The sequence below is a fragment of the Nitrosomonas marina genome (genome assembly GCF_900111605.1).
Taxonomy (GTDB): domain Bacteria; phylum Pseudomonadota; class Gammaproteobacteria; order Burkholderiales; family Nitrosomonadaceae; genus Nitrosomonas; species Nitrosomonas marina_A.
Genome location: NZ_FOIA01000017.1, coordinates 1 through 57671 on the forward strand (window position 1 = coordinate 1; position 57671 = coordinate 57671).

General features: G+C 47.5%; 39 protein-coding genes (1 of these 39 running past the window's edge). 20 read left to right on the forward strand and 19 right to left on the reverse strand.

The genetic code is table 11. From position 1 onward, the window contains the following. Window positions 1-114 precede the first annotated feature (114 nt). Together BMY62_RS08895 and BMY62_RS08900 are read left to right on the forward strand one after the other, a co-directional pair. On the forward strand, window positions 115-915 hold the full coding sequence (locus BMY62_RS08895) for a universal stress protein (protein WP_090658773.1): 801 nt from the start codon (window positions 115-117) through the stop codon (window positions 913-915). A 563-nt stretch (window positions 916-1478) separates the two neighbouring features. After that, window positions 1479-2600: a site-2 protease family protein gene (locus tag BMY62_RS08900; RefSeq protein WP_090658775.1), complete on the forward strand. Its 1122-nt coding sequence runs from the start codon at window positions 1479-1481 to the stop codon at window positions 2598-2600. A gap of 62 nt (window positions 2601-2662) precedes the next feature. On the opposite strand, the gene BMY62_RS08905 is transcribed toward BMY62_RS08900, so the two are convergent. Next, window positions 2663-6604, reverse strand: a complete 3942-nt coding sequence (locus BMY62_RS08905) for a CHAT domain-containing protein (protein WP_090658777.1) — start codon at window positions 6602-6604, stop codon at window positions 2663-2665. A gap of 328 nt (window positions 6605-6932) precedes the next feature. Here BMY62_RS08905 and BMY62_RS08910 point away from each other — a divergent pair, with 328 nt between their 5' ends. Further along, complete coding sequence (locus BMY62_RS08910) at window positions 6933-8981, forward strand: caspase family protein (RefSeq protein ID WP_177170340.1); 2049 nt, start codon at window positions 6933-6935, stop codon at window positions 8979-8981. A gap of 218 nt (window positions 8982-9199) precedes the next feature. On the opposite strand, the gene BMY62_RS08915 is transcribed toward BMY62_RS08910, so the two are convergent. Together BMY62_RS08915 and BMY62_RS08920 are read right to left on the reverse strand one after the other, a co-directional pair. Next, window positions 9200-12559, reverse strand: a complete 3360-nt coding sequence (locus BMY62_RS08915) for a hypothetical protein (protein WP_143058782.1) — start codon at window positions 12557-12559, stop codon at window positions 9200-9202. A 604-nt stretch (window positions 12560-13163) separates the two neighbouring features. Continuing rightward, on the reverse strand, window positions 13164-13481 hold the full coding sequence (locus BMY62_RS08920) for a hypothetical protein (RefSeq protein ID WP_090658783.1): 318 nt from the start codon (window positions 13479-13481) through the stop codon (window positions 13164-13166). Window positions 13482-13668: 187 nt separating this feature from the next. On the opposite strand from BMY62_RS08920, the gene BMY62_RS16125 reads away from it, so the two are divergent. Then, complete coding sequence (locus BMY62_RS16125; RefSeq protein WP_177170341.1) at window positions 13669-13836, forward strand: hypothetical protein; 168 nt, start codon at window positions 13669-13671, stop codon at window positions 13834-13836. A gap of 187 nt (window positions 13837-14023) precedes the next feature. On the opposite strand, the gene BMY62_RS08925 is transcribed toward BMY62_RS16125, so the two are convergent. Together BMY62_RS08925 and BMY62_RS08930 are read right to left on the reverse strand one after the other, a co-directional pair. Then, window positions 14024-15310 (reverse strand): hypothetical protein, encoded by a 1287-nt coding sequence (locus tag BMY62_RS08925; RefSeq protein ID WP_143058783.1) that lies wholly within the window; start codon window positions 15308-15310, stop codon window positions 14024-14026. Window positions 15311-15439: 129 nt separating this feature from the next. Then, window positions 15440-17767 (reverse strand): esterase-like activity of phytase family protein, encoded by a 2328-nt coding sequence (locus BMY62_RS08930; RefSeq protein ID WP_090658787.1) that lies wholly within the window; start codon window positions 17765-17767, stop codon window positions 15440-15442. A gap of 630 nt (window positions 17768-18397) precedes the next feature. Here BMY62_RS08930 and glgB point away from each other — a divergent pair. Genes glgB through glgX form a run of 5 tightly spaced genes read left to right on the forward strand, consistent with a single transcriptional unit; the run spans window position 18398 to window position 29079 of the window. Continuing rightward, on the forward strand, window positions 18398-20323 hold the full coding sequence (glgB, locus tag BMY62_RS08940) for a 1,4-alpha-glucan branching protein GlgB (protein ID WP_090658791.1): 1926 nt from the start codon (window positions 18398-18400) through the stop codon (window positions 20321-20323). Continuing rightward, window positions 20324-22321, forward strand: coding sequence for an alpha-1,4-glucan--maltose-1-phosphate maltosyltransferase (locus BMY62_RS08945; protein WP_090658793.1), 1998 nt, complete (start codon window positions 20324-20326; stop codon window positions 22319-22321). 14 nt (window positions 22322-22335) lie between these two features. Then, complete coding sequence (treS, locus tag BMY62_RS08950) at window positions 22336-25671, forward strand: maltose alpha-D-glucosyltransferase (protein ID WP_090658795.1); 3336 nt, start codon at window positions 22336-22338, stop codon at window positions 25669-25671. Beyond that, complete coding sequence (locus tag BMY62_RS08955; protein ID WP_090658797.1) at window positions 25668-26933, forward strand: glucose-1-phosphate adenylyltransferase; 1266 nt, start codon at window positions 25668-25670, stop codon at window positions 26931-26933. The genes treS and BMY62_RS08955 overlap by 4 nt, the downstream gene beginning before the upstream one ends. Beyond that, window positions 26926-29079: a glycogen debranching protein GlgX gene (glgX, locus tag BMY62_RS08960; RefSeq protein ID WP_256207523.1), complete on the forward strand. Its 2154-nt coding sequence runs from the start codon at window positions 26926-26928 to the stop codon at window positions 29077-29079. The genes BMY62_RS08955 and glgX overlap by 8 nt, the downstream gene beginning before the upstream one ends. A gap of 125 nt (window positions 29080-29204) precedes the next feature. Here the strand turns inward: glgX and BMY62_RS08965 are convergent, their stop codons facing one another. From BMY62_RS08965 to BMY62_RS08975, 3 genes are all read right to left on the reverse strand, one after another. Beyond that, entirely contained in the window at window positions 29205-31037 is a 1833-nt protein-coding gene (locus BMY62_RS08965; RefSeq protein WP_256207524.1) for a bifunctional ornithine lipid synthase OlsF, read from the reverse strand. 178 nt (window positions 31038-31215) lie between these two features. Further along, complete coding sequence (locus BMY62_RS08970; RefSeq protein WP_090658804.1) at window positions 31216-31968, reverse strand: alpha/beta fold hydrolase; 753 nt, start codon at window positions 31966-31968, stop codon at window positions 31216-31218. Then, the gene (locus BMY62_RS08975; RefSeq protein WP_090658806.1) at window positions 31968-32990 is read right to left on the reverse strand and encodes a M14 family zinc carboxypeptidase; all 1023 of its coding nucleotides are present in this window, start codon (window positions 32988-32990) and stop codon (window positions 31968-31970) included. The genes BMY62_RS08970 and BMY62_RS08975 overlap by 1 nt, the downstream gene beginning before the upstream one ends. A 508-nt stretch (window positions 32991-33498) precedes the next feature. Here BMY62_RS08975 and BMY62_RS08980 point away from each other — a divergent pair. From BMY62_RS08980 to BMY62_RS09030, 11 genes are all read left to right on the forward strand, one after another. Then, complete coding sequence (locus BMY62_RS08980) at window positions 33499-34200, forward strand: Crp/Fnr family transcriptional regulator (RefSeq protein WP_090658808.1); 702 nt, start codon at window positions 33499-33501, stop codon at window positions 34198-34200. A 475-nt stretch (window positions 34201-34675) separates the two neighbouring features. Further along, on the forward strand, window positions 34676-35980 hold the full coding sequence (locus BMY62_RS08985; protein ID WP_090658810.1) for a glycerophosphodiester phosphodiesterase family protein: 1305 nt from the start codon (window positions 34676-34678) through the stop codon (window positions 35978-35980). Window positions 35981-36115: 135 nt separating this feature from the next. Beyond that, window positions 36116-37150 (forward strand): hypothetical protein, encoded by a 1035-nt coding sequence (locus tag BMY62_RS08990; RefSeq protein ID WP_177170342.1) that lies wholly within the window; start codon window positions 36116-36118, stop codon window positions 37148-37150. A gap of 488 nt (window positions 37151-37638) precedes the next feature. Then, window positions 37639-38442, forward strand: a complete 804-nt coding sequence (locus BMY62_RS08995; RefSeq protein ID WP_090658814.1) for a UDP-2,3-diacylglucosamine diphosphatase — start codon at window positions 37639-37641, stop codon at window positions 38440-38442. A gap of 81 nt (window positions 38443-38523) precedes the next feature. After that, entirely contained in the window at window positions 38524-39462 is a 939-nt protein-coding gene (locus BMY62_RS09000) for a patatin-like phospholipase family protein (protein WP_256207525.1), read from the forward strand. A gap of 50 nt (window positions 39463-39512) precedes the next feature. After that, window positions 39513-39764, forward strand: a complete 252-nt coding sequence (locus BMY62_RS09005) for a PGPGW domain-containing protein (RefSeq protein ID WP_090658818.1) — start codon at window positions 39513-39515, stop codon at window positions 39762-39764. A gap of 169 nt (window positions 39765-39933) precedes the next feature. Beyond that, window positions 39934-40980, forward strand: coding sequence for an MJ1255/VC2487 family glycosyltransferase (locus BMY62_RS09010; protein WP_090658820.1), 1047 nt, complete (start codon window positions 39934-39936; stop codon window positions 40978-40980). Window positions 40981-41081: 101 nt separating this feature from the next. Further along, window positions 41082-42110, forward strand: a complete 1029-nt coding sequence (locus tag BMY62_RS09015) for a diacylglycerol/lipid kinase family protein (RefSeq protein WP_090658822.1) — start codon at window positions 41082-41084, stop codon at window positions 42108-42110. Between the two features lie 168 nt (window positions 42111-42278). Further along, a complete protein-coding gene (locus BMY62_RS09020) occupies window positions 42279-43907 on the forward strand; it encodes a CHAD domain-containing protein (RefSeq protein WP_090658824.1) in 1629 nt (542 codons plus the stop codon). Beyond that, window positions 43904-44644 carry a ParA family protein gene (locus BMY62_RS09025; protein ID WP_090658826.1) on the forward strand — a complete coding sequence of 247 codons (741 nt, stop codon included), beginning with the start codon at window positions 43904-43906 and terminating at the stop codon, window positions 44642-44644. Before BMY62_RS09020 ends, BMY62_RS09025 begins: the two co-directional genes overlap by 4 nt. Before the next feature lie 43 nt (window positions 44645-44687). Next, window positions 44688-45197: a SixA phosphatase family protein gene (locus tag BMY62_RS09030; protein ID WP_177170343.1), complete on the forward strand. Its 510-nt coding sequence runs from the start codon at window positions 44688-44690 to the stop codon at window positions 45195-45197. Window positions 45198-45299: 102 nt separating this feature from the next. Here the strand turns inward: BMY62_RS09030 and BMY62_RS09035 are convergent, their stop codons facing one another. The 11 genes from BMY62_RS09035 to BMY62_RS09080 all read right to left on the reverse strand — a co-directional run. After that, window positions 45300-45899 carry a PAN domain-containing protein gene (locus BMY62_RS09035; protein ID WP_090658828.1) on the reverse strand — a complete coding sequence of 200 codons (600 nt, stop codon included), beginning with the start codon at window positions 45897-45899 and terminating at the stop codon, window positions 45300-45302. A gap of 175 nt (window positions 45900-46074) precedes the next feature. After that, the gene (locus BMY62_RS09040; RefSeq protein WP_090658830.1) at window positions 46075-47115 is read right to left on the reverse strand and encodes a hypothetical protein; all 1041 of its coding nucleotides are present in this window, start codon (window positions 47113-47115) and stop codon (window positions 46075-46077) included. A 165-nt stretch (window positions 47116-47280) separates the two neighbouring features. After that, window positions 47281-47928, reverse strand: coding sequence for a DUF2959 domain-containing protein (locus tag BMY62_RS09045; protein WP_090658832.1), 648 nt, complete (start codon window positions 47926-47928; stop codon window positions 47281-47283). A gap of 47 nt (window positions 47929-47975) precedes the next feature. Continuing rightward, window positions 47976-48947 (reverse strand): hypothetical protein, encoded by a 972-nt coding sequence (locus tag BMY62_RS16495; protein WP_256207526.1) that lies wholly within the window; start codon window positions 48945-48947, stop codon window positions 47976-47978. Between the two features lie 13 nt (window positions 48948-48960). After that, window positions 48961-49959 carry a diacylglycerol/lipid kinase family protein gene (locus BMY62_RS16500; RefSeq protein ID WP_256207527.1) on the reverse strand — a complete coding sequence of 333 codons (999 nt, stop codon included), beginning with the start codon at window positions 49957-49959 and terminating at the stop codon, window positions 48961-48963. An 18-nt stretch (window positions 49960-49977) separates the two neighbouring features. Beyond that, window positions 49978-51213, reverse strand: coding sequence for a CDP-alcohol phosphatidyltransferase family protein (locus tag BMY62_RS09055; RefSeq protein WP_090658834.1), 1236 nt, complete (start codon window positions 51211-51213; stop codon window positions 49978-49980). 129 nt (window positions 51214-51342) lie between these two features. Beyond that, entirely contained in the window at window positions 51343-52482 is a 1140-nt protein-coding gene (lptG, locus tag BMY62_RS09060) for an LPS export ABC transporter permease LptG (protein ID WP_371264084.1), read from the reverse strand. Continuing rightward, on the reverse strand, window positions 52404-53480 hold the full coding sequence (lptF, locus tag BMY62_RS09065) for an LPS export ABC transporter permease LptF (RefSeq protein ID WP_090658838.1): 1077 nt from the start codon (window positions 53478-53480) through the stop codon (window positions 52404-52406). Before lptF ends, lptG begins: the two co-directional genes overlap by 79 nt. A 68-nt stretch (window positions 53481-53548) precedes the next feature. Beyond that, complete coding sequence (locus BMY62_RS09070) at window positions 53549-54382, reverse strand: nucleotidyltransferase family protein (protein ID WP_090658840.1); 834 nt, start codon at window positions 54380-54382, stop codon at window positions 53549-53551. Continuing rightward, a complete protein-coding gene (locus tag BMY62_RS09075; protein ID WP_090658841.1) occupies window positions 54379-55533 on the reverse strand; it encodes an N-acetyltransferase in 1155 nt (384 codons plus the stop codon). The genes BMY62_RS09070 and BMY62_RS09075 overlap by 4 nt, the downstream gene beginning before the upstream one ends. Window positions 55534-55727: 194 nt before the next feature. After that, window positions 55728-57671, reverse strand: the 3' portion of a protein-coding gene (locus BMY62_RS09080) for an efflux RND transporter permease subunit (RefSeq protein ID WP_090658844.1). 1320 nt of this gene lie beyond the right edge of the window; the window shows 1944 of its 3264 coding nt (coding positions 1321-3264); its start codon lies off the right edge, out of view; its stop codon occupies window positions 55728-55730.

A 57671-nucleotide genomic window follows, 5' to 3' on the forward strand; every position in this document is an offset into this window, starting at 1 on the left:
AATACCGCACCGGTTGATTGGCGTTTTAGCACTGAGGATGCAAGGATAAAGCTAAAGAGACTTTATCCTAATTTATTAAGTTGAAGGAGTACTAGTGCCGATCTGCAAACCAGGTTGGCACATTATTATGAACAGCAAATCGCTTCACTGGTTGAACCGTATCGAAAAAGAATTCCCATACGTACATTAGTTCTTGAAGGTATCGTATTTCTGGAAATTATACGTGAAGTCTTGCGTAATAAGCATGACCTGGTCGTTAAAATGACTGACACAACTGACTGGCTGGGTCAGTTATTTAGCAGTGACGATATGCACCTATTGCGTAAGTGCCCTTGCCCTGTTTGGCTGGTCAAACCGAATGCCCCTAAAACATGCCGCAGAATTCTTGCTGCTGTGGACGTAAGTAATGATTGTACGGCGTCAGAACTAATGACAAGACAGGAATTGAATCAGCGTATTCTGCAAGCAGCGATTTCTCTTGCTCTTTCTGAGTTTGGTAGGCTTCATATTGTGCATGTATGGGATGCGATTGGCGAAAATCTTTTACGAACGCGTCGCGCGCTTTTTATGGATGCAACATATGACGAAATTACTCAATATATAGAACAAGTAAAAATACAGCATCAAAAAAACTTGAATTTTTTGATGCATGAAATGACGGATAGGCTTGGTAAGAGCACGATGGATTATCTTAGGCCGCAGCTACATTTAATAAAGGGGAGTGCGCGTAAGGAGGTTCCTGTTTTGTCTAAGCAACTTGAAGCTGATCTTATAATCATGGGAACAGTAGCCCGCACAGGTATTCCTGGATTTATTATGGGAAATACTGCGGAGGCAATTCTTAATCATATTAACTGCTCTGTGCTCGCAATTAAACCTCCAGGTTTTGACACGCCAGTGAAACTAGAAAACTAAACAATTTATTTCTATAAAACAACAGTCTCTAGTCTCTATAATAAATTTATTACTAATAACACAGTTTGTCTAAAAAAAAGTATTGTTGTATTTAGAATTCTGTTGATAGTTAATTACACAGATATGATAACAATTTCAAAACCGGTATTGCGGCAGTTTATAGCCTGATTTATCCATCATGTGCGGCCGCTAGCAATCAGCATCTACGTAGTAAGCCATTTTTCTGAAATTACAAACTGACAGAATTGCAATCCGTTTCTACTCAATGATATTAGTAAAAACCTTTGTCTGATTGCGTCAAATCATATAATGTGCATCAACGTGATCGGGTCGCGCTTGATAGCCATGATCATGATATTGCTCGATGGATGGGAATGCCGAGTCAAATTGAATTAAATCCGGTCTAGCTCCATCTAAGAATAAATATATCAGTCTGTATTAATGATTTCAGTCACGATCAGCGACTGGAGAATCAATTTTACGGTAACGCGGTTGCCTGTTCATTCAGGCAAGGTTCAACGGATCATGTAGGCAGTAATCAATTTTTCGGGGAGGTGGTTTAAATGCTGGAATCGTCATTTCGCATCGGTACTGTTGCGGGTATTCGGATCGGAGTGCATTACACCTGGTTTATTGTATTTTTATTGCTGAGCGGTGCGTTGGCGACTTATTTCAGAGAAACGCATAGCGAATGGAGCGGGAGCGTGGTGTTGTTGACAGCGCTGGTGACGACGCTGATGTATTTTGTAAGTATTGTATTGCATGAACTGGGACACAGTCTGGTAGCAATAGCGCGTGGTGTTCAGGTACGTGCGATTACACTGTTTATATTTGGCGGCATAGCGCAGACCGAAAAGGATGCGGATACCGCAGCAACTGAATTTTATATTGCGATTGCCGGTCCGCTGGTCAGTTTCGCGCTGGCTGTATTGTTCTATTTTTTGGGTTTATGGTTGATACCGTACAGTGAAATAGCCGCTGAAGCGTTGAAGTGGCTGGCCACGATTAATTTTGTTCTGGCGATATTCAATTTGGTGCCTGGTTTTCCTCTGGATGGTGGCCGCGTCTTTCGCGCTGTCGTATGGCGGTTTACCGGTGATGCCGTCAAAGGCATGCAATGGGCAGTTATAGGCGGAAAAGTGGTGGCTTACGGGCTGATGTTGCTGGGTGCGCTTGTTGGGCTGCAGCCGGGAATGCTGCTTAATGGCATCTGGTTGCTGGCGCTGGGCTGGTTTTTGTTTGCTGCAGCAGAAGGAAGCAGACGCGCCTATTTTTCGTCACGCCTGGCAGCGCATGTGCCCGTTGGCGAGGTGATGCAAAAAGATGTGCCGACGGTGTCCGCAGATATGAGCCTGCTTTATTGGATTGACGCGCAAATGTTACTGACAGGCCAACGGTCGGCGCTGGTGACCCAGGATGAAAAAACCGTTGGTCTGATCACTTTGAACGACATCATGAAATGTCCGCGAACGCAATGGCCGGATACTTCCGTGCGTCAGTACATGACACCGCTGGAACGTTTTCACTTCGTCAATCCTGCCAACAGCATGTTTGAGGTGTTACAGATCATGCGTGAACACAATATCAATCAGGTGCCCGTGATGGACAGTGGTGAGGTAGTCGGCTGGGTCGACCGTGAACGCCTGCTGAAAATTCTGGAACTGCATTCCGCGGTCGGTCATTGATGGCGTTACCGGAAATCAGCCGAATGGCGTCTTAAAAGGGCGGCAGACAGTTTATTTATTTTTTACAGGGGTTTCCAGTTACCCGAAACGATAAAGCCTGCCCAGTAAAATGGATGATTGCGATTTCTACCGTCGAGTATTTCCAGTTGTGTATTGCGCATGGCTTCTGAACGACCTTGTCTGTCGTTGATGAGACGGTCGTAATATCCAGCCATTAAATCCACGGTTGCACGGTCATCAATTTTCCACAGACTCATTACCTGCGTTTCTGATCCGGCAAGCACCAGCGCGCGGCGCAGGCCGAAAACACCCTTGCCGTTCTGAATATCACCTATGCCGGTTTCACATGCTGATAATACCACCAGCTGAGTGCTCCATAAGTCCATGCCGGTTACCTCGAGCGCGGTTACGATACCATCGTCATCACCGGATTTGAGTTGATTGGCGCCAGCCAGTGCGATACCAGAGCGCAGCAGCGGGTTTTCCTTGAATAACCGTTTTTCGGAATTTGTCACCGTGGATAGGTCTGATGGGTAAAATCCAGAAATGGGAAGTGCCCGCGCAGTATCACTGGATGCAGGCGCGGTTTCGTCCAAATCGTTCAGGAAGAAACCATGTGTTGCCAGATGCAGAATCTGTGGGCTGTCGAGATGCTTCAGTGCTGTTTCTGTCGCGGCCTGCCGGGTAAAAAGTCTTGCGTTTCGAAGTTTGTTCTGGAGTGCGGCAGCTTCAGCCAGCGTGCCAGGCAGCGACTGAAAAAACATTCGGTTAAAATCGATAGAACGTCGATCGCCCGATTCGTCGGAGTCCGTACCGTTAAATGCACTCAAGGTGTCATTTTTTTGCTGAAGTACAACGCCAAAATCAACATCGGCAAAAATCGCGGGTGGTTGCCGGTTCGCTACTTTGTCGCCGGTTTGTGCGTCAACTCGTAACAGGTCCCGCCCGGAGCTGAGATAGGTGAATTGATGCAGTTTGATCAAAAATTGATCATTTTCATCCATCAGTGCCGCAAAAGGGACCAGATTCAGTGCGCCATCCGGTGAGACAAGCACATTATTAATGTTTGCAGTGAATTTGCGTAGCGGTTCCATGATAAGCGCATCGAGCTCGCGTGCTTTTCGGTACACAGCGTCTTTGCGGGAATCATTCAGGCTGTCACGAAATTCGAAAATCAGCTTTTCAATGCTTTGTGCATTGCCCAAATCGATCGCTTCCGGATCGCCCTGAGGCTTCAGGATGTAGGCGGCATATCGAGCATCGCTCCATTGCTTTTTAATGGTTGCTCTGGGGTTGAACGGCTGGTAACGTACATATTCAATCAGTACTGCATCGTTGGGAATTGCCTGCTGGACAGCGTCCAGCGTGACCGGTTGGATTTGAGCCCGAAATTCCGCACTTTTTTTGCTGATTTGATCTTCAAGTCTGGAGGCTTCCCGTTCAAGCCGCTTTTTGCGACTGAAATATTCTCTACCCGATATTGTGTTTTGATATGCAAGGTTATACAGCCGTGAACGTTGCTGGTTGAACTCGGACAAACGGTCAAGCAGCGTTCGGCCTTCCGGGTCCATGCGTTTCCGAAATACGGACATGCTCGCATTCATGCTGTCAAGAATGCGGCCTTTCCGTTGCAGAACAACTGTGGTTGCGAGTCTAGCAGCATTTCTTTGTACAGTGGCGGCTGCGTTATCCATATGGAATGAAATTGCAGCGTCCAGCTCTGTCTGGATCGTAGCCAGAAAATCATGTTTTTTCTGTTCGGTGCCGTGCGTCATCATCGAACGCAAATAGCGGGCGCTGATTTCATTCGCGCGCTGTTGTAGCGCAAGTGCTTGCCGAATACTGTCCGGCTTGCCCTGAGCCCATAGATTCAAGGCAAAGTTTTGACTAAAAATGCCCATCTCGGGATGATCCGGTCCGAGCGTTTTGTCACCTGTTTGCATTAGCTGCTCAAATAGTGGCCGAGCACTTGCATAACGCCCCTGATCCCAATGAAGCAGCGCCAGATTGTTAAGAGTCCTAGCTACAAACGGATGATTTACACCAAGTTTATTCTGGTATATTTCCAGCGCTTGTCTTAATAATGGTTCGGCCTGATCCAGCTGGCCCTGGTTCCGGTAAAGCATGGCCAGACTGTTAAGACTGGCCGCAACATCCGGGTGATCAGGACCCAGCATTTTTTTTCGTATTTCCAGCGATCGTTTGTACAGCGGTTCGGCTTCGGCGTACTGTCTTTGCTCCCAATAAAGCAGCGCCAGATTGTTCAGGCTTTTGGCCACATCCGGATAATTCTGTCCCAGTACGGTTTCCCATATTTTTAACGACTGAAGATACAATGGTTCGGCGCTGGCATACTGTCCCAGGATCCGGTAATGTTCCGCCAGGTTATTCATACTCATTGCAACAGCCGGATGGTCCGCACCCAGTAATTTTTTGCGTATTGCCAGTGCCTGTTCAAGTAATGGTTCAGCCTTGATGTGTTGTCCCTGCGCATGATAAAGCATGGCCAGACTGTTAAGACCGGCCGCCACATCCGGGTGGTCTGTGCCGTATTCGGTTTTCCATATTGATAATGAGCGCTTCAGCAACGGCTTTGCTTCTACATAGCGGCCCTGATGATAATAAAGCATTCCAAGGTTGTTAAGGCTGGTTGCTACATGTGGATGATCGTTACCATATGCTTTCTTGAAAATTTCGAGCGATCGCTGATACAACGGCTCTGCCTTTGCATATAGGCCCTGATCGAGATACAGTGCAGCAAGATTGTTCAGACCTGTTGCAATATCCGTCTGGTCGGTGTTGGATGTTTTTTCATAGATATCCAGCGACCGTTCATATAGCGGTTCGGCTTCTTTATACAGACCTTGCGCATGATATAGGTCACCCAGATTGTTTAAAATGAGCGCCACCTCAGGATGTTCCGGGCCAAACGTTTGTTGTCGCATTTTGAGCGACTGCTCAAATAGTGCCTTTGCTTTGTCAAACTGAAGCTGGTCCCGGTAAAGCGAGGCCAGATTATTAAGAATTAATGTAACATTGGGATCAGTCGGGCCAAGTGTTTTTTCAAATATTTCAAGTGACTCTTCGTACAGCGCTATTGCTTTCTTATACTGTCTCTGGTCATGATACAGGTTGGCCAGATTATTCAGGCTGGCCGCTACCTCGGGATGATCAGGGCCGAGCACTTTTTTTCGAATAGCCAATGCCCGCTCAAACAGGGATTCGGCTTTGCTGCGTTGAGCCAGGTCCAGATACAGTAGCGCCAGGTTGTTCAGGCTTAGTGCAACTTCCAAGTGGTCGGGGCCCAATGCCTGTTCCAAAATGTTTGTTGACCGTTCAAACAGCGGTATGGCCTTTGCAAACTGGTTCTGGTTCCGGTAAAACACGGCCAGATTGTTCAGCGCGAGCGCCACATCCGGATGATCAGGACCGAACGCATTTTCCCGTATGGCAAGCGACTGATGAAACAGTGATTCGGCATCGCTATTCTGGCCCAGTTCCTGGTATACAGAGGCTAGATCATTAAGGACAATTGCTACTTCGGGGTGGTCTGCTCCAAGCGTTTTTTTTAAAATTTTCAGCGATTGGACATACAATGATTCCGCTTTTAAAGGTTGCCCCTGTTTTCTGTATAATGCCGCCAGTTCATTGTTGACCAATGCAACATCCTGATGTGTGTCTCCATGCAATTTTTTAATCAGATGCAGTGCACGCGTGAATTGCTGTTCCGCTTGGGCATACTGTGCTTGTTCAAAAAAAATCTTTCCCAGAAAAATATATCCAAGCGTACGGTATTCGGGATCCAGATCCGGTGTGTTTTCAGCAATCCGGATAAGTTTGCGCGTGGATATGGCGGCTTTTTCGTATTCACCCTGCTGAATCAGCGTTATGGCCTGATTGAGTAACGATTCCGGGGCGTTGTTCTGGGCATACGCAGGCAATGGTACGCCTGGATTCAGCAAAAGAAACAATAGCAACAATAATAAAAATATCCCTGCTTTCATGGTCACACCTTCTTGTCCGGTTATGTATCAGAGGCAGGATTTTCTGGAACTTTCTACCAATTTTTTCTGATAATACCCGTCATGTATCTGAACTGATTCGCGATACAATGCGTTGTAATACAGTTTGAGATTCGCATTCAGAAAAATGCCTTCTGATATATTTCAACAGGTTATCAAGATTGATGTGTTTCGTACAGTTTGGGCGATTGTTTGAAGAAGATTCTTGCCCGGACTGTTTTCGATCAATAAAACAGCAAACTTGTATATGAAAGCTTCACATAGACAATACAGTATTTCGCTTTATTGCTGTGCAATTCTGCTTTGTGCTATGTCCAGTTTACCAGCGACCGCCGCCAGACATGCGCTCCTTATCGGTATTCAGAATTATCTGGATACACCGCATTTTAGGGGTCGCGGCATACAGCAGCTTGCCGGACCACATAATGATATAGTGATATTGAAGGAATTATTGCTGTCTGAACGTTTTCAGTTTCCACAGAAAAATATAAATACCCTGCTGGACGAACAGGCCACGCATACCGGTATTGAAAAAGCTTTTCAGGACCTGGCTGCGCGTGTCCAGCCAGGTGATTTTGTGTATGTCCACTTCTCGGGGCACGGCAGCGAGCATGACAATTTTGACGATGAAGAAATTTCCGGCATGGATCAAACCTGGGTGACATATGGTTCACCTGACGCGGGGTCAAAAGACAGTCGCGACATCATAGACGACCAGATCAATATCTGGCTCTCGAAAATCGGCACTACAACTGACAACATCGTTTTTGTGTCAGACTCCTGTCATTCCGGGTCCGTCAGCCGTGGTCTTTTACCGGGTGTTCGCGCGATAGGCAAGGATAACCGGCCTTATCCCGGAATCACGCGCAGCGATAATCTCAAACCGGTGGGTATTCGAATCGGTGCCAGCGGAGATACCGAGAACGCCTATGAGTACCGTGTAGGCGGCAAGGTTTATGGCCGTTTTACCTGGCACTGGGCGCAGTCGTTAAGCATGATAAAACCCGGCGAAACCTGGAGCGATGTATTTCATCGTACCGAAGCGCTGATGCGCGAAGATACGATAACAGGCCTCGGCGTCAACAAACAACAGCCCCAGATCGCATCGCTGCACAGCCAGCATCACAATACCCTGGTGCTGGCTGGAGAAATACCGGAGAACCTGAACAGGATCATTGTTACGGCAGTGGATGAAGACGGGCAGTTACGGCTGAATGCAGGGCATATCAACAATATTACCAAAGGTTCTGTTTATACAATTGAATCTGCTGCGGATAAATCGACAGCAGTCAAAATAACCGACGTTGACACCTACACCAGTAAAGCGAGCATTATCAGCGGTGGCACAGTTGAAGTTGGCGACATTCTGATCGAACAGCACCGCGCTTACAGCTTTGACCCGATTCCGATTGTAATTGAAGGCGACGGACTGGTGGGGCAGGACCAAATTGATAGTTTTTCCGCCGGGATTGAAGAAATGCTGGATAAAAACGAATACCGGATGGTCAGTGAACGGCAAAACGACGGTTTTATCATTCGTTTGTTCAGACCTGAACAGCGCAACGGTATGTACGTTCGAGAGACAGGCAACAGCACTTTGCCAAAATCGCATCCCGATGCCGACCTGCAGGCGTGGGTGATGACCATGCAGGAGGATGTGCTGGATGAGGCCCTGCATGTGAATCTTGCCGGCGGCTTTGAGCAGGGTATTGATCAGTTGGCCATAAACATGGGAATACTGGTTGATCTGCTGGACCTGAAAAAACTGCAGAGTTCCCCGCCTGATATTCAAATCAGGGCGCATGAAATTATCAAGGACGAAACCTGTGATGAAAGCCATCAGACAGATGATTGTTTTAGACTGAAGAACAGGTACCGTATTACCCGGACACTGGATTTGAACCAGTTGAACGGACAGCAATTGCCACAGGGAAGCATCCTCGGATTCTCGGTCGCAAACAACGCCGATGAACCCTATTATATTTATCTAATGAGCCTGAGTCTTCGTGACGGTGGTTTTGTACAGTTTCCATATGGTGGCAGAACGGCCGAATATGCCCTGATCAAAGCAGGTGAATCCAGAAAGCTGACCGATGGCGGCGCGCTTGAATTTGCCAGCCCCGGTCTGGAAATTATCAAAGCCATCATCAGCCTGAGGCCCCTGGATACACGCGCATTTGAATTCAAGGGCGTCGCATCCTACCGAAGTACAGTCAAAGTAACTACGCCGCAAAATCATCTGGAACAGTTGCTGAACCGGACGGCACGAAGAGCGGTCAGACGATATGCACCAGAACCTTCTGAATGGGGTACAATACAGGCTGAAATCATGGTGACGGAGCGTGAGGAGATACAATAGGCTGCTGGAGAGTGATTACAATCGTGCACTCAGGGAAGGAAAAGCATTGTCTTCAGACAGCCAGTTTTTTGGCAGTCTGATTATGTGTGTAGATCATGACCTGCCAGTAAACCCACATAACGTTCAAGCACATATTTGTCCGGAACATCCAGCATATGCCGAATAAAATCAGCGCGGTGCCGTTCATCGTAAAACGGTCGGTGTGTACGGTCTTTCTTTTATTTTGCCTGCTCTTTAAACATGCTTGTACTTTTGAAAATGCTGGTAATCGCGCCTATTATGCCGACTACTGATGCAGTCACGATAGTAACAGCTTCACCCGACACAAGCGCGATACCACCGATAATCAGAATCATCAGCAAACCGATGGGTAATCGGTAATCTTTCCAGAAACCGGCTTCTCCTTCATGCACCAGTTGATTGATAGTATCTGGGGTTTCTGCATTGCGGACAAAGTACGCAAAACTGCTGTTTACAATCTCCAGGCGGCCATGTTCAACCTTGATTAACCCGCTCACAGCCAGATGCTCAATCATCTGTGTGTTGGATGGATTGAGTCTCTGTTGTTTTTCGAGGTTGAGCAGTGCCAGTTTTTCGGCATTTGAACAGGACTCCCATTTAAATCGATAAAGCGCACCTGCACGCATCAAGATGTAATGAATGGTTGTCAGACGGGCTTCAATAGTCGCATCTTTGTGTTTATTCCATGAATCCTTTTCTGTGAATTCGAATGTATCCGGGGTATCACGAGACAAAAATGACAATTCGGGAAAATCGGTAATCTCCCGCATTAAAAACTGTTCATCTATTTGCTGTTCAAACTCTTTAGCGACTTTGACATTGAAATCCATGAGGCACTCAGCCCACGAAAGATATTCGGCATGCTTCAGTACTGGTCCGCAATTCATTTGCAGTGGGTCTTTCATTTTGATTCGCTGTAAATTGTGATGCTCCGCATAGATGGTAAATGAATTTAACTGATTTGCCAGTGTGAGTGATTTCAATTCCATGATTAAATCGAGCAGGTTTTGCCTGAAATCGGGCTGGGCAAGGCATGCTTCAATGTCCCAGATTTGAACATCCAGTTTATTGTTGGCAGGATTTTGCTCGACGTTCAGCTTCAGATTAGGCAGGGCATGCGTTTGCGTACCGAGTCTTTGCAGACAGGGGCTGAGTTGATAAAGCGTATCAAAACCTGTTAACAGAATATGCTGCCTGGATTCGGCTGACTGACTATTGTGCATTGCAGCGGTTCCGAGCAGCAGGGCCAGATCTATACCATTCAGTTTTGTACGATCGCACTCGATTATCAGTTTTGAATGATACTGGTTCCAGTCAGATTGTGTAAATTTTGCCTGGGTTAGTTTTTTGATATGCTGCAAAAAACGATCCGAGCAATACAGCCGTTTCCATAGCGTTTGTCGAGTGAATTTGTACCAAAACCAAATAATGCACAGAATCATGGCAAATGAGACTACCAAAGTGAAAATGGATGCGAAGGTTACGTTGTCCGCATGCCACCAAGAAGTATCGTTGTTTACTTTCTGCAGTGTAATTGATTCAGTAGGAGGCGGTCTAGAAGTCACCAATTGAAGATTATATATCCATTGCCAGAAATCTATCAGGGAACTCAGACTAAGGTAATCTCCAGGGTCGGTTTGCGACGAATGATTTTGACATAAACCATTACCTTTATTGTGGTTCTTGCTCTTAGTCGGCCAGAATCCTTCTTCTTCCAATCTTTCCTGTAAGCAGCAAGTTACAGGCAATAATGTTAATGGAGGTATTCGATGGTCGGTGATGGAGTTTGGATAGCGACTGATGGCCATCTTGAAACTTTCCTGGCGTTTATAATGCAGCCAGTTACAGTGAACTTGCTGATAGTGAAATTCCAGTGTTTTTAGCGGTATTTGTCCCACATCCACGCTATACAGATACGCGAGCTTGACCACCAGCAGAATAATTGCGGGAATAAATAATTTGTAGCGAATGGTTTTGCATAAGAATATCAGTATTCCGGTGATTAAAATTGATAGATACAAAGCAAAATTTTTTGACGAATCAGACGGGGCCCCGTCCAGAACCAAAATTAGACCGGTATAATAGGACGTATAGATAACACATAGAAGCAGTGTAACGGCCATAAAGATTTTTCTGCCGTTGATTGATTCATGTATCAATAATATGTTCTTCAGCGTACTGGACCAGTTCAATTTGCGGATGACATAGAGTGAAAGGGCCAACAGCACTAGAACGATGGCAAAGTTAACGCTGATGATTAAAAACTGTTTGGCCATGACAACGTCCAGGCCTTCGTCTGGATAAAAGATTACAATTGCCCAGTCGTCTACCGGCGCCCCGACTGACTTGAATCGTCCCGGTTGTCCGTGGTAATGGCCGCTCATCACTTCCTTGTTGACTATCCCGAAACGATCCAGCCCCGTTCTGAGCCATTCGCCCAGGTTGGATTGATTGTTACCGGAGTAATACAGGTTTTCGACCAGGGTCCGGCTTTCATCGCTATGGAACAGTACATCACCGCTACTACGTTCAATCACCATATAGATAAAGTCAAAAGGTGCAGGAACCGCCAGACTGACTGAAGGCAAAATGACATCGGCTGCCAGAGTGTAGGCAAGTGATGATTGTGATTTGTCTTCGATAGAAGACTGGTCAACCATGGGCATGGAAATGGTAGTGCCACGTGTGCCATCGCTCATATTGAGTACACGCTGAATGTATACATTCTTATAAACACATTCATTCTCGTTGTCGCACAGATCCAGCTGCCAGCCCTGAAAGCTTCTGACTTTCTTGTAATAATCACGGTGGGCCAAGTTTAGTATCAATGGAGGCGCATTGCTTTCACGGTAGAATATCGGCGGCAATGTCGTTTTGCCTTCATCGTTCATCGCCAGAACACTGAGAATTTTATCGGGTTTGTCGTATTTTCCGACAGGGACAGGTAAAGAGAGATAGGAATAGAATTTGTCCGTATTATTTGGATCATTCACCTCGATAATTTGATTGCCTGCCACAAACCCTAATGTATACAGGCTGTTAGGGTTGTTATGATATGCTTTAAGCAATACTTCCTCTGCGAATCGATCCAGTTTTAAGTTCGATATTTTGATCTCACAATGTTCGTCTTCTGAAGGCTTGTTAATTCGGTAGTCTGTAGCCTGCGTAAATGCATAACTCGGTAATATTTTTCTAAAACCGTGCGAGCATTCCTTGCGTACAACGATGGAATTCAAAGAGTCCTTGATAAGATTCAAAAATACTTTAGTTGCGGGCTCCTTGCATATTAAATCCTGTGGGGATTCCGAACAGATGGTAGAAACCGGTGGAAATTGAACTGGTGGAAATTGGTCCAGCCCGGTGATTAATTTCTGATAGAAAGGTCTGTAACTGTCCAGTCTGTTAAATACGAATTCGAGATCATCCCTTAAATCCGAGGATAGTTTCTCTCCATATTCGGCGGCGTAATGATCTTTATTTGCCTGTAAAGCAGTTTTCTGCATAAACGCCAGCAACAGGGCAATAAGCGCGATGATAAAACCGTAGCTCGAAGCCATGGTAAACCTTCGGTAACCAGGGCCGATAGGTTGGTTTTTGGGTAGCAGATATAGACGAAGCAGGGCCCATACAAACAATGAAAAGATGAGTGATACCAGTAATAATGGTAGATCTCTGTATTCTGAGCCTTCCGTTTGTAATTTGTGTTTTGGCAGAAGTCCGACGAGATAGAGGGTATTGATAGTACTGAAGTTACTGCTATCATCAGTTTTTCCGGATTTTTCCGGATTCGGATTTATATCTCTTATATTTAAAGGCGATACCAATGAAAAGGGGAAGATGAAGATTCGAAATTCTTCATGGGACAATTTCATATCCACGTGGCTGCTGTAGCTGGGCAAATCCCAGTCTGCATTCCTATTGTTGTTTTTTGTTGACTGATTTAGTTTAAATTGAAAGCGTCGTTTGTTCTTTTCGATTTCTTTACTGACGCTTGTTAAGCTATCAATTGATATGGTTTTTTCATCTCCAACGACTGCTAATACCTTGCCTTTTTTGTTAGCAAACAAATACTGACTGAAGCCGCGTTTGGGAATGGGTAAAATATCGGTGATTCGAATTTCAGCTATTTCTTTAGGGTTATTGCTGTTTCTGTCCTGAATTTTAATGCTTTGTCCTTTTATCTTTTGGAATCTTCAGTTTGTAGCTGGGTAACTGGGTGCGGATAGAATTAAGACTTTCTTTATTGACGTGCATTTTGCGCAACTGGCTTAGGTTCTCATTCAACTTGTTCGAAGCCTCGTACAGCACGCGGTAATAATCATTATTTACGAGATCTTCTCTGCTGTCGACGTAGCTGAAATAACCAATAAGAACGCCGATTAACAGCGCTATGAGTGCAAAAAAACCTAATCGGCGATTTAACGCCGGTTTTCTGGGTTGCGCTGGATTTGTGACTGTATTGACTGATTCGGTTGCCATCAGCACCTCCTCGCAAGCTAACAGTTAAGCATGTGAATGCCGAAATACACTCAGTAAGAATAAAAAAAACGAAACATACAGTTTGTTAAAAGCATCCTGGATTGTTCGTTTAAAAAACATATGCATCGTTTTTGCTGATAATTGCTTAGCCTTATCAACAAATAAGCAATTTTTAATTGTTATTGTTATGTCAAATTCAGTTTATCAGAAAGACCATGACAATATTATGGGAAAACTCACTTCGAAGAATGAAAAAGCAATATCAATTTTTTTTCGCGCTCGAATGATGACGTATTGCGACCACCAGGATAGCGATGCTTGTCATGGAGAATATCTTGAAGAGTGGAAATATTGAAAATTGTCTGATAGCAAAAAGGGCCTGTGTTCAGGAATTAATAATGCTAAGGTGCCAGAAGGTTATCGTTGCCCGCCTTTTGTCGACAAGCGGTGGCGCTGAAAGGATTTTATTAGATGTGTGTTGCAAGACATTTAGTCAGGCAATTACAGGGCTACATAATGATGCGAGAATTATGATAAGTACTTTACGCCGCAAGTTTTTTGGCAGTTTGAACATGACCTGCCAGTAAACCCACATAACGTTCAAGTACGTATTTGTCCGGAACATCCAGCATATGCCGAATAAAATCAGCGCGGTGCCGTTCATCGTAAAACGGTCGGTGTGGATTTTCAGCAAAACTACGGACAGCATGGTAAATATCGTCGCGGCAATGCATTGCAGACTCAGGTATATAATGTGAGATGGCGGAATACCCGGCATGCAGATAATCTGCGGAAAGCACCGGGATGCCGCGTTTGACGGCCTCAAATGCGACGGACGTGGCAACATCGATAATCATGTCCGCTGATGCGATCAGGCTGGCTGAATGTTCGCTGTCCTGCGCAACCTCCAGTCGTGATGACTGAATCTGTCTTAGAATTTGTTTAAGCGGCGTCTGCAAGTAGTCGCGCGTATGAGGTTTGATAATCAGCCGTATATTCTCAAACTGAATAACCATCCTGATAACACGCTGTATTTCATCCCAGAAAAGTGAAAATTCCTTTTTTCGAAGAAAAAATACAATGTAGATTTTTTGTTGATGCTTTCGGGTAACAGGCGGTGGTAACAGGCGGTGCAGTACGTTCAGCCATTCGTCGTTATACCTCGGGGAGCCCAGTATTTTTATTTTGGCCTCATCAATAAAAGGGCGGTAGCGTTTTGCGCATAATTCGTTCGGGCACACGATATAGTCGAACATGTCGCTGTGGGCATATTTGGCTTGCGGTCCGACATGAAATTCGTGATTGCGGATGAGTTCATTGTAGTGCGGACTGTCACCATGCGGAAGCGAGACGCTGATATGCCCCTGCTTTCGGGACAATGCGAGCACATGGCGCACAAACTCAATGGGCAGTGTTGATTTCTGGCTGACCCAGTCAAACACAACCACACCTGCTGAATCTGGCGGAAAAGCTGTCTTGAGCAGAAATGTTGCCAGTTTGTCCCAGAATTGCATGCGCGTTCTGACCGGCCAGAAAACTTCGAACAAATGGTACAGCGAGTGGGATATATATCGGCCTGAATGGCCATATAAAGCCAGGCTGAGAAATCGAAACCTGCACTGATCGGCTGTGGTCAATATGTTCTGAATATTCAGTACCTTGACGCCGGCAAGCGAAGCGATAAACTGTATGCGGTAGTCCCGGGCAATGCTCGAGAAGCTGATCAATACCACCGTGCAACGAAATCCCGAACGGGACCATTTGTATATTACGGGGACGATATGGTCGATGTCGTTGTAGTGTCTAAGAAAAAAAAGTGCCTGTCGCATAAGTCGTAGCCTGGTTGCCTGCATGGTTGTGCATCCGTATCAACACAGGCCGTTGAAAGGTTTTTTGTGTTTTCAAAAAGGCAGGTTCAAAAATTTCTGAAAACTTTTAGACGGCCTGTGTAGTGCGGGTTAATCGGTGCTGCGCACTATGGTGTCGCGCCGGCTTTTCTCAAAAACACCGTTGATACGGATTAGCTGTGTTTCGCCGTTTGAATCGTCAACACCGTCGTTATCGTTTGCAAATAGCATGTCACCTTTTCTCGTCACTGCCAGGCTTTCTATTTTCTCAAGCACCATGCCGCCCGTTGCTTCAAGATCGGGCATCAGGTCGCGTATCAGTGTTTTAGTCAATACGTCAAAGGTTTCACCCTCTGGCCTGAAAATGACATTGTTAACAGAGAACGCGTAGATGTGCTTGATTCGCGCATCCGTATTGGCCTGATTATCACGCTCGACGACAGCAAAGCGGCCATCTCCCAGTGCGGTTATTTCCGATAAGCCAACCCAGCCGCCATTCGGTGACTGACGTACCTCCAGTGGATAGTATGCAAATGTCCATTCCCGGCTCGCCGTGTCATAACGACCGATTCTGACCTGACCGCCATCATCGGTATTATTCGGCTCCGGGTCGCCTATCCAGGGGCGCTGGAATGCGACATATAGTACTTCATTGTCGCCTTCCTTGACCGAGGCTACACCTTCAAAGCCAAAGCGGCGTTGTTTTGCATTGACACTGTCGGGCAGTGTGACGGTGTCAATAATCACGCCGTCCGCAGCAACATGTACGAGTTCATTCAGACTGGTTACCGGACGTCCTGGGTCGTCTACCGATCCAGCACCTTCAGAAGCAATCCAGAAACTGCCGTCTCTATTCGAACTCGCAGCAATACCTTCAGCATCCAGATTGACAGTATGGCCGTTCTGATCTTTCAGTATGATCTCACCGGTAATCACAGCCGGTTTTTTATGAATGTTCATGACATAAATACGGCTTTGCTGATAAAAACTGTCATGTACGGCATACAGCGTTTTTTCATGTCTGGGATCAATTGCGAAACCTGATAAGGCGCCCCATGGGATGGGTGTGCCGTCGGCGCGGTTTTTTGAGAAAACAGTGGGATAATTCGCCTTGCCATGGTTGCTTTTTTCCAGTTGATAAATTGTGATAACGCTGCGGTATTTGTCATCGCGCGAATCGTTTTCGCTGGCGGCCACCAGCAAGTTCCTGTTCGGAATGGCTTTAATGCCTTCAGGTCCGACACCGGCTGGCAAGACTTGCATCAATACGGGTTTGTGGTGTCTTCCTTTTATTTTGTATACGAAAATTACACTTGAACGCTCGGATGCGACAAATAAATACTGCTGATGGCGATATTCGGCGAATTCCACATTTTCCGGTTCATTGCCTTTATTACCTGAACGGCTGTCGGGATAGTGCCCCAGACGTACCACTTCATGTTCCAGTGTATTGCCGGCTTCAAACAGGATATTGCCATCGGTATCGAACAGCGTGAACCCGCGACTGCCCCCGAACAAGTCGCCCTCATCAGCTGTTGCAAAAACTTCGTTGGAAATCCAGGTTACACCATCGGGTTCGCGTGCAACATTTGTCAGCGTGTCCGTCAGACTGATCAGCGCTGGATCTTCTTCCTGGTTATCGATCTGATGCAGATCGGTTAAACCGGCGGAGAAGTGATTGATGATTGTGCCTGTAGCCAGGTCGATTATTACAATATGGTTGTTTTCCTGCATCGTAACAACGGCGATATTGTCAGTATTGATGTCTACATATTCGGGTTCTGCATCGCCCGGAAACAAATCGGCTATATTATCCAGGTTGACATCACGGATCGACCAGTCTGTCGGCATGCCAGCCAAATCGACAATCTGCAGTAAACCGGCAGGCGCCTGCGGCGGTTCTCCGTTTCCTAAATCCTCGTCGCGTTCATTTTCAATCACGATAGCAGCATAGCGTTCGTCCGGACTGACGGCGACTGAATCCGGTTGTCCCGCCAGCTTATGCGTTGCGACGATTGTCTGCGTACCAATATGGACAACATGAAGATGTCCGCTGGGTGAAATAAAGCTGGGAGAAGTATTGACCGCAACCAGCGCGTATTCTCCAGCCACGGCGACCGATGTCGGTTCTCCACCGACATCAATGGCACCGAGTGCTTGAGGATTGTCGGGCCGCTGGATATCGACAAAACCCAGTTTGCCTGTTTCACTGTCGGTATAAACCAGTGTGTTGCCGTCTTTACTGGCATCGACAATTTCCGCGACCGTCTCAACGCCCATATCTGTGTTCAGATACACGGGAAAAGTTGCAATGCGGTTAAAAACACGTCCGTCCGCCAGTGCCGCGAACGGCAACAGAAAAAAGACCACGAGCACGATTACCCCGAATACGGTGTACGTGTGGACTTTAAGGCGGGATATATCACTATTAATATGCATTTAAAACTCCAGTTTTTTTGTTATGTATGGTGCTTGATTACAGGTGATCTTAAAATGTGTTGATGTCAATTTAATGACAAATGCATGAAGTTGCATGTACTGAAGTTGCATGTACTAATGGCGTGTTTGGAAATAATGCTGCGTCATTGATGCAGATAAAAGTATTGCTGTATGGATCGGGTCATCACATTTTTCCGAACTGTCGCCTGTCACGCCAGCGGAATCGGATATCCATACATAGCTGGCAACCATGCTTATCCGTCAATACGGAAACGATTCTGCGTTCAGGGTTATGCAGTTTGCAGTGAAGGAAATGCCAGGTATGGATCCTGATTTTCACAATTGCCGGACGCTCGGGTCAGGCTGTCACTTAATAATTGGTCTGTTTATCTGTCAAAGTGTAGCGTCATTCTGGAAAGAGTCAGGCCATCAAAATGTCTCACAAACTATGACAAATTGCTGTAAGGTAATAAACAATCCAGGAGAACAGAAGGAGCGCCACCTGCTGGCGTAAAAATACAATTTTTACCTGTTTTGGGTTATCCCGGGCAAATGAATTCATTGTGTCTGAGCAAAACGTGACCGGGATCGACTGGTTAACAGATCTATATCCTGTGAAGGAGAATGTATATGGATCAGATAGAATCGATAAAACATGACATTTCATTGCTGACAGAAGGCGATATTTATCTGTTCAGGCAAGGGACGCATGCAAGACTGTATGACAAACTCGGTGCGCATCAGATTGTTCATAAAAATCAACAGGGAACATTTTTCGCGGTGTGGGCGCCGAATGCGCAGTCTGTTTCGGTTATTGGGGATTTCAATAACTGGAGTGCTGACGCGCATCCGCTGAAAATGCGCAGTGATGATTCGGGGGTCTGGGAAGGATTTATTCCGGGCCTGTTATCCGGTACGGTTTATAAGTATCATATTGTCTCACGGTATCATGGCTACCGGGTCGATAAAGGCGACCCTTTCGCTTTTTTTTGGGAAACACCCCCGAAAACAGCATCCAAAACCTGGGACATGGATTATGAATGGAACGACGCGGACTGGATGAATAACCGGAAAGCTGTCAATGATCTGGATGCGCCACTTTCTATCTATGAAATGCACTCGGGTTCCTGGAGACGCCTGGTCGAAGAAGATAATCGACCGCTCAATTACCGGGAACTGGCCAAGTGGCTGCCCGAATACGTGCGTGAAATGAATTTTACTCATGTTGAATTCCTGCCCGTTACGGAGCATCCCTTTTATGGTTCATGGGGTTATCAGACAACGGGCTACTTTTCTCCAACTGCGCGCTATGGTACGCCGCAGGATTTTATGTACCTGGTGGACTGTCTGCATCAGCAGGGTATCGGCGTTATTCTTGATTGGGTGCCCTCGCACTTTCCCGACGATGCTCACGGCCTGCATTATTTCGATGGGACTTATTTATTCGAGCATGCCGATCCCAAACGCGGCTATCACCCAGAATGGCAGAGCTATATTTTTAATTATGGGCGTCACGAAGTGCGTGCGTTTCTGATCAGCAGCGCACTGTTCTGGCTCGACAAGTATCATATTGACGGCCTGCGTGTGGATGCGGTGGCCTCCATGCTCTATCTTGATTATGGTCGCCGCGAAGGAGAATGGACGCCAAACCAGCATGGCGGTAACGAAGACCTTGACGCAGTCAGCTTTTTGCGCAGTCTGAACGAAGCGGTTTACAGAGATTATCCTGGGGTGCAAACGATAGCCGAGGAATCCACCGCATGGCCGGCCGTTTCCCGGCCCACTTATGTGGGCGGGCTGGGTTTCGGCATGAAGTGGAACATGGGCTGGATGCACGATACGCTGACTTATTTCAGCAAAGACCCGGTTTATCGCAAGCACCATCATAACCAGCTGACTTTCAGTTTGTGGTATGCATTCAATGAAAATTTTCTGCTTCCCTTTTCACACGATGAGGTCGTTCACGGCAAAGGCTCGATGATCGGCAAGATGCCCGGTGACGACTGGCAAAAATTTGCCAATCTGCGCGCGCTTTATGGTTATATGTATGGCCACCCCGGAAAAAAACTGCTGTTCATGGGGAATGAATTTGCGCAGTGGAGCGAATGGAATCATGACCGCAGCCTCGAATGGGAATTGTTACAGCATGCACCCCACCGGGGTATACAGGACTGGCTGAAGGATCTTAATCACTTTTATCGCAACGAAGCTGCATTGTATGAACAGGATTTTGCGTCCGAGGGTTTTGAGTGGGTGGACTGTAACGACTGGGAAGAAAGCACCATCAGTTTTATCAGGTCAGCAAAACGCAGTGGGGATGTCATTCTGGTGGTATGTAATTTTACGCCGATCACCCGTATGAATTATCGCGTGGGTGTGCCGCGTGGCGGCTGGTGGCGTGAAGTGCTGAACAGTGACGCAACCCAATATGGTGGCAGTGGCCATGGCAATCTGGGTGGTGTGGAAGCAGCGCCGGTCAGCGTTCACGGCAGATCGCACTCTCTGATGCTGAGTCTTCCGCCTCTGGCGACACTCTTCTTCAAGGCGGAGGAATAGATGGTCCATACGTTACCTGAAACAGGGCAGTGCAGAGTAATTATCGAGCGTGTGGAACCGCAGGTGAATAGCGGGCGTTTTCCTGTTAAGCGCACTGTTGGCGAACAGGTTGCGGTAGAGGCTGATGTCTTTACCGATGGACATGAGCGGATTCATTGTGTGTTGTTGTATCGCAGTGAACATCAGTCAGCGTGGCACAAAACTCCAATGAAGCCGGTGGGTAATGATTGCTGGCAGGGTGCATTTTCTGTACATGACTTGGGACGCTACTATTACACCGTGTCTGCCTGCGTTGATCATTTTGCCTCATGGTCAGGGGATCTCAAGCGGCGTTCCGATCCCGGCGATATCGAGATTGCACTGCTTGCTGGCGCGGAATTGATCGATGCCGCTGCTTCACGCGCGCAGCGCAGTGATGCGAACAGGCTCCGTTTTTTTGGCAAAGCGCTACGCAGCGACGATGACTGGCGCGTTCGGTTTGATACGGCGTTCGATGCCGAGCTTGCACAGCTGATGTCCCGGTATACGGACCCGAATCTGGCAACGGAGTATGGTCGGGAACTGGCCGTGGTTGTTGAGCCTGTACTGGCGCGCTTTGGCGCATGGTATGAGATTTTTCCGCGTTCTTGCAGCACAGAACCCGGTTGTCACGGTACTTTCGCCGACTGTGAGGCACGCTTGCCCTATATTGCCGCGATGGGCTTTGATGTGCTGTATCTGCCGCCGATACACCCCATCGGTACTACAAAACGAAAAGGCCCAAATAATACACTGGTGGCGGGCGAACAAGATCCCGGCAGCCCATGGGCCATTGGGTCAGAGGAAGGAGGGCATCTCAGTGTTCATCCGGAACTGGGTACACTGAAGGAATTCCACAGTCTGATTGCGCGTGCACGCGAGCACAAGCTGGAAATCGCCATGGATATCGCGTTTCAGTGCTCTCCGGATCATCCATATGTCAAGGAGCATCCGGAGTGGTTTCGACACCGTCCTGACGGCAGCGTTCAGTTCGCGGAAAATCCACCAAAAAAGTATGAAGATATTTATCCATTTGATTTCGAGAGCACCGGCTGGCAGCAATTATGGGCGGAACTGGAAGGCGTGTTTCGCTTCTGGATCAAACAGGGTATACGGATTTTCCGGGTGGATAATCCGCATACCAAAAGTTTTTATTTCTGGGAATGGACAATCAACAGCATCAAGCGAGATCATCCTGAAACGATTTTCCTGGCTGAAGCGTTTACACGGCCAAAGGTACTGCACTACCTGGCCAAACTGGGATTCAGCCAGTCTTATAATTACTTTCCCTGGCGCAACACCAAATACGAGATTGTTCACTATCTCACCCAGCTGTCCAAGGGCCGTGAGCGCGAATACCTGCGCCCCAATCTGTGGCCGAATACGCCGGATATCCTGACGGAATATCTGCAATATGGTGGTCGACCTGCATTTATGATTCGTCTTGCGCTGGCTGCCACCCTGGGAGCCAGTTACGGTATTTATGGTCCGGCTTTCGAGCTTTTTGAAAACAAACCGAGAGAACCCGGCAGCGAAGAATACCTCGATTCGGAAAAATACCAGATTCGGCACTGGGATCTGCAGCAACGTGACAGCCTGAAAGATTATATTGCACGAATAAACCGTATTCGCCGGGAGAATCCGGCACTGCAATTTGACCATATATTGCGGTTTCATGCTGTGGATAACGAATCTCTTATCTGCTACAGTAAAAACACTGAGGATCTTGGCAATATCATCCTGGTAGTGGTCAATCTGGACCCGCATCATATACAGTCAGGATGGCTGGATATTCCGCTGGATACCTTCGGGCTGGATGTGGATCATTCCTATCAGGTGCATGATCTGTTGAGCAATGCACGTTTTATCTGGAACGGTCCGCGAAATTATGTTGAACTGGATCCCCGGATTGTGCCGGCGCATATCTTCCGTCTTCGCAGGCGTGTACGCAGTGAACGGGATTTTGATTACTATATGTAACCCAGGGAGCAAGTATGGACTGGCAGATTGCTGACAAAGATGACGATCCATTCTGGTACAAGGATGCCATTATCTACCAGTTACATGTCAAGGCCTTCTACGATCATGACAATAATGGCATCGGCGATTTCGCGGGGTTGACGCAAAAACTTGATTATATTCAGGATCTGGGTGTCAACACCATCTGGTTGTTGCCATTCTATCCGTCACCACAACGTGATGACGGCTATGACATATCAGATTATCGTAATATCCACCCCGATTACGGCACACGCAAGGATTTCCGGAATTTTCTGCGCGAAGCGCATCGGCGCGGATTGCGCGTGATCACTGAACTGGTAATCAACCACACTTCGGACCAGCATCCCTGGTTTCGGGCTGCACGTGAAGCGCCACCGGGCAGTAAGAAAAGGGATTTTTATATCTGGAGCCAATCCAGTCAGAAATTTCCGGAAACACGAATTATTTTTACCGATACCGAGTCTTCAAACTGGACATGGGATGATACGGCGCAGGCGTTTTACTGGCACCGTTTTTTTCACCATCAACCGGATTTGAACCACAATAACCCGGACGTGGTCAAGGCTGTGATTCGGGTGATGAATTTCTGGCTTGATATGGGTGTAGACGGATTACGTCTGGATGCAGTGCCGTATCTGTGTGTACACGAGGGCACTAACAATGAGAATCTGCCCGAAACCCATGCAGTGCTCAAGCATATGCGTTCAGTTGTGGATGCGCGTTACCGTAATCGTCTGTTTCTGGCTGAAGCCAATCAATGGCCAGAAGACGTTCAGGATTACTTCGGTCAGGGCGATGAATGCCATATGGCATATCATTTTCCACTGATGCCGCGGATGTATATGGCTGTCGCATTAGAAGACCGGCATCCCATTGTAGAGATCATGCAGCAGACACCCGAGATTCCCGATAGCTGCCAGTGGGCGATTTTTTTGCGCAATCACGATGAACTGACGCTGGAAATGGTAACCGATCGGGAACGTGATTATATGTACGAACGCTACGCAGCGGATCCACGCATGCGTGTCAATGTTGGCATCAGAAGGCGGCTGGCACCACTGATGGACAATGATATTGACAAGATCAAGTTGATGAACAGCCTGCTGATGTCCATGCCGGGATCACCAATTGTTTACTACGGAGACGAAATTGGTATGGGCGATAATTTTTTTCTGGGTGACCGGCATGGCGTACGTACCCCCATGCAGTGGAGCCCGGACCGTAATGCCGGTTTTTCCAAGGCGGACCCGCAATTTCTGTATTTGCCGCCCATTATGGATCCGGTGTACGGTTATGAAGCTGTTAATGTGGAAGCGCAGAACCGCGAACCTTCGTCACTGTTAAACTGGATGAAACGCATCATTGCTGCGCGCCAGTCTTACCCGACATTCGGACGCGGCACGCTGGAATTCCTGAATCCAGGCAACCGCAAGATTCTTGCCTATATACGCGAATACGGCGATGAATCCATTCTTTGTGTGGCAAATCTGTCCCGTTCAGCACAACCCGTAGAGCTTGATCTGTCCCGGTTCAAAGGCAAAATACCGATAGAGCTGCTGGGACGGACCGCTTTTCCACCCATTGGCGATCTGCCTTACATGTTGACGCTGCCCGGCCATCAGTTTTATTGGTTTTGTCTGACCGCCAATACTGAAGCGCCGGTCTGGCATTCGGAAGCACCGCTGCCGTTAAAACTGCCGGTCATGGTTTTATTTGACGGGTTGCGCAGTTTTCTGAGCGAACAGGCTGAATTAAGAAAGTCGACGATGGCCGAGAAACTCCGGGCGCAACTCGAACGAGAAATTTTGCCTGATTTCTTGGTCAATCAACGCTGGTTTGCTGCCAAAACCGAATCGCTGGACCGCATTGAGATTATGCGCCTGACAACGCGTTCACAGGAATCTCATGCATGGCTCTGGTTGTGGATCAAGGTTTATTTTGCGCAACAGGATGCACAGATCTATTTTTTGCCTTTATCAATAATCTGGGGTGAAACAGACGATGATCATGTCCGGCCATTACTGCATGTTGCGCTGGCAAGAGCACGACAGCGTGCCCGAGTAGGCATCATTTATGATGCGGTACACGACGAAGCATTTGTTCGGGCAATCATCAGTTCCATGAGCCAGTCAGCAGCTGCGGAAACCGTTTCGGAAATGATTCATTTCCGCGCTACCTCGGCCTTTGACAAGTATGTCGATGACAGCTGTATGGCGGAAGATCAGCGACCTTTGTCCGAAAGCACCAACAGTACTATTGCACTGGGAGATCGGTTATTTTTGAAGCTGTATCGACAGTTGCAGCCAGGCGTGAATCTGGAAATGGAGATGGGGCGTTTCCTGACTGATGTTTCGCCTTATCCAAATATCTCGCCGTTAATAGGCTCAGTCGACTATCAGGAACCAGATACGCCTGCGACGACGCTGGCCCTGATTCAGGCATACAAACCCAATCAGGGGGATGGGTGGACTTACACGATCGATTATTTGCGGCGCTTTTTCGAGGATTGTCTGACCAACCCAACGGTCATAGAAGAAACCGAAAACTGGCATGCCGATTATAAATGGCTGATACACATACTCGGACTGCGTACGGGAGAACTGCATCGGGCACTTGCCTTTGCAGGTGGCAACCCTGATTTTGAACCGGAGCCCATTCTGCCGTCAGATTTAATAAACTGGCGTGAGCAGGTCTGCCAGGATCTGCACAAAACGCTGGAGAAGCTGACGTTACACAGTAGCGCTATTTCGGAAAATGACCAGGCAGGCGTGCATGAGTTACTGGACATGTCGGCACAACTGTTAAGGCGAATCGATACGCTGATTCCGGAAAACCTGAACGCTGTCAAAACCCGTTACCATGGTGATTTTCATCTCGGCCAGGTGCTGCTGACCGAGAACGATTTTGTCATCATTGATTTTGAAGGCGAGCCGGGCAGACCGCTGGAAACGCGCCGGGCCAAACATTCGCCTTTGCGTGATGTGGCCGGTATGCTTCGTTCTTTCAGTTACGCGGGTGCCGTGGCATTAACCGGCTGTGCGTCAGTACGACCGGCAGACCGCGAGCGATTGATGCCCTATGTTCAGGAATGGGAATTGGCTGCACGTGATGCTTTCTTATCCGGATACCGTGAAGGTATAGCGGATTGCCCGGCCTGGCCTTCTGCGGACAAGGATGCCGGGCGGTTAATTGAGTTGTTCATACTTGAAAAAGCATTGTATGAATTGCGCTATGAACTGGATCATCGCGTGGAATGGGCTGGAGTTCCGCTGACGGGTTTGCTTGCTATATTACATACGACATCCAATGCATCCGGAGAAGGCGCATGAAAGAAATGAGATCGCAGCCAAAAATTATGGCTTTCGTGATGGCGGGTGGCGAGGGCAGCCGCCTGCAGCCATTAACTGAAAAACGTTGCAAACCGGGTGTGCCGTTTGGCGGCCGCTATCGAATCGTGGATTTTGTGTTGAGCAACCTGATCAATTCAGAGATTCGATCGATTTATCTGCTGGTGCAGTATAAATCCCAGTCATTGATCGAACATATTCGCAGGGCCTGGACGATTTCGCCGTTGCTTCCGGAACATTTTGTAACCGTCGTACCACCCCAAATGCACAGAGGCAAGTCCTGGTTTACCGGTACTGCTGATTCTGTCTATCAGAATTTGAGTCTGATCAAAGAACATCAGCCGGATCTTGTGGTGGTATTTGGCGCGGATCATATCTATCGAATGGATATCAGGCAGATGGTGCGATTCCACATCCAGCGGTGCGCAGATGTCAGTCTTGCTGCGCTACCAGTGCCAATAGAACAGTCACCCAGCTTTGGTATCATTGAGGCGGACACTGATGGCCGGGTAAAAGGGTTCCAGGAAAAGCCCGCACATCCGCAGGCAATTCCCACTGATCCGTCGCGTGCCTATGCGTCTATGGGTAATTATATCTTCAACACTGCTGTACTGATTGAAGCGCTGGAGATTCTGCATCAGCGCGAAGAAACCGATTTCGGACGGCATATGCTACCGATGTTGTTGCAAAGCCATCGATTGTTTGCCTATGATTTTGCTTCCAACGATGTGCCGGGTATCAAATCTTATGAAGAAAAAGGCTACTGGCGCGATGTCGGTACCCTCGATGCTTATTTCGAGGCGCATTTTGATGTGCTTGGAATGGAGCCGCGTTTTGACGCATTCAACCCGCAATGGCCCATTTACTCGAGCGGTTATCCGGGGCCGGTTGCCCGCGTAATAGGAGGATGTATAGACAACAGCCTGCTTGGTGCGGCCACTGTGATTAATGACGCCAATGTGCGCAATTGTATTATTCGACGAGAATCCGTCATAGAGCCGGGTGCTGAGCTTGAAGATTGCATTATCATGGATTATGTACGGATCTGCCGTGGTGCCAAACTGCGCCGCGTTATTGTAGACCGGCATAATATTATCGAGGCGGATGCGCGCATTGGTTTTGACCCTGAAGAAGACCGCCGGCGTTACCACGTTACGCCTACCGGCCTTGTGGTTGTACCACTGGGAGAGATCAGCTACTTCGCACGCGATTCGCGCGGCAAAGGGCCTGGATATAATGAATAACATGCAAAATAATATCAATAAGCCTTTTCCGCGCCTCTGGCCGGGCAGGCCCTATCCACTGGGTGCCACATGGGACGGGGCAGGCGTTAATTTTGCATTATTTTCGGAACATGCGGATAAAATCGAATTATGTGTATACGACAAAAAGGGTCATCGTGAAATCCAGCGGATTGTTTTGCCGGAACAGACCGACCGGGTCTGGCACGGCTATCTCCCTGAAGCGCGTCCCGGTCTGCTATACGGTTACCGGGTGTACGGGCCTTACAAACCTGAAGAAGGGCACCGCTTCAATCCGAACAAGTTATTGATCGATCCATATGCCAAGGATATTCACGGCCAACTACGCTGGAGTGAAGCGCATTTCGGTTATAAAATTCACAGTAACCGCAAGGATCTTTCGTACAACTGGAGCGATAATGCGCGCAGTATGCTCAAGTGTCGCGTTATTGATCCTGCATTCACCTGGGAGGATGACCGCCCACCCAAAACACCCTGGCATGAAACCATAATTTACGAGTTGCATGTTAAAGGGTTCACCCGGCTGCACCCGCTGGTACCGCCGCACCTGAGAGGCACCTATGCGGCACTTGCCTGCGAGCCTGTCATCGAGCACTTTCACCGTTTGGGAGTCACCGCGATAGAGTTAATGCCAATACATGCGTTTATAAACGATCATTATCTGGCTGAGCGGGGCCTGAGCAATTACTGGGGTTATAACTCTATCGGTTTTTTTGCGCCTGATAGCCGCTATGGTTCCAGTGGCGGGGTCAATGAATTCAAGACAATGGTTAAAACCCTGCACACTGCGGGTATCGAAGTAATTCTGGACGTTGTTTATAATCATACAGCCGAAGGCAACCAGCTTGGACCAACACTGTCTTTTCGCGGTATCGATAATGCGGTCTACTATCGTCTGACATCAGATAACCCCCGTTACTACAAGGATTATACAGGGTGCGGCAATACCTTGAACCTGATGCATCCGCGTGTATTGCAGCTGATTATGGACAGCCTGCGCTACTGGGTGCTGGACATGCATGTCGACGGTTTCCGTTTCGACCTGGCTGCGGCGCTGGCTCGAGGTCTCCACGAGGTGGATCGTTTGAATGCATTTCTCGATACCATACATCAGGATCCTGTGTTATCGCAGGTAAAACTTATCGCTGAACCCTGGGATCTCGGTGCTGGTGGATATCAGGTAGGCGGTTTTCCGGTTGGCTGGACAGAATGGAACGGCAAATATCGTGATGTTGTTCGCGATTACTGGAAAGGCGAAGGAGGTGTCATCGATGAACTCGGTTATCGTCTCACCGGCTCCAGCGATTTGTACGAGCATAACGGGCGCCGCCCTTATGCGAGTATTAATTTCATTACTGCTCATGACGGATTCACACTGCATGATCTGGTGAGTTACAACCACAAGCATAATGAAGCGAATCTGGAAGAGAACCGCGACGGCGAAAATCATAACCGTAGCTGGAACTGCGGCGCGGAGGGTGAGACTGACGATCCCGAGATCCGCGGTCTCCGCATGCGTCAGAAACGGAATTTTCTGGCGACGCTGTTTCTTTCCCAGGGCGTGCCGATGCTGTTGGCCGGTGATGAAATGGGGCGTAGTCAACAGGGTAACAATAATGCCTATTGCCAGGATAATGAGATCAGCTGGATTGACTGGGAGCTGAGTGAAGAAAACCGTGAATTGCTTAATTTTGCGCGGTCACTTATCAGCCTGACCAAAAAACATCCCAGTTTCAGACGTCGAAATTTTTTTCAGGGACACAGCATCAAAGGAAAAAAAGATATTGTCTGGCTGAATCCGGATGGAAAAGAGATGAGCGAGGAACAGTGGCAGCATGATTTTGCGCGCTGTCTAGGTGTCTTTCTGGCAGGAACGGGGATTAACGAGCGTGATTCGCGCGGACATATGATTATTGATGATGATTTTCTGATGTTGCTGAATGCTTATCATGAGGAGATTCCATTCAGGTTGCCGGATTTCGCTGCAGAATATGACTGGAAAGTGTTGATCGACACCATGGAGTTTGCAATACCGCCAGCCGCACAGCAGTACCGGTGCGGCGAAAGTTATCCCCTGCAGGGACGCTCGCTGGTGCTGCTCATACATGAAAGAAAGCAAATTCGATAACAGATTGTTGCAGCGCGTCAGTAGATTTCATTGATAAAAGTTGAATAGACAGAAAAGCGAAGGGAGAGTCAGTGTCCGCTTTTTTTGTCTATTCAGGGAGAGAGATGTTTAACCTGTTTCCAGATCTAAGCAGAATTCAGTTTTTGTAAAATCTGGTCGTGGCTTTCGATATAACGCTGGAATTTTTTTTCCTTGATAGCGTTTATCTGTACCAGAATCAATGCATCCACACAATTTGAAAATTTCGGATCGATATTAAATCCCAGGAACTTGCAGCCATTGGGCCGGCACAGCTCGACATACTGTTTATATAATACAGGGACTTTAACACCGAACACGTCCATTTTGTTCTTGAGTTGAGCATAGGCCTGCTTGTACTCGGTTTCACTGGTGATGGTGCTCAACCTGGAGAAACCGTCAGTTGTGTCAAATTGGAATGGCAGTCTCGGTTCGACGAGTGTTTTTTCGCAGCTGAAAAGTGTGCTGTAAAAATCCGCGATAATTTGTTGTGCTGGTTCAGGCCATGAATTGCTCATTGATACGGGACCAAACAGATACTGGACTTCAGGGTGCTGATGCAGATAAGCGCCGATACCATACCAGAGATAGTCGAGGCTGCGCTTTCCCTGATACCGGGGCTGAATAAAACTGCGTCCCAGTTCTATACCATTCTCGAGGTAAGGTATGAATGCTTCGTCAAATTTAAACAGACTGTTCGTGTATAGACCTTTTTGTCCGTATTCACGCAGAATTTCACCGGCTTCGCCAATACGATAGGAGCCGATGATTTCCAATTCGTCCTCATCCCATAGAATCAGGTGACGGTAGTAACGGTCATAGCTGTCGATGTCAAGTGCGTTTCCCGTACCTTCCTGTACCTGCCGGAAGGACAGTTCGCGTAGGCGACCGATTTCACGCATTACGCTGGAATTCGGTATGTAATCGAACAGATAAATATGCTTGCCATCCTGGGTTTCGCCAATCAGCTGAGAAGCCTTGAGTTCTTTGCGAATAAGTTTTGTTTTTGCCGGATGCACGATATTTTCAACCGGATTGAACAGATCCTTTTTCTTCTTTTTTCCCAACAGATAAACCTGTTTGCGCATTAACTTGGCAAGCGCTTTTTTGGGGAGGTCCATAGCTGCAATGGAATTCCACGGTATGGGATTACCTATTCGAAATGATATTTCATGGTCTTTCTGATTGAACATTTCATTGACCAGCATCATCGTGCCGAGTGGCTTGTAGATACTCGATAAACCGTAAAAGAGCGTTGAATTCTTACCACCGATAAAAACCGGCAGAACGGGACTGCGCGTTTTCTTGGCCAATGCCAGAAAACCGGACTTCCATTTGCCGTCGCGGATTCCATTGGGACGAATACGCGATACTTCGCCGGTCGGAAACATGATAACGGCCTGATCTGATTCAAGCGCTTCGACAATCTGGTCAATCTGGTCACGTGTATTCCCATACCGTGAGAGATTGTCGACAGACAGGAAAAGACTTTTCAACGGTTCAATGCAATCCAGCAGTGTGGTTGCGACCACCCTGACGTCTGTTCTGACCTCCGACACCAGCTTGAGCAGGGCAAGTCCGTCCAGTGAACCGAGGGGATGATTGGCAACGATCAATGTGCGGCCCTGGTCAGGGATACGAGCGCGGTCTTTATTTGAAACCTGATAGGTAAAGTTAAAATGCTCGAGTACGGCGTCGTTGAACTCCAGTCCTTCCAGATGCTGATGCGTTTCAATAAACTCATTGATCTCATTCTGATGAAACAACTTCTTAAGGATGAATGATGCCTTTTTGATGAAAGGCCTGTCATGCTGTTCGCCCGCATGTTGTAAATAATCATTCAATAAAGCATCGACATCAAGCATGTCTCCGTTCTCCGGCAAAATATGAATGATCGGTACAGTATAGAAAAAATATGACGATACAATGACGTTTAACATTCTTTGGTGACCTTTCAGCACAATAATGTTTTGTTCTGCATATCTACTTGGGCAACAGGCAACATATGATTGGTCTCTACATTATGCATACCGCAAATCGGCAGCGTGTGCTATTGGATGGGTTATGGCGGTATATATTTTGTTAATCTGCGTCGTAGAAATTGATTTATCGGTCGGCCTAGTGAGAATGCAGCCATGCACCGATGGCGTTCACCAGCCATTCGGGTTCGTCCAGCGGCAGATCGTGACCAGCCGTCGAATGCTGCACGTAATCGGTTTGCAATACCCGTGCCAGTCGGGCGCTGCAGTGATAGTCGACCAGGCGGTCCGCCATACTGGTGATCACGAGGACAGGCTGGTTCAGTCGCAATGGGTTGGTAAAACTGGCTGCAGCAAGACACTGATGGATTGCGTTCGACAATGACACAGGGTGCTGTTGCTGCCATCGCTGCCAGCATGACAGAAGTTTCTGGTCTCCACCATGACAATTGGATGTAAGCGCCAGAATATCAGCCTCAATGTCTATTTTTTTTTGCAGTATGGCTGTCAGAATCATCTTGGCAACGCGCGGATAAGCCGTCCAGCGCAGGCGATGATAAAATGGTGAAAAATTTTTGAGGCTGGTGTTGATCAGGACAGCGGATCGCACTTCATCCGGATAGCGCGTCATCCAGTCAATGGCGATCATGCCGCCCATGGATATCGCGATTAATCTGAGACCCTGCTGCTGCCCTATTTGCCCGCGCAGCGCTTCGGTCATGTCAGCAATCGTTTTTGGGCTTGTCAGATGATTCAGTTTGCCGTTACCCGGTATGTCTGGCGTCAGGATGCGTGCTCGGGGGAATCTTCTTTGCAGTACATGTTTGAACTCGCCCCAGTGTCTGGCGTCACGCAACAGGCCGCGAATTAATACAAACTGTGGCGATTGCATCAGGGATACCAGAGAGACAGCGCCAGTTTTTCCATTTCCGGTGTCTGGCTTTTATGAATCCAGTTTTGATAGGATAATGTAGCATGCAATAGAAAATCCAGCAGAATCAGGTGGCTGCGTAACACTCTTCTGAGGCGGTGCGGTTTCATCGGATGGAAAAGTCCCAACAATTGCCTGATTTGCAGTGGATTCTTGCGCACCCAGCGCCAAGAACCCATTTCCAGCGTCAGCGGCAGAAAAATATTGCCGCGCTCTAGTGATTGCAGATAAAGGAAGTCCCATAAATCGCCATGAACCAGATAATGTTGCGATTGCGGTTCAAACAGGTATTCCTGGTGCGGATAGGCATGCATAAACAGCTTGCGCAGATAGTAGATTTCCCTGATGTGCTTGATTGGTTCAAGCTTGCTGCGAGCATAAGGAAACCAGATCTGGTTGCGAAAACCGAAGCCGGAGTGACAGTCGAGTACAATACTGAACGGTGCCGGAAATACTTCCCGAATAATAAAATCACACAGTGCCTGTGCCTCCGGTTGCATGGGTTTGCCTGCTTTTCCCCGATACCATGGCAATAACGGTGATATCCTGTGTCCGCCGCCAAGCCAGATGGTTTTTTCATGGCTGTCAATCGGAGCGTTGCGCATCAGATCGACACCCTGCCCGTTGGAACGCGTATTGTTGTACATGCCGACGGGATTGATGAGCGGCAGTATATGGATACGCACTCTTTGCAAAAGATCAACCGCAACCTGATCCCAGTCGAGACGCTCGAGCAGCCCCTCCATAAAGGAGACCACAACCTGCGTACCAATGCGCTCCAACCCATGTACGCCGGCTACAAACGTGACACAAGGCACATCCTGAACCTGATTGCCGAGGGTCAGGGCATAAATCGGTAACAGATCATTCTGGCAGGGAATATGTCCGAGCACTCTGCTGGATAAGTGTTTCTTGTCGCTCCATTTAATCAGTGTCTCAATTTGTTGCAGTTCGGGTATTTGTATGGATGTTGAGTAGGCCATGCTGTGATTAAATTATATTTGTTGTAGCGCGCGCTTGAATGGCCAACATAGTTTTGTCGATAAAAATATCTATTCTCTTACCATATTCGGATTTTCAGATAGTGCTCTTGAGTGGATGCGCTCGACTGCATACTCACGGCAGAACATACAACATCGGGTAACTGTGACTCTGCCATCATACCATTCGTTCAAGCCAACTTCATTTTTAATAAAAATGTAACTGGATTTTAATAATTGTTGGATTACCAGATTTGGGTGAAAGAGCGAATACCTCCAAAACAACGTAAGCTCGCGGGTGTAGCAACGGGTAATTCGGTTCCTCGTATCGGGTGTAGCGTGCAATCGCATTTCTGTTCGATTGCTACAAGGAACCCAGTCAACCATAAGTCTTTAGCGTAATAATACATCTGAGGCCCGGAATTTTTATTTCAGGCATAACGGTTTATAATTTTCGGGCATTGATGTAGGAAAATAATAGACCGAGAAATATTACTGCTTTACTTAGCTTATGCCATCCAACCGTTGCAGCGATACACTGTCCCAGTCCCTGAATTCAGTCTTCGAACAGAATCTCGATGAATGGAAAAAAATCTACCCCGGTATTCGGGAAGTTGAAATTCCCGATAAGTATTTTCTTTACCGGCAGGGAGATCGCGACACAGATTTTTTCTGGATACGAAAAGGTATTGTCAAATTATCGTATCTGACAAAACAGGGTAACGAACTGACGCTTGCGTTGCTCAGGCAGGGTGATATCATCGGCCGCCTGCAACACGATGCTGACGAGTTGATGGCCGAGGAAAGTGCGCAAGCACTGGGAGACGTGACCTGCTGCTGTATCGGACGTAGGGATTTCAGACAACTCATTATCGATCGACCGAATCTGTCATTGCTGGTTTTCGAATCGATTTATGCCCGGCAACGCCGGATCGAACACAAATTACGCATGATTCTGACACAGTCTGTCGAGCGGCGAGTGGTTGCAACGCTGCTGGATCTGGCGCAGCTTTTCAGCACGCGTTGTACACACGGTTTTTCTCTGGAGGTTTTTCTGACCCAGCAGGAGCTGGCTGACCTCGTTGGTGCCAGCCGTTCTGTAGTCAGTACAATCATGAACGATTTCAGGAATCGTGGTCTGCTTGATTATACCCGGGAGCAGATCTGCATTAATGACAGCGCCTTTGCCGGCGATTTCTTCGACAACGACTGATTTTTTTCGTCAGAGTTCGCCAGAATCAGACAGCATTCTGTCCGCTTTCTAGCATCTTGTCGTTTTCATCCCACCGCTGGCAAAGGTGGGATTCAATCAAGGTAATATTCGCACGAAATCATGGTTATCTGGGTTTTCAGATCGTTGGCATTTTTTTCTGGCACCCGTCTTGCCCGGTCTCAATCGACTTCCACCATGCCAGGCAACCTGGCGCATATAAAGGTCAGGATTTGAAATAATTCAAGTAATTCGCAATTCACAATTCGCAATTCGCAATTCGCAACAAACTGGCCAACGATTCACCCCAAAGTCATCAAAGTTTCATACAATAGGCATAAAACAGAAATATTCACTCGTTAGCATGGGAAACTGCCCGGGTTTGACGATGGAGTGCTAACACACCATCTGTCGAGAGATTGCGTCAATCGCCCCGGTGCATCCAATCAATACAGCATCATTACCAGAGGAGTGAATCATGAAACGCATAATCCTGACGGGTGCTGCCGCACTTGTTCTGGCGTTGTCAGCCGTAAGCCTGGCCGACGATGACAATGAATCCGAGAAGCACTACAAAAAGGGCCGTGGGCAAGAAGTTCAGTTGGGGCCGCGTCCGTTTTTTCTCGTCGAGGACATGGATCCGGGTCAACTGAAATCCAGGCTGGAGCGCTGTTCATCCGGTCCGTTCAAACGCGCTGATTTTTCCATTGGCCACCGAGGCGCACCGATGCAGTTTCCCGAGCATACGCTGGAATCGTATCAGGCCGCTGCAAAAATGGGGGCGGGCATCGTTGAGTGCGATGTAACGTTTACGCAGGATAAGGAGCTGGTTTGCCGCCATTCGCAGTGCGATCTGCATACCACTACCAATATTCTGGAAACGCCATTGGCTGAGAAATGTTCCGAATCTTTCCAGCCCGCAGTTCTTGATGAGAACGGAAATCTGGTGACACCTGCCAGTGCACGTTGCTGCACCAGTGATATTACACTGGCGGAATTCAAAACCCTGAAAGGAAAAATGGACGCTTCCAACCCGCGCGCGACAAGCGTGGCTGACTATATGAAAGGTACGGCTGACTGGAGAACAGACCTGTACGCCACACGAGGCACCCTGTTGACCCACAAGGAAAGTATAGCTTTGTTCCAGAAACTGGGGGTCAAAATGACGCCTGAACTGAAATCTCCGAGCGTTCCGATGCCATTTGACGGCTTCTCTCAGGAAGATTACGCCCGGAAAATGATCGATGAGTACAAGGAGGCAAGGGTGCGCGCTTCCAAAGTATGGGCACAGTCTTTCAACCTTGGTGATGTAATGTACTGGATTCGGAACGAGCCGGATTTTGGCAAACAGGCTGTTTATCTGGATGGTCGCTATGATGATCCTGCTTTCGACCACCGCAATCCAGCGACCTGGTCGCCCCCTATGGAACAACTGGTGGCTGATGGCGTGCAGATCATAGCACCACCGATGTGGATGCTGCTGGAAATTGAGAATGGCGAAACGGTGCCATCCCGTTATGCCGAAGAAGCGAAAGATGCAGGCCTGGATATCATTGCCTGGACTTTTGAACGCGACGGCCCGCTCAATAATGGCGGGGGCTGGTATTTTCAGACATTGAACGGGCAAAATCCGAACCCGTTGGAGCCTGACAGTGTTATCAACAACGATGGCGATATGTTCGATGCGCTGCATGTGCTGGCAAACAAGGTCGGTATTCTCGGCATTTTCTCCGACTGGCCTGCAACTGTAACTTACTATGCCAATTGCATGAATCTGAAATAATATTGAATAGACGGGGCAGGGTGGTTTTATCGGCTCTGCCCCCGGTTTTTTCATTGCCGGGATCAATTAAAAGCGACGATGTTTAGGGAGTACAAATTTTTTTTCAGGTGTTTGTACCAGGTTTTCAGTGCCGGCATGTTGTCCGGTTTATTTGTTTTCGCAACTATTGTGTTGGCTGACGGGAGTAATGAACCGGCCATTATTCAAAGTGACAAACCGTTTGCTTTTGCCGTAATTGGAGACGGTCCTTATGGCGACGACAAGCAAGCTGCTTTTGACAGAATGATCGATGCGATCAACCATGACCGCGCAGTCAGGTTCGTCATTCATGTTGGTGACATCAAGAGTGGTGGCACTGAATGTACGAATGAACGTTTGCAACGCAGATTTGATCAGTTGCAAAAAATCCGCACGGCGCTGATTTATACACCCGGCGATAACGAATGGGCGGATTGCCACCGAGTCAGTAACGGTAGCTGGAATCCGCTTCAGCGGCTGGCTTTTCTTCGGCAGCTGTTTTTTCCGAATCCGGGTATGACCACGGGGCAGAAACCGCGTCGGATTCAAACGCAATCGGCGTTGACCGGTTACGAAAAATACGTTGAAAATGGAATGTTCATGACCAACCAAATTGTTGTTTCAACGATACATGTGGTCGGGAGCAATAACAATCTGCATCCGTGGTCGGGTATCGATCCGGCAGACAGCTTTGAAAATCCCAGAGAAGATCGAATACAGGAATTCATCGAGCGTAGTGCCGCCGCGATTGCCTGGTTGGAAGAGACATTCAGAAAGGCAACGAATAGTAAAGCTGCCGGTATTTTTATTGCAATCCATGCAGATCCGAAATTCGAGCTGCCATTTCGCGACAGTAATCGCGCCGGCTATAATCCGTTTATCGAGAAGTTGCTTGCGCTCAGTCTGGACTACGACAAACCGGTTGTGCTTGGCCATGGTGATTCGCATCTTTTCCGTGTGGACCGGCCGCGTCTAGTACCGTGGTATGCAAATGCCGATGCAACGGGTCCGAATGACAATGTACAGGTACCCAAGCTGACACGTATGGGAGTATTTGGCGATTCAGAATTGCATTGGATCAAGGTAACAGCAGACCCACGCTCAGATGAAGTATTTATTTTTTCGCCACAACTGGTTCGTGGAAACTTTTAACAAGATACCTTAGAAATTTTTTCTTCATTTTGTTGTAATATTTGCTTGCTAATATCTACACGGGTGTTCCTGATAAGGCAGATACTGACAACTTCCCCGGAGGCAGCTGCCTTATTTTTTTATGCCCGTTTCATACTCTTTTTCACTCACTTTTTCATTCATTTGAGTGCAAAGCGGCCAGTTGAATCCCAACTGCTTCTCATGAACTGGCCGCTTTGTTTTTTTCTGTTTCGAGTGGTCATGCGGCCGGCTGTAGGGTATATGACCGTCTTGGATGGTTCGCTAACTCAACGATGTGTCCGTCTGTCAGTCTGTATGATGCAGTTGTGGAAATTGACACCGACTGGCATCGATCCGGGACACAATAACAAGTCCGGGTCAATATTACAATTTAATAAAATATTCATGAATTCTTAACAAAATTTTCAAAATAGATTCATGAAGCTTCTATAAGCTGATTTACATAATCAATCAACTCAAAACGGATTATGGCTAAGAGTAGAGCACCGATCAAAGTTAGAAGTGTCTGGATTTCTGACGTTCATCTTGGATTTCGTGGTTGTCAGGCTGAAGCGCTGCTTCATTTCCTGCATTCTGTCGAGACCGATTATCTGTTTCTGGTTGGCGATATCGTGGATTTTTGGAGTATCAAAAAAAGTCCGTACTGGCCTCAGGAACATACCAATGTAATTCGTTCGATACTGGGAAAAGCCAAGCATGGCACCAAAGTGATTTATGTGCCCGGCAATCATGATGAAGCGTTGCGCGATTGCGCTGGCCATGTATTTGGTAATCTGGAAATACATCTCGACTATGTTCATACCACAACTGATGGAAGGAAACTGCTGATCATGCATGGTGACGAGTTTGACGTGATTGTCAAGCACAGCCGCTTGATTGCTAAGCTTGGTAATGCTGCTTATGACTTTTTGCTGTGGCTTAATCGCTATGTCAATGGCATGCGTAAATTTTTTGGGTATTCCTACTGGTCGCTGGCAGCCTACCTGAAGTTAAAGGTCAAGAACGCCGTCAGCTTTATCAGCAGTTTTGAAAACGCGTTGGCGAGAATGGCCAAAGATCGCGGTGTTGACGGTGTCGTGTGTGGCCATATTCATCATGCCGAAATCAGAGAGATCGATTCGATCCTGTATTGTAATGACGGTGACTGGGTAGAAAGCTGCACCACACTGTTTGAGCACCAGGATGGATCACTTGAACTGATAAACTGGACAGACAAATTCGAACAACATAAAAATGTAGAAGGCATGATCGCAGCAAAAAAAGCGGCATGATTTGTGTTGCAGAATGAGACCCGAACCGGCGCAGCACTTTAACCTACGGTCAGTTTTCTGGTCGATATTCGGAGATATTCCTTGCGACCGAGATATGTATTAAGTCTGGACGGCGGCGGCAGCCATTTGCTTATCCAGCTCAGCGTACTGGCATGTCTTGAAGAAGATACCGGTGCATCGACTTATGATTTGTTTGACATGATTGCCGGCTCGTCATCAGGCGGAATGCTTGCCTGTTTGATTTCCGGCAGAATGCTGAGTGCTTCTGGGATTATTCGGCTGATACAGCAGGATAAATTGCTTGAAAATATGATGACCGGACACTGGCTGAACCGGTTGTTGAATACGCTGCAGATTCGCCCCAAATATACTGGCATTTCAAAGCGCAGGAGATTGAAAAAAGAGCTCGGTGGATTAAGACTCTCGTCTCTGGACAAGCAGGTGTTTGTACCCTGTTTTAATCTGGACCGGGATCAGCTGGAGATTTTTACCAATCAAACAAAACCGGATTTTTTGCTGTGTGAAATTGCGGATGCCTGCACGGCAGCGCCTGCTTATTATCCGCCAGTAAGAATGGAAGATAACGACTGGCGAATTGACGGCGGCGTGGGTATGAATAACCCCGGATTGGGCGCTTATCTGCATGCAAGACAGCTTTGGGCCGGTGCTGCTATAAAAATGCTCTCAGTTGGGTCAGGCTGGCGCAGTTTCTCGTTTGACGGACAAAAAGCCTGCAGATACGGAGGCATGCAGTGGTCGGCGAAAGGAATTGCATCCGTCATTCTCCGCGAAAAAATGATGGCAAATGTGAAATTGACCGAGGCGGTTATCGGTGAACATGCGCTGTACATCAATGAATATCTGAAACACTTCGGTTTGCCTGATCATATGGATTCCGTAAATGATCCGGTGAATCAGCGAAAGGCGCTTGAGATCGGCAGGTTATGGTATGACCGTCACCGTGAAAAGATCAGACGGTGGATACCTGCTCAGAATGCCGGACATTCAGCTGCGGCATAAACCAGATTGCCGGCACAGCATCGACGTATTACATACCGTTAAACAAGTTAATGATCAAGCGTACATTGCTAACGGGCGTGGGTACGATCATTTTTGTTTTCGGAATTATCCTGTTTCCTTTGCCAGGACCGTTTGGATTGCCGACAATGGCCATCGGTCTGACTATTCTGTTAAAGGCATCCAATCGTGTCAAGCGCCTGACGATTAACCTGGTACGTAAAAACCGACTGACTAGTGCACTCTGGCGTAAAACACGCAAATTCCACAGGCGCATTCGTAGTCCTAAAATTGTCATCAAATAATCATATATCTGTCATTCCGGTGTCACAGTTTCGCCATAAAATTGCTCGATTCTCTTTACAGGAAGGTAACGATGAATCGATTGGTTGACACAAATTCGAAAGTTCTGATTTGTTTGGGCAGTTTGTGCAATGTGCCGTATCTAATCCACAGTATATGGAATGCAAAGCCATGAAAGTCTTTTATGGAATTCAGGGTACCGGTAACGGCCATATAACGCGTGGCCGCATCATGGCGAGAGAGTTTCGGGCCGCCGATATTGCAGTGGATTATCAGTTTACAGGCAGGCCTAAAGATACATTTTTCGATATGGAAATTTTCAATGATCATCTATGGTGCGAAGGTCTGACATTCAGTGTCAAAAATGGAAAAATCAATCCCTTCATGACCGTGCTGAAATCCAGCCCGGTACGTCTGATCAGGGATATCAGGCAGTTGGACCTGAGCAGCTATGACCTGGTGATTTGCGATTTTGAACCTGTCACTGCCTGGGCCGCGCGCCAGCAAAAAAAGAAAACCTTTGGCGTCAGTCATCAGTACGCTTTTCAATACAAAATTCCGCGTGCAGGCAGTAATCCCGTTTCGGAAGCGGTTATGAAACATTTCGCGCCTGTTGATATTGGTGTCGGTCTACACTGGCATCATTTCGACCAACCGATTTTGCCGCCAATTATCGACACACCGGATATCGCGAAACGTGTACAAAAAAACAGAATCGTGGTTTATCTGCCATTTGAGAACCAACAGAAACTCATTCAGTCACTTGCGCCGTTCAAGGATTTTGAATTTAATATTTATTCATTCACCCCGGACCTGACCCAACGAATTGAGCATATCCATTGCAAGCCATTATCCTTGCATGGCTTTCAGAAAGACCTGCATGATTGTGCCGGAATTATCTGTAATGCGGGTTTTGAACTGGCCAGCGAATCGCTGTATCTGGGTAAGAAAATTCTGGTTAAACCTGTACACGCGCAAATGGAACAGACTTCAAATGCTGCAGCGCTGGTTGAGCTGGGTTACGGACAAATGATGAATAAAATCGATCCCAAAATCATTGAGCAATGGCTTGGCATAACCAAAGCGGTTCGCATTAATTATCCCAACACAGCGAAATATCTGGTGGAATGGATCAAAAATGGTATGCCACCTGTCGATCAGGGATGGTGCAACCAGGTATGGTCCAGTGTCAGGGCAATGCCAGTGGAATTGTCGTAAAAGAAGATGTCATCCCGCCTAGATAAGTTAGTGCTGGATTTTGAAAGATGTAAGCATGCAATTTCAATCGTGAAAAATAGTAACCCGGTGCAAATGAAGCAGTGCTGATAAAAATACCTTCACCAAATAACATTCTGATTTTTTACAATCCTATCTCCAGTGCAGGCAATACGAGGCAGACTGCTGAACACATGGCGTCTCAACTGACGTATTGTGGGAAGCAGGTTACGGTACAGGTATCTGAAAAGAAGACGAAAGCCTATAAGCGTATGAAAGATGCCATAGCCGGGTGTGATCTGGTCGTGATCGTTGGCGGAGACGGAACGGTCAGGAAACTGCTTGGAATTATCGGCAAAACAAAAACGCCACTGTATGCTATTCCCGGTGGAAATGAATCGCTGTTTGCACGTACCTATGACATGAGTGCGCAGCTTGGAGATCTGCTGCAGACGATAGCCGCTGGCAACTGCCTTCAACAGTATTACGGCCTGATCAGCGGGCATGGCATCAAGGGAAAAAAACCCTTCTTTCATATGGCTTCGATGGGACTGGATTCGCTAACGGTCAAATATATCGGTAAGCGAAGCAGCCCATTGAATGACTCGGTCTATGTATGGCACGGATTGAAAGCACTGTGCTCGCTGCATCATCCAACGGTTTCACTCAATGTAGACGGGCAACCGGTGATTGCACGCGAATCAGGCTATGTCATTGTAGCCAACAGTTCGGCGTATGCCAGAAACCTGCAACTGGTGCCTGCTGCCAATCCTTCGAAGAACGAGCTTGTCGCGGGTTTCCTGCCAGGCGCGCGGCATCAGCATGAGCTAATCAAGGCGTTGAAAATACTGCAGCGGAAACCGGCTAATCTGCCCATGCAATATTTCTCAGGAAAAAAAATTGAGTGTACCTTGCACGATCAGTCGTACCCTTTGCAGGTGGATGGTGATTATTTTCGCAACCGAGATATCGATGCCGACGTAACTGTCGAATTCAGCATCAGTACAAACCCGATCCAGGTGTTGATACCGCCGGAATATACAACAAAGCTGATAGAATCCTCCCGGTTGCATGGCCTGCGAAAAGAGACTATAGTCAAAGCCAATTGTAGTAACAAAGCTTTACCGGAATAACAGCTTCGAAAAAGATATGTGGCAGCATTCTGCTTTTCTAACGATTTACCGCCTTCGCTGATAACAGACAGCCCATTACTGCTTTGACAAACGGATATCTGTTAACAGTTCTACAGAATCAGATATCCCGGCTGACAGTTGTGGCTGACACGAACAGGTTTCCAGACGATGAAATCCTTACACAGCGCTCAATTCATTGTTTCACAGTCAATTGACAGTGACGCCATCTTCACATTGCTGCAGCATGAATTTTCGCTGCATGAAACCGACCACACGCGCTTGAAATGTCATTATCTGGATACATTTGACTGGCGGATGTACCAGAAAAACTATGTGTGCTCCTGGTACCAGACGGCGAACAAGCGCGCCAAGAATCGTGAGGGGATTTTTTTTATCCATGAAAAGGAAACCGGCAACAGCATTTGCGAACTGCCTCTGAGCAGGGTGCCCAAGTTTTCCAAAGATATTAACCATCAGGCGTATCGAAGTATGCTGGACAATATACTGGGAATACGGGCATTAATGACAGTCGCTGTTCTGACCGTCAAGCGCAGGCAATTAATAATTTTAGATGAAGAGCACAAGACGCTGGCGCTGCTGCAGCTAGAGCAATATACGATCGATGAATCTGCTGACGACGATCAGCCGGCAGGCCGTCTGATCGTCTGCCCTGTCAGGGGCTATCCAAAAGTATTCAAACGGGTCGTACAACTCGTTACCGAACAATTAAAATTACCGCACTCGCGCGAAGCATTGCTGGATGAAGTGCTCACAGTCACCGGCAAACGGCCCGATACGTGCAAATTAACCGGATTTCAGGAACTTGAGTCTTCATTCAGTACGTGGGAAGCTGTGCGAATTTTATTACAGCACCTGTTCAGTGTCATGCAGGCCAATGAGTACGGATTGCGCGAAGCCATCGATACGGAATTTCTTCACGACTATCGTGTTGCGGTAAGACGAATCCGTTCGATACTGGGGCAGATCAAGCATGTTTTTCCGGATAAACTGCTGGCTTATTTTAAACGGGAATTTTCCTGGCTGGGAACGGTGACAACGCCGACGCGCGATCTGGATATGTATTTGCTCAAATTTGACGGTTATATACAGGCATTGCCGGATGATTTGCAGCAGCACCTTGAGATGTTTCGCTTATTCCTGCAACGGCACTGGAAGATTGAGCATGCGCGTTTGTGTCGCGCGCTTGACTCGAAACGCTATCAGAAGCTTACCAGCGAATGGCAAAAAATACTGGCAAACGCCGATATGCCGCTGCAAAGGGAAATGTCAACTGGCAGCCAGGCGCAGGAGACATGTAATGCGGCCGAGCCGGCCAGGATTGTTGCCAGGCAGCGTATCTGGAAGCTTTACAAGCGTATACTGAAGGAAGGTGGATCAATCACGCCACAATCGCATGATGAAGACTTGCATGAGTTGCGTAAGAGTTGTAAAAAGTTTCGTTATCTGATCGAATTTTTCCAGGATTACTATGTCGGCAAGTCAATGAAGCAATTACTTAAAACGCTCAAGCAGTTACAGGACAATCTGGGGGATTTTCAGGATTTATGTGTTCAGATCGAGCAGTTGAATGGTTTTGCAGAGCAAATGCAGCAGGAAGGCCTGGCGGATACCAAAACAATTATGGCGATGGGTGTGCTGGTAGAGCGATTGAACGAACGTAAAACGGCGCTGCGGGCTGAATTCAGGCGTCAGTTTGAATCATTTATTCAGCCCGAGAAAAAAGCCGTTTTTGTAGAGGCATTGCGCGTTCAACAACATGAAGGTGTCACAGAATGAAAATTGTCGCATGTTATAACGTCAAAGGTGGTATCGGGAAAACGGCTGCCGCAGTCAACCTGGCTTTTCTTGCGGCACATGAGGGCGCCCGTACATTGGTCTGGGATCTGGACCCGCAAGGTGCGGCAAGTTTCTACTTCCGGATCAAACCCAAGGTGAAGAAGGGCAGCAAGGGGTTGCTCACCGGCAAAAAGACGCTCGAGGATGTGGTAAAAGGTACGGATTACCCGAATCTTGATCTGATACCGGCGGATTTTTCCTATCGAAACCTCGATCTTCAACTGGATGAAGTTAAAAAATCAGACACCCGTATACAGAAACTGCTCAAACCACTGGCCAGTGAGTATGATTTTATCTTTCTCGACTGTCCTCCCAGTATTTCACTGGTATCAGAAAATACACTGATTGCAGCAGATGCTGTTATTGTACCGACCATTCCGACAACACTGTCGCTGCGTACTTTGGACCAGATTGTTGAATTTTGCAACAAGCTGAATATCGATCACACCAAAATTATTACTTTTTTTTCCATGATGGACAATCGCAAAAAACTGCATAAGCAGATCGTTGAGAATCCGCCTCAGCATGTCCGGGTATTGGACGCCAGCATTCCGTACGCCAGTGATGTTGAGCGTATGGGGGTTTACCGTCAGCCGGTACCCGTCTTTGCCGGAAACAGTCGGGCGGCGAAAGCCTACCGGGCACTCTGGGAAGAAATAAAATCAGTTTTGCACTGATTACTAAAACCGCGCCATGTGAGTCTTATTGAGGTTAATCATTGTGTCACATTTACTCTATTTGTTACGTCACGCAAAATCAGATTGGAAAAAGGAAGCTGCTAGTGATTTCGAACGCCCGCTTTCGAAACGCGGTGTTGCAGATGCCCCCAAGATGGCGGCATGGCTGGCAAAGCAGGCCAATAAACCCACAGCAATTGTCAGTTCGCCGGCATTGCGTGCGTACCAAACGGCGCTGGTGTTTTCCCGTGCGCTGGATGTACAGGTCAAGGACATTAATTTTGACAACCGGATTTACGCAGCCAGCCTGGAGACGCTGATGGAAATCATTCGTGCGCTACCTGAACAGGAAAAGTCAGTGCTGCTCGTCGGTCATAATCCGGGCCTGGATTTGCTGCTGCAGGTATTATGCAAACAGGCGAAGCCGCGCACAGACGGCAAACTGATGACAACCTGCGCGATAGCAAAAATTGCTCTGGAAAGTCAATGGCGGGATATTTCGGACAAGCACTGCGTACTCTACAGCCTCTCCCGGCCGAAAGAGGTGCTGTAGAAAATTCATTCGTCCTTAAGCGGATTGTTGCAAACAACAGTTTATAGAAAAGCGCTTTAACCCCACAATCTAATAACAGATTATTTTTACGAATATATAACCTCAGTTATTACCGGATGATCGTATTGACATATCGGGACGATTTATACGTAAAGGAGGTCTCGTCAATTTGATCGCTGAGATACAACATTCATTTTTGACTTTAGCTGGTTTTGCTTTTTTTAACCAGCATTTGGCACTTTGACCTTGTATTCCGGGTTTGACCAGCGTGTAAGCGCGGCATTTGGGATCATTTTTACAGGCATTTTCGCATTCCGAAGTATACATATTGACATCGAAACCAGGTTTGATGTCTGATCCTGGGCGATCAAAACCGATTTCCTTCTCGCCCATGATTTTAATGCCAGATACACAACAGTTGTTGGCTTTCCGTTTAGGGACCGAATCCTTAAGCCAGCACATATTTGTCTGATTGACAAAAGTATAGGCCCGACACCGGGCGTTGGTTGCGCAGGAACTGGCGCATTGACTGAAGCCGTTAGCCTCGTATTTATGGTAATCGCCACCCGGTCGGTCGAACTGGAACTCGGCTTCTCCCATTGGATTGGCCATGCCAAGTTTCCAGCCAAGCATACAGGTTATGATAAATAGGACTGCAACTGCAAACCAGTTTACTTGAACTGATTGAATGCGTTTAAGCATGAGATTCCTCCCTCTGAAATGATGTTTGAGGAATATTTCTCTGTTCTGTCAGAACCCAATCTACTGGATGGGACAAATGTTGTCAAATTTACTGATTCGTCTGAAATGGCATCGCTGAAGACAAAGGGCGTATCTGAATTAATCGTTCAGGCGGGCTGGTGCCGTCAACCAATGTTTATTCCGGTTTTTTGCCGGTGCCGCGAATTGTAAACAGTTTGGAAATTGCATCGAACCAGAAAGGCGCTCCCAGTGTTCCTGCCAGTGCTGTAATGATCCAACCAATGATGATTAACAGCCAATTGTTTTGGCCAGGCAACAGGAGAAACTCCAATGTCCGGGACTGTGATTCTGTTTTCTGTGTTGCAACAGTCTGTTCAACAGTATCCAACTGGGGAATATGCCAGCCAACCGGCAGCCCCAGATTTCTAAAATCATTTGCATCGACGTTCAACTTCCGGATTTGGCTCAGCAAGGCCTCCTCCGGATCAATTTTTTCTTGATCGGCGCCCGTGTTTGTTATGTTAACGCTGCTTTTGCCTGTTTCAGCTGAATATTCAGAGGCAATGTCTACTAGCAATTCGATCTGTTCCGGATTTTTCTGCATTTGCTGTACGATATAAATCGAGTCAACATTAAAACCGGATGCCAGAACAAACGCAATGACGAACATTATGAATTGAGACCGGCGCTTGTACCAGCCGCCGACTCTGTCCATCACTGCAATATAATGCTGTTCAATTTTGAGTTTGAATTTTTCCAGATCGTCGCCTGCTTCATCAAGCATAGGTATCAGCAATTTACTCAACGGTTCGGGCCGTTTTGCCAGTGATTGTCGTACTGCGTCCAGGGAAGCATTGTTATTGGATAACACTTGAACTAACGCAGTCGAGAAAACTGCAGGCGGTATATATGAGGGTTTTGATCCTCCCGGTGGAGACAGGGTATCGATTAATGGATGCTGATACAGCAGACTGGTTAATTGTGCTTTTTGCCTGTCTATAAAGCCCAGTATGCGCATAGAATTATTGAACCATCTTTTGAAAGCAGACCCGGTTTCCCTGGGCAGTTCACCCAGGAGAGCTGCAATGCTCTCGAACAAAATCCTGCCACGCATCGCGAGCATCTGCACAATCAACTCATTAATGCCACTTACCAATCCGGAAAAGAGTGCATAAATCAAAAAAACCGCGATAATGATATCGAGTATTCCAAGCATTCTTGTCTCCAGTTCATCAACTTATCACGTGCTTCTAACATTGAAGAGATGCATCGCGTTTAAAGTAATCACAGCGCGTTGGATGACTGATAGCTATTCATGATTTCTGGTACTGTGGGATAGAAACTGCACACCGGGCTTCCTGGCCCAACAGACAATAAAATGTTATTTGTTTTCCATGGTATCAATAAATGCATTCGCTTCATTGATTGAATCTTCCATAGAAGCGATCAGTGCGGAAACGTCAGATTGTATAGTGTCAAGTTCGCTTTTCAGGGACGCGATTGCGCGTGCGTTCAGATTGTGTTTAAGGAACATAACCTGATCACGGAAAACGGTCAGTATGGGCTGAATTTTGGATTCAGCTTTTTTCATGGATGTAATCAGTTGTCGGTAATGTGTTTTTGTGGTGTTCAGTTTATTCTGGCTGCTGCGTTTCAAGTTGGCATTGTTGTACTGGGAGATTTCCTGTTCCCATTCTGCAAACAACGCCTGCGAGACATCTTCAATATCTTCAATGCGGTTTCTAACCTCTTCGGCTTTACTGACACTTGCTTCATATTCGTCGTTGAGTTTGGTATAAATCGCTTCCAGATCGCCACCAGTGAAATGGGTGGCTGCGGTGAACTGTTCAAGTGCTGATTTGAATTGTTCTTTGGTCTCCTCTTGTGTGTCGCGCGCCTGCTCCACTCGATACACCATAACGTCCCGTTTGGGAATGCCGATTTTTTCCAGGCCTTCGTAATACATGGTTGAGCATGCGCCCAGTGCAAACAGCAGGGCGAGTACGGGTAACATCGTTTTTGAATTCATGATCCCTCCCATTAATCTATGTGATTGCTTGGATGATATAACAAAAGTCAGCGAATAGCGCCTTTGCGTAATACCTGCCATATAACCGAAAAACCCCAGATGATCGGATGTCGACGCAGCCATGGTGTAATTTCAAGTTGAACACCGGTATGTCGCTCGATTTTCCAGGCGGCATAATCAAGACAATCCCTGAACGTCAGGGTGGCTTTTGATAAACGCAAGACTGAAAGTAAGCGGCCCTGCCAGCGGCGAAGCAGCCAGTGCCGTAATGCGCGTCGACGCAGTTGTGGTGTATTTTGGCACAAATAGGTGTCGTTGTCCGGTTGATAGCTGAGCAGGTCAGTCAATGCCGGATAGGCATGACGTGTCAGTTGCGTGAAATCCTCCAGATTTGTAACTGCCAGATGTCGCGCACGGGTTTCGTTTTCTGGGCGTAATTCGGCTGCATAGCTGAGCAATAGACAACGTGTCCAGAGCATTTCGACGGTCAACGAAGTATTTTCCAGTGTACGAACACCCGAACGAAGAAATGTTAACACCGACTGGGCATACGCAAGATAAACCTGTTTCCGGTTTGCGTCGTTGCGCGTAAATAATAAACGCGACGGTTGTGCAAAACGTGCCCATATATAGGAATGAAACCAGTATTTGGCGCCTTTCTCGAAATCGGCCGTTGAGATCACAGCATATTTGGCACGCAGAGTTCTTCCCTGATGAAGAACTTCAAGATAAAAAACGTTTGGTGGCAGCCATGCGTTTAACAAGCTAAGATAGCGCTTATCGTATGCACGCTCGTAGTCGTCGACCAGTACATAAAGATCGGCGATGCCTTCGTCGAGATTGCCGGTACGCAAACATGATCCGTAAAGAATGATCGCATCGACAGCCGTTTTGAAACGTTCCAGTAGTGCATGTACAAAAACCGCATAATCCTTGGTTACACCGCGCGTACATTGTGTGGCAACAGTGTTAAGCAGTTTTTCGGGTATCGGTGCAGGCGATACAGGGTCGGTCGTCATGATAAGTAATAAGTCAAAGTACAAGAAACGTCACAGGGGGAGTGGCAGTGATACGCAAGGGCTCGTTGTCGGGCGAGCGATACAGTTCTCCGTCGACAATATATTCGTCATTCATTTGAATCGTTAATGCATGGCTGTTATGGCTGTGGTAGCCGTCTTCTGCGTTGAGCCGTTCGCCCTGACCCTTCAACAGTGACCATAAAGAGCGCCAGAGATGTTTGCGCTGTTGGTCGACCCACGTGACATGAAGTGGTGCCAATTCCTTGCCCCAATAGGGACGTAAGTTTAACAACAGACAATCGAGCGCGCTGATTAGTGTAAAAAGATAGGTACCATGAACTTTTTCGCCATTTTCCCTGACTATAGACATCTTTACCGGTGCCCATTCTTTGTTGTCGTGGCTGAAAATCAGGCCTATGAGCGAGCGCAGCATGATCAGGAAAGTGAAGATGCCGCCGGTGATACCGATCTGCTTGACACTACTGCGTGAAAATTTGACGCCGCGCGCAACCAGTCCTGCCGCAAAAAACATGCCGTAGATAGTTTGTTGTCCATTTTGTTCGATACATAAAACAGGACGCTGAACATGTTGAAACAATTCGTTGTTATCGGGATGTTGTAAACAGTATGCCAGGCGCTGCAGAATTTTTTCAGGCTTGCCGCGCATACCCAGATCGAGCGGCGTCATGTTTGTTGTGCCACCCGGAACAATCATTAAAGCAGGCCATTGCGCTATGGGCAGGGTACTAAACAGATGACTGAGCACCGCATGGGAAGTGCCGTCTCCAGCAATGATGACCAGAATATCCGGACTGGTTTGAATCAGGGTGTCGGTAGCAGTTATGAATCCAGCCAAATCAGTCGCTTCGCACACCATTGCATTGGGTATCTGTGCAAGCGTTTGCCGTATGGCTTGTTCGCGCTTACGTACTTTGCCACTCATAGGATTAAGCAACAGACCGATTTTTACCGGTGTTGATTTGAAAAGGTCACTGGCTGATCTCACAGTCATACAACAATAGACAAACTGTTAAGAACTGACAGATTGCAGCCGTTTGGGATCGATTGGCGTGTGTGTGAATATTTTGACGGCAAATATCTTTCGATCCCGGACAGGATCGATATCCTGCAGCCAGGAGCGCAGCGCCCCCTGTTGACGCCAGATACGCCAGCCTGCAATCAGCCGCCCCATCAGGATTGCCGTCGACAGCAAATGCCAGGCGACAACAAGTATCAGACCAAGATCCGGTTGCCCGGTGGCCCATCCATAAGTCAGCAGAATCAGATTGGGGTTGCGGCGTGCGGTGATCAACCGGTTAAATGAATCAATTTTGCGCCATATAAACATGTCGAACGGTGCAAACCATAACTGAAAGGCACCCTCGCATAGGCGACCACCAATGTAACCGAAAAACATCAGCCATATCAGCAGATCGAGATTGTCGATCGGTGTCAGCGTGCTGGCCAGACCGATGCCCCATGCGAGATACCAGAGTGGCGGATGAATGATGTCGAGTCCATGATCAAGCACGTCACCGAGTTTGCTTGATGTCAGAGTCACCCGTGCTAATTTACCGTCAACTGTGTCCAGAAAAGTCATCAACCAACCCATGATCAAGCCGATTGCAAAAAAGCCATACCAGAACGCAATACCCGCCAGCAGCGCAAAAATCGCGCTCAACACCGTAACATGATTGGGTTTCCAGCCTTTACGAACACACAGATGTGTGCACCAAAAAGCCGGCACCGGCCATAGCCATTTTGTTACCAGATCAGTGACACCCTTGTAAGAACCGGAAAACAATTCTTTTTCGAGCAGTTTTCGGTTGTCTTCTGTAATCGGCAGGATATAGGGGGGGTCCTTTTTTTTAAGGTTTTGCTGAAAATCGATAGGGAGATCGTTAAGCGTAAGACGTGGCAATCCGGACAAAATATGCTCCGGTCTTTGACTTCTCGGTTTTGTCAGTACGCTGAGCAAATGTGGTGCCTGACCGCCAAATGTACGAACGGCGGTCAGCTGATTGTCATGGCTGTACAATACAGCAGGATCTTTCAACGCGATTAATGCCTTGAGTACCCTGTTGTCAAAAAGATAATGCGTATTCAATATAAGCAGGGGTGCGTTGACTGGAACGTTATCGACTTTCTCTACCAGCGTTACATGAGATAACTGGCGTATCGTGCGTTCGAGGCGTTGGCGTCCTGTCAATCCCCAAATCAGAGCGTTGTTACCGCCAATGAAGTAAATGTAGGTTGTTTTTTGCATAGATTATTGATTCATTGAAGTCTGGAGTTTACAGCAAAACGATTTGCAGTAGCATAGTTCAGTTCCATTAGATGTCAGACTGCAGACACAATGGCTTGCTGCATATCGCCTTGTTATAGTAACAGGTATTTAATAAACGTTTCGTAGCCACAGGATTGCCAGCAAAATTAATATCGCACTGGGCGCAAGTGCTGCAACAGCAGGTTCGAGGTGCAGTAGCAGGCCCGCATTAGCAAAAATCTGGTCAAGCAAATAAACAGCAACGCCGATGAGTGCGGCAATTACCAGCTTATTGGCCAGACCTGCGCGAATTGATCCGAATATAAACGGCATGGAAAGCATCAGCATTGCGATTGTCAGTAGAGCGCTGCCTGCCTTACGCCATAACGCGAGGGCATACGAATCCGCATCCTGGCCAGTGCTGCGTAAAAAGTCCACATGTCGTACAAGTTCAGTGGGAGATAGACTTTCAGGTGGCTTGGTGAGCGTCGCAATATCTTCGGGCTTTAAGAATGACTGCCAGCTCAATGTTTCGGCACGGGTTAGCAGAATTTGCGTATCCGAGAATTTTCTGATGACTACGTTGGTCAAAATCCAGGCGTCATTACTGCGTATGTCTGCAAACTCAGCATGGATGTGCGCTTGCAGAAGATTCTCTTGATCAAAATTCAGGATTTCAACATCAGATGCTTTTTTTGCATGCAACATTTGCCCAATGCGTAAAATATTCCGTTCGTTGCGCGTCCATATGCCGAGCCCTTTACCAAGTTCTGCTGTTTGATTCAACGCCACGGCGCGGTTCGAAATGGCTTTTTGTTGCAGTTGCGGTGCGGCAAACTGTTCAAGTCCGGCAATAAACACTATCAGGCCAATGCCCACAGCAAGGGGCGCCATGCTGATCTTCAACGGTGAGACACCGGCGCTACGCATGGCGATGAGTTCAGAATTGACGGCCAACGCGCCCAGTGCGGCGACGGTGCCTAATAAAGCGATAAACGGTGCGATCTGAATGAACCGTCGCGGCAGCAGCATTATGGTATAGATGAAAGCATCAATCGTACGGTACGTTCCCTTGCCAACATCGTCGAGTTGATCCAGCAGGTCGAAAAAGCTGAACAATGGCAAAAGAACAGCGGTGGCAATTATCAGACCAACGCATACCTGAGTAGCTATATACCGGAAAATAAGCATTAACGGATCGATAGAAGTTTCTGGCCGGGTTTCATGGCGTACAGAAGCAATAGTACGAACATGGCAATATAAAGCCACCAGATTCCTGGTGTCGTGCCAACAACGTTCTGTTCAACCCAGTTTTTGGCCAGACCGCTTAAATTATAGTACACAGCGAACACAGTGGCGGCGACCAGATAGGTCTTGGTTGCCTTATCCTGCCGCGGCGTGATTTTTATAAACGCTACTGCAACCAGAGCCATTAAGATAGCGGAAAAAGGGCGTGACAAACGCCATTGCAGTTCCGCAATTTCCCAGGGCTCCTCGGATTTCCAAAGTGTTCTTGTAGGCGCGGCTTTACGGCGATATCTTAAAGCAAGCTCGCTGTCTGTAAAATAGGTCAGTTTTTCAAATGCGATTTTGTCATCCCGGGATACATCATGGGTCAGTTGATATATATGCCCATCTGATAATTGTATGTTGGGACGTTCTGCTTCTATAGAGGGTTGTACTTGCATGGCCTTTTTGGCAATAATGATTTCATGCGTGTCAGGTCTTTTGATATAGTGAAATATTTCATTCATCGTTTTGTTGGTTTCGTCCTTATGGTGGACATAGACAACTCTCCCACTGCGTTCACTGCCGTAAAAACGCCCTGCCTGAAAACGATTGGTGTTCAGTTCCGCTTCTGCCTGTGCATCAAGTAAATAGCTTTTGGCATAAGCCCAGGGACGAACATAGGACGAAAGCAGGCCGCTAATGATACCGACTGGTATCGCTATCATCAAAACGATGGAAACTATGCGCTTACCACTGATACCAGTGGATTGCAGCACGTTTAATTCCTGGTCTTTGTGCAGTCTGCTCAGGCCGCTGATGATGGCCACATAAAGGGCCACTGGAATCAGTACCTCGAGTGCGATCAGGGTTTTGAGCAGCACCAGCATGAAAAGCGCGCCAAGTCCCAGTGTTTCTGTGACGGAACCAGCCAGAAAACGAGCACTGCTAAAACTCGCAAACAAGGCGACAAGGATCAGAATAATCACAAGAAACGGTATTGTCAGCTCGCGTGCGACATAACGCTCTATTATTTTCATGCAGCAATCCTATCAGAAATCGTGTGATGTCTCATCGAGATAAATCATGAAGGCAGCTTGGAAGACTCTCAGCTTCGTTTGTAAAACGGAACCGTAGCTTTGTTGAGTATGGATTCGGCGAGTAATAGATCTTCGATGTTATCGACGTCAATGCCTGCGCGTGCATCCGGAAGCATGATGGGTGTTACACATACCCCCGATTTGACAGCTAAGGCATGCAGTGCCTGATTCAGAGAGAGTCTCCTGAATAAATAGGACAGGACAATGCCGGGTTCAACGAAGCGTGCAATCAGACGCCAGGGTTGTTTGCGCAGATCTTCCACGGAACGCCAGAACCCAACAAGAGTCCGTCCGCCTGGATTGAACGTGAATAAATTGCAACCACAAACACTGCCATCACGCAAATGAAAGAAAGTGCGTCTGGCGTTTGGAAATACTGCGGTCATCTGTGCCTGTCTTACCAGTCCTACTGTTGCATCGCTGTTCGCATTGAGTGACGCGGTCAGGAAATACTGAACAGTTTGTGGTGTCAGCAGTGCATGATCTGCTGTTGTCAGTAGCACCGGGGTGTCGGCAGCCAAGTGTTCGAATCCATATTCTGCGCTGCGACTGGGCGAGTCCTTATTGGGCAGCCAGGTGATTTCTCCCGATTCTATGCGTGTTTTCAGGGGAAGACAGTCATCCAGTCTGGATCTGGACGGGCCGCATAGAACAACAGCATCAATCAAATTGCAGGCAGTCAGTGCGTCCAGTACGCGTATTATCATTGGTTGTCCGCCAACAGATGCAAAAGCTTTACAAGCCACACCCGTATGGCGGGTAATTGGATCGTCTGCTGTTCGATCCGCTGCGAGTACCAGAGCAGTAAATTTTTTTTGTACAGGTTTATGTGAGTCAGTCACAGCGTTTTCCCGTAAATACGGTAGCGTTTATATTCCTTACTGCCGATGTTTTCAAGAATACTGCGCATCGATTTGTTGTCTTCCAGTATCCAGGATAGCTCAACTTCGCGGATACCGTGCGCTATGCCGATTTTCTTGGGCGCTTCAATAACGGTGCAGGCGAGCGCCATTCCCAGTGTAGAATTGTGATATTGTCTGCGCACACCCATAAGAGGAATGCGTGCTGTTGTGATTTCATGGCGTTTGAGCTTTTTGATCAATTTCAACCAGCCGAGTGGAAACAGGCGCCCATCGAGTTCAGCAAGTATTTCGTTCAGATTCGGAAGGGCGACCATGAATGCAGCAGGTTGACCGTTCACTTCTGCAATCTGGACATACTCATCGGATACCAGATGTTTGAGACTGTTGCCCAGTTCGGCGAATTCTGCCTCGGTAAACGGTACAAACCCCCAGTTTTCAGACCATGCATCATTGAAAATATCCCGCAACACCTCCATTTCTGCAGCAAGCTGTTTGCGGTTTAAGGTTCTGACCTGAATTTGACCGGCATGGCGTTTGATTAGCTGTTGCATGACCGGTGGCGGATCAAAATCGACTGCTATCCTGTATGCCAGTAAATCTTTGGCGGGGAAGTATTCGCGCGATTCAAGCAACTGCGGATACCAGTGCGCTGTATGGGACATCATCACAGCAGGTGGTGTATCAAACCCATTTACCAGAATACCGCATTCCTGGTTGATGGATAAATTGAAGGGTCCTGTTACATGTCGTGTGTGCCGCGCAGCCAGCCAGGCTTCGGCATGCAGCATGAGCGCAGTGAAAACATTTGTATCATTGACACATTCAAGCAGCCCGAAATGCCCGGTGTCGTCGCCATACCGCTGTCGATGCAATGTGTCTATCTGCGCGCTGACTCGGCCTACCGGACGGTGGTGATGATAAGCAACCCAGGCCTGCCATTCACCATGCTGCAGAAAAGGGTTGTATTTGGAAAAGTGAAAGCGTCGCTCAAGACGCAGTGGCGGCACCCACAATGGGTCATCTGCGTAAATCAGCCATGGCACATTGATAAAATCTCCCATATCCCGATATGACATCACCGGGCGCACTGTCAATTCGCCTGATACAAACTGTTCATTAGGATAATTCATAGACTGATTTTGAAAATTTTTTAATTTTTAATTATCTTTTCAGATTTCAGGCATATTATGAAGAATTCCTATCGGAAGCAATTCTTTTTGAGGAATAAACCCGGATTGTTCTTCAACCAATCCGGGTTTATTAAATTATGTATGCGTTTTAATGTGTTGTTTTGAAATTAATCAAGCGTGAGAAGTGTATGTTTTCAGGTGGTTTTTGAGGTTGGCGGCGTGTTTTCCGGAACGGCGTCGGAGTGTTGCGCCTGTGTTGATTCACCGTGTCGTTCATGTGTATCGGTGTCAAACTGACGTGATTCGTCTGTTTTTGAGGCGTTGTCCGGTTCGTCTTCTGTTTCGATGGTGGGTTTGACATCAAACCAACGATAAAGTGTCGGTAATACAACCAAGGTCAACAAAGTAGACGTGATCAGTCCACCGATCACAACAATTGCCAGTGGACGTTGTACTTCGGAACCCGGCCCGGTGGCAAACAAAAAGGGCACCAATCCCAGCATGGCGACAGTTGCAGTCATCAATACCGGACGAAAACGCTGCTCGCAGCCACGCACTACTGAGACGGGTATACTGGCGCCTTGTTCACGTTGCTCGCGGATAAACGAGATCAATACAACGCCATTTAAGACAGCAATTCCCCATAGCGCAATAAAACCGACAGAGGCGGGTACTGATAAATACTCACCGGAAATGAACAGTCCTGTGATTCCACCAATTGAAGCAAAAGGCAATACCAAAATGATCAGCGAGGCCAGTTTTACAGAGTTAAACAGCATGAAAAGCAAAAAGAAAATAGCTGCGACAGTTAAAGGCACGATTACGGAAAGCGTTGCCATTGCGCGCTCCATATTTTCAAACTGACCGCCCCATTCAAAGTAATACCCTTCAGGCAGGTTCATTTCTTCCGCTACCCGTTCCTGAATTTCCTCTACAAAACTTCCCATATCGCGCTCATGAACGTTGGCTCCGACCACAACACGGCGTTTGGAAAATTCACGGTTAATTTGTGCCGGACCGTCAATGACCTGGATATTGGCAACAGATTCCAGCGGAATCAAAGCGCCGCCTGGAACCATGCCGCCATTGCCGGGAAGTTTCTCGGGTGTGCGCAGCAACAAATCCCGAATAGCATCAACATTATCACGAAAATCCAGTGGAAGGCGCATAACGAGCGAGAAACGGCGTTCATTCTCGAAAATGGTCGAAACCTCTTTGCTGCCTACGGTTCTGATCAAATCGTTGACATCTTCAACATTGATGCCGTATCGCGCGATGGCATCCCGGTTAATATCGATTACCAGAGATTGTTGACCCGATAAGGGTTGTACCCGAATATCCCTGGCACCTCTGACTGTTCTCATGATTCGTGCCAGCTGTTCGGACAATAGGCGCAGTTGCTCGAGGTCGTCGCCAAAAATCTTAACAGCAACTTGTGAACGCACGCCTGTAATCATTTCATCAACGCGCTGCGCGATTGGCTGAGAGACGACAATACTGACGCCGGGCAATGTTGACAATACTTTACGAACGTCTTCATCCACTTCATCCTGAGTACGCCCTGAATCCGGGTCCAGTGTGATAATAGGATCCGATTCATGTGGGCCGGCAGGGTCGGATGGCTCTTTGCCGCGCCCCAGTCTGGAAACTGCGCTCTCGACTCCCGGTACGGTGGCGATACGTTTCATTGCCTCGATTTCTATTTTTATTGAGTTCTCCAGTGAAATAGAAGGTGCCCTAATAATGACCGGCGTCAGTGCGCCTTCCTTTAAAATCGGGATGAACGAAGTTCCCAAAAATGGAAATAACATGAAGGAAGAAACCAGCAAACCAATTGCTACGAGGATAGTAGTTTTTTCGTGCGTTAGCGCCTTGTTCAATAAATTCTGATACCGTTTTTTGAGAAACGCGATAACCGGCGTGTCATGATCGGCGCCGCCCTTGAGGCCATAGGCGCAAAGTACAGGGGATAACGTAAGCGAAATAATTAATGAAACCGCTAGTGCAATAGCGATCGTATAGGCTAGCGGACTGAAAGTTTTGCCTTCCATTCCTTCCAGTGTCATCAAAGGAAGGAACACCAGAATAATAATACAAATGCCGAATATTAGAGGCACACCGATTTCTACTACTGCATC

What these genes read in the sequence shown, in the direction of transcription:
- BMY62_RS08900 (WP_090658775.1), top strand. Translation starts at nt 1,479, where the DNA reads ATGCTGGAATCGTCATTTCGCATCGGTACTGTTGCGGGTATTCGGATC.
- BMY62_RS08905 (WP_090658777.1), bottom strand. Translation starts at nt 6,604, where the DNA reads ATGAAAGCAGGGATATTTTTATTATTGTTGCTATTGTTTCTTTTGCTG.
- BMY62_RS08910 (WP_177170340.1), top strand. Translation starts at nt 6,933, where the DNA reads ATGTCCAGTTTACCAGCGACCGCCGCCAGACATGCGCTCCTTATCGGT.
- BMY62_RS08915 (WP_143058782.1), bottom strand. Translation starts at nt 12,559, where the DNA reads ATGGCTTCGAGCTACGGTTTTATCATCGCGCTTATTGCCCTGTTGCTG.
- BMY62_RS08920 (WP_090658783.1), bottom strand. Translation starts at nt 13,481, where the DNA reads ATGGCAACCGAATCAGTCAATACAGTCACAAATCCAGCGCAACCCAGA.
- BMY62_RS16125 (WP_177170341.1), top strand. Translation starts at nt 13,669, where the DNA reads ATGTCAAATTCAGTTTATCAGAAAGACCATGACAATATTATGGGAAAA.
- BMY62_RS08925 (WP_143058783.1), bottom strand. Translation starts at nt 15,310, where the DNA reads ATGCGACAGGCACTTTTTTTTCTTAGACACTACAACGACATCGACCAT.
- BMY62_RS08930 (WP_090658787.1), bottom strand. Translation starts at nt 17,767, where the DNA reads ATGCATATTAATAGTGATATATCCCGCCTTAAAGTCCACACGTACACC.
- glgB (WP_090658791.1), top strand. Translation starts at nt 18,398, where the DNA reads ATGGATCAGATAGAATCGATAAAACATGACATTTCATTGCTGACAGAA.
- BMY62_RS08945 (WP_090658793.1), top strand. Translation starts at nt 20,324, where the DNA reads ATGGTCCATACGTTACCTGAAACAGGGCAGTGCAGAGTAATTATCGAG.
- treS (WP_090658795.1), top strand. Translation starts at nt 22,336, where the DNA reads ATGGACTGGCAGATTGCTGACAAAGATGACGATCCATTCTGGTACAAG.
- BMY62_RS08955 (WP_090658797.1), top strand. Translation starts at nt 25,668, where the DNA reads ATGAAAGAAATGAGATCGCAGCCAAAAATTATGGCTTTCGTGATGGCG.
- glgX (WP_256207523.1), top strand. Translation starts at nt 26,926, where the DNA reads ATGAATAACATGCAAAATAATATCAATAAGCCTTTTCCGCGCCTCTGG.
- BMY62_RS08965 (WP_256207524.1), bottom strand. Translation starts at nt 31,037, where the DNA reads ATGTTAAACGTCATTGTATCGTCATATTTTTTCTATACTGTACCGATC.
- BMY62_RS08970 (WP_090658804.1), bottom strand. Translation starts at nt 31,968, where the DNA reads ATGCAATCGCCACAGTTTGTATTAATTCGCGGCCTGTTGCGTGACGCC.
- BMY62_RS08975 (WP_090658806.1), bottom strand. Translation starts at nt 32,990, where the DNA reads ATGGCCTACTCAACATCCATACAAATACCCGAACTGCAACAAATTGAG.
- BMY62_RS08980 (WP_090658808.1), top strand. Translation starts at nt 33,499, where the DNA reads ATGCCATCCAACCGTTGCAGCGATACACTGTCCCAGTCCCTGAATTCA.
- BMY62_RS08985 (WP_090658810.1), top strand. Translation starts at nt 34,676, where the DNA reads ATGAAACGCATAATCCTGACGGGTGCTGCCGCACTTGTTCTGGCGTTG.
- BMY62_RS08990 (WP_177170342.1), top strand. Translation starts at nt 36,116, where the DNA reads ATGTTGTCCGGTTTATTTGTTTTCGCAACTATTGTGTTGGCTGACGGG.
- BMY62_RS08995 (WP_090658814.1), top strand. Translation starts at nt 37,639, where the DNA reads ATGGCTAAGAGTAGAGCACCGATCAAAGTTAGAAGTGTCTGGATTTCT.
- BMY62_RS09005 (WP_090658818.1), top strand. Translation starts at nt 39,513, where the DNA reads ATGATCAAGCGTACATTGCTAACGGGCGTGGGTACGATCATTTTTGTT.
- BMY62_RS09010 (WP_090658820.1), top strand. Translation starts at nt 39,934, where the DNA reads ATGAAAGTCTTTTATGGAATTCAGGGTACCGGTAACGGCCATATAACG.
- BMY62_RS09020 (WP_090658824.1), top strand. Translation starts at nt 42,279, where the DNA reads ATGAAATCCTTACACAGCGCTCAATTCATTGTTTCACAGTCAATTGAC.
- BMY62_RS09025 (WP_090658826.1), top strand. Translation starts at nt 43,904, where the DNA reads ATGAAAATTGTCGCATGTTATAACGTCAAAGGTGGTATCGGGAAAACG.
- BMY62_RS09035 (WP_090658828.1), bottom strand. Translation starts at nt 45,899, where the DNA reads ATGCTTAAACGCATTCAATCAGTTCAAGTAAACTGGTTTGCAGTTGCA.
- BMY62_RS09040 (WP_090658830.1), bottom strand. Translation starts at nt 47,115, where the DNA reads ATGCTTGGAATACTCGATATCATTATCGCGGTTTTTTTGATTTATGCA.
- BMY62_RS09045 (WP_090658832.1), bottom strand. Translation starts at nt 47,928, where the DNA reads ATGAATTCAAAAACGATGTTACCCGTACTCGCCCTGCTGTTTGCACTG.
- BMY62_RS16495 (WP_256207526.1), bottom strand. Translation starts at nt 48,947, where the DNA reads ATGACGACCGACCCTGTATCGCCTGCACCGATACCCGAAAAACTGCTT.
- BMY62_RS16500 (WP_256207527.1), bottom strand. Translation starts at nt 49,959, where the DNA reads ATGACTGTGAGATCAGCCAGTGACCTTTTCAAATCAACACCGGTAAAA.
- BMY62_RS09055 (WP_090658834.1), bottom strand. Translation starts at nt 51,213, where the DNA reads ATGCAAAAAACAACCTACATTTACTTCATTGGCGGTAACAACGCTCTG.
- lptF (WP_090658838.1), bottom strand. Translation starts at nt 53,480, where the DNA reads ATGAAAATAATAGAGCGTTATGTCGCACGCGAGCTGACAATACCGTTT.
- BMY62_RS09075 (WP_090658841.1), bottom strand. Translation starts at nt 55,533, where the DNA reads ATGAATTATCCTAATGAACAGTTTGTATCAGGCGAATTGACAGTGCGC.